Source organism: Pseudoalteromonas sp. J2K-J599, from assembly GCF_059295115.2.
The window spans coordinates 692,058-749,728 of the sequence record NZ_CM200271.1 but is presented as its reverse complement, the minus strand read 5'-3'; the positions used below and the strand labels follow the sequence as shown (position 1 = coordinate 749,728).

The 57,671-nt window shown below is 39.0% G+C and carries 56 protein-coding genes (1 of these 56 only partly in view); 23 read left to right on the top strand and 33 right to left on the bottom strand.

All coding sequences use genetic code 11. The annotated features are described in order from the left end of the window. Positions 1 to 95: 95 nt before the first annotated feature. A complete protein-coding gene (locus AC5NT5_RS03375) occupies positions 96 to 2,273 on the top strand; it encodes a GAF domain-containing hybrid sensor histidine kinase/response regulator (protein WP_494513376.1) in 2,178 nt (725 codons plus the stop codon). Positions 2,274 to 2,276: 3 nt separating this feature from the next. Here AC5NT5_RS03375 and AC5NT5_RS03370 read toward each other — a convergent pair whose 3' ends face one another. After that, positions 2,277 to 2,618: a YajD family HNH nuclease gene (locus AC5NT5_RS03370; protein WP_182672941.1), complete on the bottom strand. Its 342-nt coding sequence runs from the start codon at positions 2,616 to 2,618 to the stop codon at positions 2,277 to 2,279. A 144-nt stretch (positions 2,619 to 2,762) separates the two neighbouring features. Between AC5NT5_RS03370 and AC5NT5_RS03365 the strand changes: the two genes are divergently transcribed. Next, positions 2,763 to 3,239: a YqhA family protein gene (locus tag AC5NT5_RS03365; protein WP_007581432.1), complete on the top strand. Its 477-nt coding sequence runs from the start codon at positions 2,763 to 2,765 to the stop codon at positions 3,237 to 3,239. A 95-nt stretch (positions 3,240 to 3,334) separates the two neighbouring features. Here AC5NT5_RS03365 and AC5NT5_RS03360 read toward each other — a convergent pair whose 3' ends face one another. From AC5NT5_RS03360 to AC5NT5_RS03340, 5 genes are all read right to left on the bottom strand, one after another. Next, positions 3,335 to 4,270, bottom strand: a complete 936-nt coding sequence (locus AC5NT5_RS03360) for a hypothetical protein (protein WP_494513375.1) — start codon at positions 4,268 to 4,270, stop codon at positions 3,335 to 3,337. Between the two features lie 112 nt (positions 4,271 to 4,382). Beyond that, a complete protein-coding gene (locus AC5NT5_RS03355; RefSeq protein ID WP_494513374.1) occupies positions 4,383 to 4,970 on the bottom strand; it encodes an acyl carrier protein phosphodiesterase in 588 nt (195 codons plus the stop codon). Positions 4,971 to 5,202: 232 nt separating this feature from the next. After that, the gene (locus AC5NT5_RS03350) at positions 5,203 to 5,436 is read right to left on the bottom strand and encodes a ChaB family protein (protein WP_494513373.1); all 234 of its coding nucleotides are present in this window, start codon (positions 5,434 to 5,436) and stop codon (positions 5,203 to 5,205) included. Positions 5,437 to 5,452: 16 nt separating this feature from the next. After that, entirely contained in the window at positions 5,453 to 6,022 is a 570-nt protein-coding gene (gene sodC, locus AC5NT5_RS03345; protein WP_494513372.1) for a superoxide dismutase [Cu-Zn] SodC, read from the bottom strand. 384 nt (positions 6,023 to 6,406) lie between these two features. Beyond that, the gene (locus tag AC5NT5_RS03340; protein ID WP_024604742.1) at positions 6,407 to 6,901 is read right to left on the bottom strand and encodes a general stress protein; all 495 of its coding nucleotides are present in this window, start codon (positions 6,899 to 6,901) and stop codon (positions 6,407 to 6,409) included. Between the two features lie 463 nt (positions 6,902 to 7,364). Between AC5NT5_RS03340 and AC5NT5_RS03335 the strand changes: the two genes are divergently transcribed. From AC5NT5_RS03335 to AC5NT5_RS03325, 3 genes are all read left to right on the top strand, one after another. Continuing rightward, positions 7,365 to 7,748, top strand: a complete 384-nt coding sequence (locus AC5NT5_RS03335; RefSeq protein ID WP_182681744.1) for a hypothetical protein — start codon at positions 7,365 to 7,367, stop codon at positions 7,746 to 7,748. Between the two features lie 271 nt (positions 7,749 to 8,019). Next, entirely contained in the window at positions 8,020 to 8,265 is a 246-nt protein-coding gene (locus AC5NT5_RS03330; protein WP_024593336.1) for a DUF4235 domain-containing protein, read from the top strand. Positions 8,266 to 8,654: 389 nt separating this feature from the next. Beyond that, positions 8,655 to 8,963, top strand: coding sequence for a hypothetical protein (locus AC5NT5_RS03325; RefSeq protein WP_024596321.1), 309 nt, complete (start codon positions 8,655 to 8,657; stop codon positions 8,961 to 8,963). A gap of 598 nt (positions 8,964 to 9,561) precedes the next feature. Here AC5NT5_RS03325 and AC5NT5_RS03320 read toward each other — a convergent pair. Both AC5NT5_RS03320 and AC5NT5_RS03315 read right to left on the bottom strand, forming a co-directional pair. Next, complete coding sequence (locus AC5NT5_RS03320; RefSeq protein ID WP_310735956.1) at positions 9,562 to 9,912, bottom strand: hypothetical protein; 351 nt, start codon at positions 9,910 to 9,912, stop codon at positions 9,562 to 9,564. Beyond that, entirely contained in the window at positions 9,909 to 10,931 is a 1,023-nt protein-coding gene (locus AC5NT5_RS03315) for a hypothetical protein (RefSeq protein WP_182672932.1), read from the bottom strand. Before AC5NT5_RS03315 ends, AC5NT5_RS03320 begins: the two co-directional genes overlap by 4 nt. A 964-nt stretch (positions 10,932 to 11,895) precedes the next feature. Between AC5NT5_RS03315 and AC5NT5_RS03310 the strand changes: the two genes are divergently transcribed. The 3 genes from AC5NT5_RS03310 to AC5NT5_RS03300 are packed head-to-tail and all read left to right on the top strand — an operon-like array spanning position 11,896 to position 14,469. Beyond that, positions 11,896 to 12,579 carry a GNAT family protein gene (locus AC5NT5_RS03310; protein WP_182681740.1) on the top strand — a complete coding sequence of 228 codons (684 nt, stop codon included), beginning with the start codon at positions 11,896 to 11,898 and terminating at the stop codon, positions 12,577 to 12,579. Beyond that, on the top strand, positions 12,576 to 13,427 hold the full coding sequence (locus AC5NT5_RS03305; protein WP_494513371.1) for an ImmA/IrrE family metallo-endopeptidase: 852 nt from the start codon (positions 12,576 to 12,578) through the stop codon (positions 13,425 to 13,427). The genes AC5NT5_RS03310 and AC5NT5_RS03305 overlap by 4 nt, the downstream gene beginning before the upstream one ends. After that, entirely contained in the window at positions 13,420 to 14,469 is a 1,050-nt protein-coding gene (locus AC5NT5_RS03300) for a beta family protein (protein ID WP_182681738.1), read from the top strand. Before AC5NT5_RS03305 ends, AC5NT5_RS03300 begins: the two co-directional genes overlap by 8 nt. Here AC5NT5_RS03300 and AC5NT5_RS03295 read toward each other — a convergent pair whose 3' ends face one another. From AC5NT5_RS03295 to AC5NT5_RS03270, 6 genes are all read right to left on the bottom strand, one after another. Further along, positions 14,470 to 15,021 (bottom strand): sce7726 family protein, encoded by a 552-nt coding sequence (locus AC5NT5_RS03295; RefSeq protein ID WP_182681737.1) that lies wholly within the window; start codon positions 15,019 to 15,021, stop codon positions 14,470 to 14,472. Positions 15,022 to 15,842: 821 nt separating this feature from the next. Continuing rightward, the gene (locus AC5NT5_RS03290; RefSeq protein WP_007579952.1) at positions 15,843 to 16,127 is read right to left on the bottom strand and encodes an addiction module antidote protein; all 285 of its coding nucleotides are present in this window, start codon (positions 16,125 to 16,127) and stop codon (positions 15,843 to 15,845) included. Between the two features lie 336 nt (positions 16,128 to 16,463). Next, the gene (gene gcvP, locus AC5NT5_RS03285) at positions 16,464 to 19,355 is read right to left on the bottom strand and encodes an aminomethyl-transferring glycine dehydrogenase (protein WP_494513370.1); all 2,892 of its coding nucleotides are present in this window, start codon (positions 19,353 to 19,355) and stop codon (positions 16,464 to 16,466) included. Between the two features lie 161 nt (positions 19,356 to 19,516). Next, the gene (gene gcvH, locus AC5NT5_RS03280) at positions 19,517 to 19,906 is read right to left on the bottom strand and encodes a glycine cleavage system protein GcvH (RefSeq protein WP_002958029.1); all 390 of its coding nucleotides are present in this window, start codon (positions 19,904 to 19,906) and stop codon (positions 19,517 to 19,519) included. Positions 19,907 to 19,979: 73 nt separating this feature from the next. Next, entirely contained in the window at positions 19,980 to 21,062 is a 1,083-nt protein-coding gene (gene gcvT / locus AC5NT5_RS03275) for a glycine cleavage system aminomethyltransferase GcvT (RefSeq protein WP_494513369.1), read from the bottom strand. A gap of 98 nt (positions 21,063 to 21,160) precedes the next feature. Beyond that, positions 21,161 to 21,760 carry a hypothetical protein gene (locus AC5NT5_RS03270; protein WP_494513368.1) on the bottom strand — a complete coding sequence of 200 codons (600 nt, stop codon included), beginning with the start codon at positions 21,758 to 21,760 and terminating at the stop codon, positions 21,161 to 21,163. 126 nt (positions 21,761 to 21,886) lie between these two features. On the opposite strand from AC5NT5_RS03270, the gene AC5NT5_RS03265 reads away from it, so the two are divergent. Both AC5NT5_RS03265 and AC5NT5_RS03260 read left to right on the top strand, forming a co-directional pair. Beyond that, positions 21,887 to 22,732, top strand: a complete 846-nt coding sequence (locus AC5NT5_RS03265; protein ID WP_494513367.1) for a LysR family transcriptional regulator — start codon at positions 21,887 to 21,889, stop codon at positions 22,730 to 22,732. Positions 22,733 to 22,944: 212 nt separating this feature from the next. After that, on the top strand, positions 22,945 to 25,101 hold the full coding sequence (locus AC5NT5_RS03260; RefSeq protein ID WP_494513366.1) for a TonB-dependent receptor family protein: 2,157 nt from the start codon (positions 22,945 to 22,947) through the stop codon (positions 25,099 to 25,101). A 430-nt stretch (positions 25,102 to 25,531) separates the two neighbouring features. On the opposite strand, the gene rlmB is transcribed toward AC5NT5_RS03260, so the two are convergent. From rlmB to AC5NT5_RS03230, 6 genes are all read right to left on the bottom strand, one after another. Next, the gene (gene rlmB, locus AC5NT5_RS03255) at positions 25,532 to 26,275 is read right to left on the bottom strand and encodes a 23S rRNA (guanosine(2251)-2'-O)-methyltransferase RlmB (RefSeq protein WP_002958023.1); all 744 of its coding nucleotides are present in this window, start codon (positions 26,273 to 26,275) and stop codon (positions 25,532 to 25,534) included. Continuing rightward, on the bottom strand, positions 26,272 to 28,767 hold the full coding sequence (gene rnr / locus AC5NT5_RS03250; protein WP_494513365.1) for a ribonuclease R: 2,496 nt from the start codon (positions 28,765 to 28,767) through the stop codon (positions 26,272 to 26,274). Before rnr ends, rlmB begins: the two co-directional genes overlap by 4 nt. Before the next feature lie 189 nt (positions 28,768 to 28,956). After that, on the bottom strand, positions 28,957 to 29,691 hold the full coding sequence (locus AC5NT5_RS03245; protein ID WP_494513364.1) for an enoyl-CoA hydratase/isomerase family protein: 735 nt from the start codon (positions 29,689 to 29,691) through the stop codon (positions 28,957 to 28,959). Between the two features lie 100 nt (positions 29,692 to 29,791). Then, the gene (locus AC5NT5_RS03240; RefSeq protein WP_494513363.1) at positions 29,792 to 30,406 is read right to left on the bottom strand and encodes a response regulator transcription factor; all 615 of its coding nucleotides are present in this window, start codon (positions 30,404 to 30,406) and stop codon (positions 29,792 to 29,794) included. After that, positions 30,406 to 31,506, bottom strand: a complete 1,101-nt coding sequence (locus tag AC5NT5_RS03235; protein ID WP_058154166.1) for a sensor histidine kinase — start codon at positions 31,504 to 31,506, stop codon at positions 30,406 to 30,408. Before AC5NT5_RS03235 ends, AC5NT5_RS03240 begins: the two co-directional genes overlap by 1 nt. After that, on the bottom strand, positions 31,503 to 31,673 hold the full coding sequence (locus tag AC5NT5_RS03230; RefSeq protein WP_167380508.1) for a hypothetical protein: 171 nt from the start codon (positions 31,671 to 31,673) through the stop codon (positions 31,503 to 31,505). The genes AC5NT5_RS03235 and AC5NT5_RS03230 overlap by 4 nt, the downstream gene beginning before the upstream one ends. 158 nt (positions 31,674 to 31,831) lie before the next feature. Between AC5NT5_RS03230 and AC5NT5_RS03225 the strand changes: the two genes are divergently transcribed. The 4 genes from AC5NT5_RS03225 (at position 31,832) to queG (ending at position 35,865) form a co-directional block, all read left to right on the top strand. After that, positions 31,832 to 32,698 (top strand): DMT family transporter, encoded by an 867-nt coding sequence (locus AC5NT5_RS03225; RefSeq protein ID WP_494513362.1) that lies wholly within the window; start codon positions 31,832 to 31,834, stop codon positions 32,696 to 32,698. Continuing rightward, positions 32,695 to 33,399: a glycerophosphodiester phosphodiesterase gene (locus AC5NT5_RS03220; RefSeq protein WP_182670918.1), complete on the top strand. Its 705-nt coding sequence runs from the start codon at positions 32,695 to 32,697 to the stop codon at positions 33,397 to 33,399. Before AC5NT5_RS03225 ends, AC5NT5_RS03220 begins: the two co-directional genes overlap by 4 nt. Before the next feature lie 45 nt (positions 33,400 to 33,444). After that, the gene (locus tag AC5NT5_RS03215; protein ID WP_494513361.1) at positions 33,445 to 34,665 is read left to right on the top strand and encodes a methyl-accepting chemotaxis protein; all 1,221 of its coding nucleotides are present in this window, start codon (positions 33,445 to 33,447) and stop codon (positions 34,663 to 34,665) included. Between the two features lie 66 nt (positions 34,666 to 34,731). Further along, on the top strand, positions 34,732 to 35,865 hold the full coding sequence (gene queG / locus AC5NT5_RS03210) for a tRNA epoxyqueuosine(34) reductase QueG (protein ID WP_494513360.1): 1,134 nt from the start codon (positions 34,732 to 34,734) through the stop codon (positions 35,863 to 35,865). Between the two features lie 34 nt (positions 35,866 to 35,899). Here the strand turns inward: queG and AC5NT5_RS03205 are convergent, their stop codons facing one another. From AC5NT5_RS03205 to AC5NT5_RS03195, 3 genes are all read right to left on the bottom strand, one after another. Next, on the bottom strand, positions 35,900 to 37,027 hold the full coding sequence (locus tag AC5NT5_RS03205; RefSeq protein WP_058154163.1) for a response regulator: 1,128 nt from the start codon (positions 37,025 to 37,027) through the stop codon (positions 35,900 to 35,902). Between the two features lie 54 nt (positions 37,028 to 37,081). Further along, positions 37,082 to 39,076 carry a sensor histidine kinase gene (locus AC5NT5_RS03200; protein WP_494513359.1) on the bottom strand — a complete coding sequence of 665 codons (1,995 nt, stop codon included), beginning with the start codon at positions 39,074 to 39,076 and terminating at the stop codon, positions 37,082 to 37,084. A 119-nt stretch (positions 39,077 to 39,195) separates the two neighbouring features. Beyond that, complete coding sequence (locus tag AC5NT5_RS03195; protein ID WP_170071700.1) at positions 39,196 to 39,684, bottom strand: GNAT family N-acetyltransferase; 489 nt, start codon at positions 39,682 to 39,684, stop codon at positions 39,196 to 39,198. 81 nt (positions 39,685 to 39,765) lie between these two features. Here AC5NT5_RS03195 and AC5NT5_RS03190 point away from each other — a divergent pair, with 81 nt between their 5' ends. The 6 genes from AC5NT5_RS03190 to AC5NT5_RS03165 all read left to right on the top strand — a co-directional run bounded on the left by AC5NT5_RS03190 (position 39,766) and on the right by AC5NT5_RS03165 (position 45,222). Beyond that, entirely contained in the window at positions 39,766 to 40,341 is a 576-nt protein-coding gene (locus AC5NT5_RS03190) for a glutathione peroxidase (RefSeq protein WP_290192172.1), read from the top strand. An 86-nt stretch (positions 40,342 to 40,427) separates the two neighbouring features. Next, positions 40,428 to 40,709 carry a peptidylprolyl isomerase gene (locus AC5NT5_RS03185; RefSeq protein ID WP_002958009.1) on the top strand — a complete coding sequence of 94 codons (282 nt, stop codon included), beginning with the start codon at positions 40,428 to 40,430 and terminating at the stop codon, positions 40,707 to 40,709. A 64-nt stretch (positions 40,710 to 40,773) separates the two neighbouring features. Further along, positions 40,774 to 41,352: a glutathione S-transferase family protein gene (locus tag AC5NT5_RS03180; RefSeq protein WP_024599303.1), complete on the top strand. Its 579-nt coding sequence runs from the start codon at positions 40,774 to 40,776 to the stop codon at positions 41,350 to 41,352. A gap of 17 nt (positions 41,353 to 41,369) precedes the next feature. Further along, complete coding sequence (locus AC5NT5_RS03175) at positions 41,370 to 41,720, top strand: DUF2750 domain-containing protein (RefSeq protein ID WP_024599302.1); 351 nt, start codon at positions 41,370 to 41,372, stop codon at positions 41,718 to 41,720. Between the two features lie 99 nt (positions 41,721 to 41,819). Beyond that, positions 41,820 to 42,500, top strand: coding sequence for a site-specific integrase (locus AC5NT5_RS03170; protein WP_024599301.1), 681 nt, complete (start codon positions 41,820 to 41,822; stop codon positions 42,498 to 42,500). A 148-nt stretch (positions 42,501 to 42,648) separates the two neighbouring features. Next, a complete protein-coding gene (locus AC5NT5_RS03165) occupies positions 42,649 to 45,222 on the top strand; it encodes a M1 family metallopeptidase (protein ID WP_494513358.1) in 2,574 nt (857 codons plus the stop codon). A 50-nt stretch (positions 45,223 to 45,272) separates the two neighbouring features. On the opposite strand, the gene AC5NT5_RS03160 is transcribed toward AC5NT5_RS03165, so the two are convergent. From AC5NT5_RS03160 to AC5NT5_RS03150, 3 genes are all read right to left on the bottom strand, one after another. Then, positions 45,273 to 46,513, bottom strand: a protein-coding gene (locus AC5NT5_RS03160; RefSeq protein WP_518528057.1) for an IS3 family transposase whose coding sequence is annotated in 2 segments (ribosomal slippage) — positions 45,273 to 46,144 and positions 46,144 to 46,513 — 1,242 coding nt in all. Because the reading frame shifts where the segments join, the coding sequence is not laid out codon by codon here. Between the two features lie 115 nt (positions 46,514 to 46,628). Then, positions 46,629 to 46,994, bottom strand: coding sequence for a hypothetical protein (locus tag AC5NT5_RS03155; protein WP_007376965.1), 366 nt, complete (start codon positions 46,992 to 46,994; stop codon positions 46,629 to 46,631). A gap of 73 nt (positions 46,995 to 47,067) precedes the next feature. After that, positions 47,068 to 47,943 (bottom strand): TolB-like translocation protein, encoded by an 876-nt coding sequence (locus tag AC5NT5_RS03150; RefSeq protein WP_494513356.1) that lies wholly within the window; start codon positions 47,941 to 47,943, stop codon positions 47,068 to 47,070. 157 nt (positions 47,944 to 48,100) lie between these two features. On the opposite strand from AC5NT5_RS03150, the gene AC5NT5_RS03145 reads away from it, so the two are divergent. From AC5NT5_RS03145 to yjjG, 3 genes are all read left to right on the top strand, one after another. Continuing rightward, positions 48,101 to 49,000: a phosphoribulokinase gene (locus AC5NT5_RS03145; protein ID WP_002958002.1), complete on the top strand. Its 900-nt coding sequence runs from the start codon at positions 48,101 to 48,103 to the stop codon at positions 48,998 to 49,000. A gap of 63 nt (positions 49,001 to 49,063) precedes the next feature. Next, positions 49,064 to 49,609 carry an inosine/xanthosine triphosphatase gene (gene yjjX, locus AC5NT5_RS03140; protein WP_096040826.1) on the top strand — a complete coding sequence of 182 codons (546 nt, stop codon included), beginning with the start codon at positions 49,064 to 49,066 and terminating at the stop codon, positions 49,607 to 49,609. Between the two features lie 13 nt (positions 49,610 to 49,622). After that, positions 49,623 to 50,297, top strand: a complete 675-nt coding sequence (yjjG, locus tag AC5NT5_RS03135) for a pyrimidine 5'-nucleotidase (RefSeq protein WP_494513355.1) — start codon at positions 49,623 to 49,625, stop codon at positions 50,295 to 50,297. An 81-nt stretch (positions 50,298 to 50,378) separates the two neighbouring features. On the opposite strand, the gene lpxC is transcribed toward yjjG, so the two are convergent. From lpxC to murG, 7 genes are all read right to left on the bottom strand, one after another. Next, positions 50,379 to 51,290, bottom strand: a complete 912-nt coding sequence (gene lpxC / locus AC5NT5_RS03130; protein ID WP_002957999.1) for a UDP-3-O-acyl-N-acetylglucosamine deacetylase — start codon at positions 51,288 to 51,290, stop codon at positions 50,379 to 50,381. A gap of 106 nt (positions 51,291 to 51,396) precedes the next feature. Beyond that, the gene (ftsZ, locus tag AC5NT5_RS03125; RefSeq protein WP_494513354.1) at positions 51,397 to 52,632 is read right to left on the bottom strand and encodes a cell division protein FtsZ; all 1,236 of its coding nucleotides are present in this window, start codon (positions 52,630 to 52,632) and stop codon (positions 51,397 to 51,399) included. Positions 52,633 to 52,653: 21 nt separating this feature from the next. Further along, a complete protein-coding gene (ftsA, locus tag AC5NT5_RS03120) occupies positions 52,654 to 53,886 on the bottom strand; it encodes a cell division protein FtsA (protein ID WP_007582937.1) in 1,233 nt (410 codons plus the stop codon). Further along, positions 53,883 to 54,668: a cell division protein FtsQ/DivIB gene (locus tag AC5NT5_RS03115; RefSeq protein ID WP_002957996.1), complete on the bottom strand. Its 786-nt coding sequence runs from the start codon at positions 54,666 to 54,668 to the stop codon at positions 53,883 to 53,885. The genes ftsA and AC5NT5_RS03115 overlap by 4 nt, the downstream gene beginning before the upstream one ends. 1 nt (position 54,669) lies before the next feature. Further along, positions 54,670 to 55,590, bottom strand: a complete 921-nt coding sequence (locus tag AC5NT5_RS03110) for a D-alanine--D-alanine ligase (protein WP_494513353.1) — start codon at positions 55,588 to 55,590, stop codon at positions 54,670 to 54,672. Further along, positions 55,587 to 57,038 (bottom strand): UDP-N-acetylmuramate--L-alanine ligase, encoded by a 1,452-nt coding sequence (gene murC / locus AC5NT5_RS03105; protein ID WP_039485322.1) that lies wholly within the window; start codon positions 57,036 to 57,038, stop codon positions 55,587 to 55,589. The genes AC5NT5_RS03110 and murC overlap by 4 nt, the downstream gene beginning before the upstream one ends. After that, positions 57,039 to 57,671: the 3' portion of an undecaprenyldiphospho-muramoylpentapeptide beta-N-acetylglucosaminyltransferase gene (gene murG / locus AC5NT5_RS03100; protein ID WP_494513352.1), read on the bottom strand. Its footprint extends 444 nt past the window's final position; 633 of the gene's 1,077 nt are visible here — the last part of the coding sequence; the start codon falls outside the window, past its right edge; the stop codon is at positions 57,039 to 57,041.

Sequence of the window (57,671 nt, the reverse complement as noted above, 5' to 3'; positions counted from 1 at the left end):
TGCAATGTCTTTTTTTTAGCCGGTTCTACATGTTAAAGTTGTCATTATCACTAAATTACTCTTATAGTGAATCTATATAAATATTGAGCAATACTATGATAAAAGCACAAATACCAGCTGACGAAGAATCTAGATTAAAGGCCCTTTACGAGTATGAAATATTAGATACTGAAGCCGAAAAAGTATTTGATGATTTAACTCAACTTGCTTCTGATATTTGTGAAGCCCCCATATCACTTATAAGCTTAGTTGATCCACAAAGGCAATGGTTTAAATCAAAGTATGGTATCGATGTAGACTCCACCGAAAGAGATATCGCATTTTGCTCTCATACAATACTGCAAGACCAAGTATTTGAAATACAAAACGCTCTACTTGATGAACGTTTTTATGATAACCCTCTAGTAACCAGCGATCCAAACATTCGGTTTTATGCGGGCACACCGCTAGTTACACCTAGTGGCAGCACAATTGGTACATTATGTGTTATCAGCGACCAGCCAAAAAAGCTAACTCAAACACAAATTAACGCACTGAAAATACTTGGCAAAGAAGTTATCGCACAACTTGAGCTCAGGTTAAACAACAGAAAGCTGGCCACTGCATTAAAACAACAACAAATCCATAATAAAAATCTTGAAGAACTAAAAAAAGAAGCTGACACAGCTAACACTCTAAAAGGTCGATTTTTAGCAAATATGTCTCACGAGCTAAGAACCCCGCTGCACGGCATTTTAAATTTAGCTGAGTTTGGACTAGCAGAAACTTCAAATATAGAAAAAGATAACGCCTTAAAGAGTATTTTAAGCTCCGCGAATATACTCTCAAATATTGTAAATGACATTTTAGACTTTTCAAAAATTGAAGCGGGTAAATTAAATATTGAGAATATTAACTTTAACCTGAGCGAAGTCATTAACAATGTAATTAATCCACTAATGAAACAAGCCACAGATAAAGGCATAAAATTTATTCCATCTATAGATAAAAATATCGCTACAACCCTAAAAGGCGACCCTGTCAGAGTTTCTCAAATTTTAAATAACTTATGCTCAAATGCGATTAAATTTACACAACAAGGCCAGGTAGAGTTTAAAGTCACTGTAAAGGAGAATCTCTTAAACACGCAAAATATTGTATTTGAAATAATCGATACGGGTATTGGTATTAGTAAAGCTGCGCAGCAAAACCTATTTCAAGAGTTTCATCAGGCCGATTCATCTACATCTAGAAAGTACGGGGGCACGGGACTTGGTCTCTCCATTTGCACCAAGCTAAGTGATTTAATGAATGGCAAAATCAACTTCACGAGTAAAGAAGATAAAGGTTCTGTATTTACTTACCAACAAAGCTTTGAAACATCAGAACTCGATGAATTATTAAAACCAAATAAAGAAATAACCGATTTACAAGGGTGCACTATTTTGGTTGCCGAAGACAATAAAGTAAATCAAGTTGTCGTAAGTAAAATGCTACAAGCTCATAATGCGAATGTAATATTTACCGAAAATGGCAAAGAATGCGTTGATTACTTTTTTGCCAACCATGTTGATTTAATTTTTATGGACATTCAAATGCCAGTGATGGATGGAGTGCAAGCCACTAAGATAATTAGAGAGCAACAAACAGATAAAACAACGCCAATTATTGCCATGACAGCCAACACCATGAAACCAGATATTGAACACTATTTAGATATTGGTATGGATGGCTATTTAACGAAGCCATTTAATAAAGATCATTTAAATAGCTTGCTCAATGTTTATAATCCAAAAAACTCAAATCTCAAAAATTTAGCAGTTAAAGTTAGTAACCCAAACATTACGAGTGAACGTAAGCTAAAACAGATATGCAATGAGCTAAAAAAGTTAATTTCAAATGCCGACAGAGTCAGTCTATGGTTGTTTAATCACGACTATACTGCCATTAATAGCTTAATTTGCCTTGATGACAAAAATGAGATAGTAAGTAATGCAGTTTTAAAAGCTGAAGACTTTCCTGCATACTTTGACTATATTTTAGAGCATAAAGTATTAGACGCATCAGATGCGAGAAACCATGAAATCACTAAAAACTTTACCAAGGTTTATTTTGAACCATCAAACATTTACTCCTTGCTTGATTACATCTACTTTATTGATAACAAACCGCTAGGTGTTATTTGTTGTGAAAGTGTTGGCTCAAAAATTTCATGGAGCCATGCAGATAAACTGTCACTTATTAAAGTAGCTGATGTAACAACCTTGTTTTTATCCAAACAGTTGAAATCATAGTAGCTACTTTGATTTATTAAGCATCGCTTTTAAATCGGCAAATGGAGAATGCGTTGCAGCCTCAACTTTTCGCTCTGTAGTCGACCCGCCATACATAATATGTTCGTGGTATTTATTGTGCTCATTGTCGTGGCAATAAATACACAATAACTCCCAGTTACTGCCATCCTCTGGATTATTACTATGGTTATGATCTATATGATGCACCGTTAACTCTCGTAAATTAGAGTACTCAAACTCACGAGCACAACGCCCGCATACCCAAGGGTATAATCTTAAGGCTTTTATTCTATAACCTTCCTCTTGCTTAACATAAGCCTGAGGTACATCGTTATTCTTACTCATAATATTCCAGTTAAATTTGTTATTTCTATGCTTAACAAGTAAATAGCCAATATGTTAAAGCAAATATAAAAGTAAAAAGTTCGTAAGGGATCTAACTTAAGCTACGTTTCGTATAAATCAGGTCTAATTATAAAGTTGAGCAACATGGAAAATATATTCCAAACAAGTCGGTTTTTGGTCGTAATCGCCGTTATTACCGCTGCAATATCATCATTACTCGTTTATGTTTCATGCATTAATATTGTAGCTAATATAGTAATAACAACGCTATTTGACCTGCCTGATTCAGCTAAAGCCGGTAAAGCCCTAATAGTTGAACTACTGAAAATTCTTGATTTGCTACTAATCGGAATTACCTTACAAGTTATTGCTATTAGCTTGTACCGACTATTTATAACACCATCTAAGCCTGAGGAAAGTAAATTTCTTGCTGCTTTTAATATTAAAGACTTTCATGATTTAAAAATCACTCTGGTACAAGTAACTTCGGTTGTACTGGTAATACTATTTTTAGAGCACGCAGTTGAGTTCGGGGGCACAATAGAAACACTCTACTTAGGTATTGCCATTGCGATCGTTATTGCAGCATCTACATTTGCATGGCGCTCAATGAAAGACTAACTAAGCACTCATTACTATTAAGTAATTACATGCAGGTGTAATTACTTATCCCTAAAATTCTGCAAAAACTTAAGTGAGAGCCCCAGCACTCAATATTAAAAAAACTTAATTACTGACAAGTCACCAAAAGACGTATCTATATGCCTACCTGTTTGCTCCCACGCACGTAGTACTACCATGAGTTTTTTGTTACTTGAAGTCCAAGAAATTCCACCGCCGTATGCTTCAACTTTTTCACCACCCGAATCTTTTAACCCCAGCCCAGGGTTTGTGTTTTGAATATGCCCTTTACCTAATTTGTATTCAGCAAATACGTGAACATTATGCGGTAACGAAAATGATAAAAGCGAGCCAATACTCGCCCCATACGAATTAGAAATTAACTTAGTGATCTGTGGCACAGGTGAACTTAAAAAATCAGCCTGAAACACAATATTATCTTTGTTCTCAAGAGATACATGCTTGAAAGACCAAGCGCCAACAACACTTAACGACAAATCAAATTTGCTGCTTAGCTTTGGCCTATTAAGAAAAAAATGCTCAAACAAAGACTCTTTATTATTAAAGGTATAAAAGTTGTGTTGGCCAGATAGCTCAAACTTGGTTGAACGTGTATTTTGCGAGAAAATTTGATCCGTTTGATTGCCGCTTAAATTGCTAGCCGTGCTTTGCAGCCCTTCAAGCGTTTGATAGTTAAATGTGATTTTAGAATTTTTAAATTTTCTATACGAGAGCAGTATATCTTGTGTTTTTGTTTCAACATCATCTTCAAAAATATCGGCTGAGTAGCCAATTTCAATGTCGTTAATATCAAAAAACACACCCACACGCTGGTTATTTATGGGCTCTAACGAAAACAGTATTTTTTGATTACTCCCATCCAAGTCATCGTATATTAGCGCGTGGCTAGTGCTTGGGTTTGAAATAGTGGTTCGTACCGATTTTAAGTCGAAGTCAAAAGCTAATACAGAACCAGATAGAAATGCCGATAAAACGGCAAAGCCCACAATAACTAAATAATTGCGATTCATTAAAAACACTCAAAGATTAATTTGTATTAGAGTAGCGTTTTTTTCACCTTAACTTATCACAAAAGATTAACAATTTATGAAAACTTTAAATAAAGTTCTTTATCTAACTTTTTTAAGTGCTTTCAAGACTAAACTCATTCACATGCTTAACCAGCTCCGGAAAAAACGTTAAAAACACGTTTTCTAATTCATTGTAATTACGCTTTATATCATCAGCCGCGCCCGCAAAAGTGTTCGTAAAACGAATGCGTTTGGCTATGTTATCGAGCGCAAGCCCTACTCCCTCAACGGTTTCGTACTCTTTAAACCAATCATTTTTAGTCATACTTGTTACAACATGCTGCATTCGCGTTGGCATAACAGATATACGGTTATTTAAAAGCTGATAGCTGGTGTACTTAAAATCACTTAAAGGTTGCTGGCTAAATTGTTGCCAATGCACAATTAAAAAATGATCAAACACCACATCAATAGCCACACCAGCAAAGCGCTTACGCTCGGGTGAAAAGTATTGTTTAGCGTGTTTTACTGCGCGGTGAGAGTCGGTAAATTTATCGACTAAATAGTGGTTATCGAGCCCGTTTATAACCGTGTTTGGTAAGTGTTCTATATGCCTTCTACCACCAAAGTCGCCCAGCAAGTTCCCAAAGTGAGAATCGGCTGTAGGCTGTGCTAAATAAAGGTGAGCTAAATAATTCAAAGTGTTCTCTGATTGGCTAATACAAACAAATAATAACGTAAATTTAGACCAAACTCACATTCGTGTTTAAAGCAGTACTTATGGTTTTGCTTACCAGTTTTTACTCAAACATAATGCAAAGTATTGTATAAACAGCGCAACTATAAAACGAGTATATAAAAAGCCGCTATATCAGCTACATCAGCTACAGCGGCTTTTTAATGCGTTAGCTTTGTTATTAGTTTGATCAAAGCTAGTTACTCGACTTTACCCAATTTCCATTATCATTTTTGCTATAACTATTTTTAACCGCCGACCAAGCTACTTTATGCGCTGTTGTTTCGCGGTCATCGTCGTTTTTTCTATCGCTTGGGTCTTCATAGGTATCCCACGCACTATTAAACGCTTCTTGATATATCTCTTGAGCATGTTTAGGTAAGTTACTTTTTACCGACTTAGGTAATTCATCACGATTTTTATATGGCATAACTTTCTCCTTATATTTACTCAATTACACCACAAGCAACACGTTTGCCACCGCCACCTAATGGCTTTGGCTTATCTGCATAGTTATCACTTCCTTCATGAATCATTACTGCGTGTTTTTTAAGTTTTTCAAGCGTGAGCCTTGGCGCTAAAACAGGTGATTTAGCTTGGCCACTTTCATTTACATACAACGCCGGTAAATCGCCTAAATGGCCATCTCCCCAAGGAGAATCGTGATGCTCGCTAGCTTTTGGGTCGAAATGCCCACCAGCGGCGCCTCCCGGTACAACCTTATCGCCTTTTTTCTTGGGTTCACAACTAGCAAATTGATGAATATGAAAACCATGCTGCCCCGGTGTTAAACCTTTTAAACTTGGTGAAAAAACAACACCTTTATCATTTTCTGTTAGTGTAATAGTACCTAGTAATTGCCCTTGGCCTGATTTAGTAACTTGGTGCATTTGAACTTTTACATTAGCCAGTGCGCTATTTTGTAGTAACACACCAGTAAGGAGTATTGCAAAAGTGGGTTTTAAAGCGCGGGTTAAAGACCTTTTAGCGTTTGAATCAAACTGTAAACAACTCATCATCATCTCCTCGTTTAGTATCAAATTAATAAAACAATAACGCTAAATTAAGCGACTATTAAGCAAGTAGTTTCAATGTATATACCAGCCCTACGCGGAAGCATTAATTTATGAATAATTTATTTTTAATTTATTGATTAAAAAGTAAATTTATAGTTTTTATTAAACTTAAATAAGTAGCTAATTAACTAACAAAACTGACTATCAGCCAAAGATTGAGCAAAAACCAAGGCATATTTACAAACAAAATGGCAACTTTACAAAACTCATAAAAGGAGATCACCAACGATCCAGCTCAAAAAGACAAGCCAAGTTAAAAAAACGAAAAAAAAGGTGAAACTAAGTTTCACCTTTATAGTTAATTTTGAAATTAATTAGTTAGCGTTAAGCCGTAGAAACGTTACTTGCGCCTGCATTGTTAAGTATTTCTTCAATAGCGTTTTTATTGTCACTATCGTACTTAACACCAATTAATATAGAGCCCTTTTCAATGGCATCTTCATAATATTTAATTTCGTGCTCAGGGATAAACGCACCAATTGCAGCACCTAAAGTACCACCTACTGCGGCGCCTGCGCCACCAGCTGCAAATGCTGCGACTAATGGTCCGGCAACTAATAAGCCCGTACCACCTGTTGCTACAGTACCCACTGCAGTAAAACCGCCAATAATTGCAGCAAGAATACCACCTGAAGCCGCGCCTACAAGGCCACCTTCAGCCGCTTTTGTACCTTCGTCTACAGCAAAATCTTCCTTTGCGTATGAGTCATTGGCTACAATGCTTATGTTAGCTTCATTAATACCTAAAGCTTCTAATCTATAAATTGCGAGTGTTGCTTGTGATGCACTTTCGAATAACCCAGTAATAACGGTACTCATAATAACTCCTTTATTTATTTAAGAAAATACACTTACTACTAAGCAAAACCCAAACCAATAAATTTATTATTTAAAATCAATGAGATAAAACAAAATCAACAACTAACCCTTTTATTGTTAGAGTAAAAATTGCCAAATTTTGTAAAAAACTCCTATCTACAAAAAAACGCCTTACGAAATAAAGGGTGGTTTTTATTACTCTCTTGTTTATGGTTATTACCATGCTTACCAATAAAATTAAAAACACCAAAAGAGCATTATTTTTCATACGCTTTAAAGGTTAAAAAAGACGCTTATGCTCTTCAAGCTCCCTACCCAGTTACAATTGAGTTTTATTAATTCAGTAAAGAGTCAGCCTAATTTTGTTATCACTACTGCTCATTTTTAGGTGCGCATGAATCGTAAAATACTGTGCTAAATCTCCTTTTTATATTGCCCTGCTATTAGCAGATATAGGCTGCCCATGGATTACGAAAACAACTTTTTAAGTCAATCACAGCAAGCTGCACTTCAACAATCGCTAATTAATACCAAGCTATTAAGTCACCTTTCAGTAAATAGTGAAGATGTACCTTCGCTTGAGCAACAAGCTTATGGGGCTATTGCAGTTATACTTTATCGCTTTAATTTACAAAAAATAAAATGGTCATCATTTTTAAAAACAGCGATAAGCACTGCTGGCAAAGCCTGCCAATGGCTAGCCAGCGAGCTTACAAGATGCCAACAAGAATACAAAGCCCAACCTAATGACACTATAATAATTGAGCAAAACGCTTTTTTGAATGGCATTTTTAGCGAAGAGCTCGCCTATATTGACGCCTTACTAGGTACTGAGTTATTAACTTAAGAAATACCCCAACAACAGTAGAGTAATCTTTAACCTAATATTCTAACTAATGCCACGGTATTGGTTGCTCTGCAACCACCAATCCTCAACTAAGTTAGTATCAGGCTAATGCTTCAAATTGATTAGTATTATTGCGGGTAGATATAAATGCTTTGTGTTTCTCGTAATACCTATTTTAAGCCTATCGGTATATAAATTGCTGTTAATACTGTTCTTACTTAAAGAGTTACCTATTAATAACTCAAGTTACAACTAAATAATCGAGGATAATATGAGTAATAAACAGCTAATTACGACAATAGGTATAGGTCTGGCCGCTGCATCTGCAGGTATGTTAACAAGGAAAACTTTACAAAAATCGTGGGAAAAGGTTACCAACGAACCAGCCCCAAAAGATAGACCAAGCGAAGAAACAGATCTTAAAGAGGCCGTTACATGGGCAGTAGTCTCAGGTATTGGTGCGGGTGCTGCAAGAATGGCCGTACGCTATGTACTAGACAAGCGCCGATCTAAATAAACCGTCCCTATTGATACCTCTTATAAGTATTAAACGTAATACGGAGAGGCTCAAAAGGCGGCTTGCGACAGCTAATCCTGTATTGTCGCAAGCTACTTAAAAAAACCTCAAACAAGGTTATTTAACCATAGAGTTAAAATACATTAATATTAATGTCCAAATTAAGGTCCTGCGATGAAGTTTGAAATGTCGGATGGCACGGCTACGCCGCTTATACGACCTACGTAGATTGGAAAAGCCAAAGGCGCCTTCCAACATGCACTCCAGACTTTAAACAGATACACTCTATTAAGCATTAATCCCCTTTCAAAGTTGTTGCCTGCCCACAAGCTTGCGTATAATGCCCACATTCCGGCTGCATTTTTTAGCCGCTAACTTGGATTTTAATAATGAAAAAACTCTCTGCAGTGCAAATAAAACAGCAAGCGCTTGTACTTAATACTGCTGAAAAATTAGAAGAGCAAGGCCGCGCTGAGCTCCCAGGCATGCTGCAATGCTGGTTTGATGTGGAATATCACTTATTTCCAAGTTCACTACTGCTGTGCTTTCAGTTTGAAAACGAGCAAGCCTTAGCAGCCGCAGAGCCAGATTTATTAAAATGGCAAAAACGCTTAAGCGGCGCAATGCTTAAAAAAGGCGTGATTTTAAAGGATATGCGTAAACATTTAGTGTTTACCTTAAAAGGGCCAGATGATTAATAGAGGGTTTTAAAGGACTATAAAGCCTTTCGCTCGTATCGTCGAAGCGCATAAAACCATAATGAAAAGCCGTTGCATTGCTGTAACGGCTTTTTACTTTTATTAGCAGATGATGGTAATTGGCCATAAAACAATAAGAATGCACTTCAATATTAAAACGAAGGCTTGCTTGCTCAATGCAGTATAAAAACACTTCAAACCCTCATCACTAAAAAGGTATTTTCACGGCCTTCTCAACGTTTCATTACACGGTTAAACGTATTCTCATACTCTATTCGCAGCGGTCTAGACATAATAATAAACTCAATGAGTAATAAACTATAAATCAAGACCATTGATGTATGAAGTCAAGATTTGACCCCTTTGGTTTCCGCATAATAAGTACAAGGGGCAGGACTGGCTTCTTGCCACGACCAAACTCCAATATCACGTTTAAAAACCTCTCAACGTCATTGCTAGGTGCGTAGCCATATTTAAATTGAGTTTAAATAATAAGAACACTTGGTTTTTGAATAAAAAGCTCAAGTAAACACAGCTGCCTGCTTGACTGGGACTTTCTAATGGGTGACCCCTCTGGTTTTTCTATCGCCTAAAGTCATTATTCAAAAAATAATGTAGATAAAAACATTAAAAGTACGCAAAGCATAAAAATTACAAAATACACTTTAAATAGTATCGAGGCTTGAGCTGGCACCTTGTTTCTATCACTTAATAAATTATAACGCTTTGCATACCAATCAAATAAAAATACACTGCCATAATGAAGCAAACCATGAAGCGCCATAAAAATATTTAGAGAATAATAGCGGTTTCCTGACTCTAAAATGTCTTCAACTGTTCTGAGCTTTTTCCCTTTTAAATAAAAGGCTAAAGGGAAAATAATGACAAAAATGACACCTAAGCCAATCCCAAATAAAAGCAAGCCAAAAAGTTCGCTATCAATAGTCACTTTTCAATCTTCTCATATAAAACTCCTCCCAATTTATCTCCTTTTTCTGAGAAATATTTTCCACCTAAATACCCGCCACCTCCTCCGACAACAATACCGCACCATAGTAAACTTGTTCCTCCAGAGGGTAGACCAAAAGCTACAGAACAAACTCCCCAAGTCGCCAGCCCGCCAGAAACAATGCCACCGCCTATTGCTCCTGCCGCTTTACCTGTCTCAACATACTTAGCCTTAGTACAAGCTTGCTCATTTCCTTCTGTGCATGCTTTTACAATATTTGCACTTGCCTCGACACCTGTCAGCGCAATTCCAACATACCCAACTCTTTTCAGGTTTTTGGCCATATTGGCTACTGTTTTATAGTTTTGGGCAAATTCAGGAATACTTTTAGCCATCCCACCTTGTTGTTGCCAATGATGTATCATGCTTTTAGAGCTTAATCCTAAATTTCGTCTTATATCACCCGCCACTAAACTTCCGCCTAAGGCTGGCTGAGCAAAGCGGCTTAGAGCTGTATCTAAACGAGTAAAAAGAAGTTTGCGCCTATGGAAAAACTGTTGGTTATTTAAATTGCCATGCGCATTGTATTGATTAACATATGTCTTTTCTAACTCCTTTAAAATCGCTTTAACTTGCCCAACGTGTGAATTCCAAGAGTTGTTAGCAACACCTAAATACAACCCATTATACTTAGCGACATTACTAAGCAGCTCATAACGCTTAGAAAGTATTTCTTTTTCATGCTCATCGAGCTCTCTTAGCTTTTTATCTACTTCAAGAGCTGAAGCCTGAAATTGCTGTTCTAGCTCAGTGCACTCCATTGTATTGATTGGCGATATCAACACGATCTGACCTGGCTTTGCATAGCCATCAACAATATGTGAGTTTACAAATTTAAAGTGTTTGAATGTCTTTTCAGAAGGGGTGTTATAGAGTGCGATTATTAAAGCATCGATACTCATTCGCTTTTCTACAATATGAATCGCGTAGTCGTTTGGTACTAAGAATTGATCAGTCATATTCGCTCCTTGCGTTATTAATTACTCTAGAAAGCATACTACAGCATGTAGTTTTTTCATATATCTCAATGCTTACATATATTAAAAAATGAATCAATAAAACACCCTAGGATAATTAGAAGTACAATCTATAAAAATTATATTAATTTGTACAAAGGAGATGAGAGCTGTTCACGTCATTAAAAAATATGAATGCACTTCAATATTAAAGCAAAGGCTTACTTGTTCAATGCAGTATAAAAAACATTTAAAATCGTCATCACTCAAAAAGGTATTCTCACGCCCTATTCCACGGTTCATCACATGGTAAACGCATTCTTAAACTCTACTCGTCGTGGTCTCGACAGAGTAATTAAATCAATGAGCAATAAATTAAAAACCTAGATACCTGATGTGTAGTCAAAATTCAGTGCCTTTGGTTCTGTTAGAAAGTCGACTTGCTGCACAAATGTTATGAGGCTTTGGGGAGCTGCATGAAGGCTAAATCCTTTTACCATGCTATAGAAATAATTAACCCCTCGCAGGGCGCTGAGCTTACGGGTAGCGGGAGGGGTGTTGTTGATGTCAATAATAGAGATTAAAAGTATAATTTCAAGATATTTGTAGTTTAGGCTGATACTGGCGCTAAACGATAACTGTGGGGCAAGCCAAGGGCCTTAATTAATCATCAATGATGCGCAATTAAAACGCTTAAACTCATATGGCGCTCTTTATTCAAGCCATGGTGAATATTCGCTCCAATCGACGACATTACTAGTTAAGTATTCATATTTAAATTGAGTTTAAAAATAATAAGAGCACTTGGTTTTTGAATAAAAAGGTCAAGGAGATAGAGCAGCCTGCTTGACAGAAACTTTCTAATGGGTGGCTACTTTGGTTTTCATCTAATATACCCCTTTTATATTAGGTCTATTAAGCAGTTTAGTTTATTATGTAACCAGACCCACTGTAGAGTTGTAAGATAATGAAAACTATACGAGAACTACAAAAGCTGCTGGATAGTGGCCGAACCAGCTTCGACGGTACAACATCCATTGAAACTTGTGAAATATCTGACTGCGAAGGAAATAAGTTCGATGCAAATATTGTACATGGTTGGGATCTAGGCCCTGCATCGCAATGTGATTCTCAGTGGGGGGCGTTTTCATACCAAATCCTTGAGTTCATCAAAAGAGCAGATGAATCGATTCAACAACAATTACTCGATGATTGTCATCTAGAAGACTTTCACTGGCAATGGTTAACAAAACACAAACTTTATCACTCAGACCAATATAATTGGTTTTTCTTGATGGCAGATGGAAAGCCTCAAGCGTCATGCTTAATCTATCACCCTAAAAAATCATCCCAGTCCGATGATGATATTTTTTATATAGAATTTCTTGCCGTTGCCCCATGGAATAGACCGAACCCTCTGCAAGAACAATCTTTTAAAGGCCTAGGCTCCTTATTATTGAAAACTGTAATTATGCATGCAGAAAATGATCTTGGTATGCAGAAAGGCTTTTCACTGCACTCCTTACCAAAAGCTGAAGGTTTCTATTCAAAAATAGGAATGATTCGTGTGAATAGCTTAGATAAAGATAGTCTGGCGTACTTCGAGATGCTAGAAAAACCCAAGCAACAGTTTTTGGGAGAAATAGCATGACTACATCCAAATTTGATTCGCTAATAGTTAATGGCGACGCTGGTAATTCTAGTACATCAAGAGATATCTTTGAGTCATTCATAGAAAGCCAAGCTCAATTCGAAAGCTTACCTGACAAGCTGAAAACCGACCCTGATACAGTAAAATTAAATTTACTCAGAGAAGTCCACTCAAGAAAATCATGCGCACCTTTATTCAGGCAACAAGAAAACACTAATACTGCTTTAGTTAATTACTGGCTTTCTCGTGTCAAAAATTTAGCTCACCTCTCACTTGCTATGAATGAGATACCGAAGTTTGAAGGCTTAACAAAGCAAGACCTTACAGAGTTTGCAAAAGGCAATTTAGAACCAAAGTATCTGAAAAAAATAGAGTTCGACTTGGCTGAGAGGGGCGTAATTTTTATCGCGGAGCCATCAGTAGACGGACTAAAAACTGATGGGGCTGTATTCAAATTAAAAACAGGGCATCCTGTTGTAGCAATGAGTCTTAGATATAAGAGGTTGGATAACTTTTGGTTTACGTTGATGCATGAGCTAGCGCATGTAGCATTGCACTATGAACAATTGGATAACTACATTATTGATGACCTAGATTCGATTAGTGAAGATATAGTCGAATTAGAAGCCGATAAGATTGCTGGTGACTCTCTAATTCCAAGACATATCTGGAGAACATGCCACGCAAGGCGTGACCTGAAGGAAGCATCCTTAATAGCTTTCTCAAAACAACATGGAATACACCCAGCGATAGTAGCTGGTCGCATTCAAAAAGAAAGGGGTGACTATCGAACATTCAACTCTTTAACTAATAAATTTGATACAAGGAAGATCCTATTTCATGAATAAATACACTCCATTTCTTAAGTTTAAAGTGGCTGAAATTGGTGCTTTGAAAGCACTAGAAGATGATGAACTCTCTTCAATCACTCCATTTTTTGACTTAGCGACTAAGCAAGATATCACTAACACCGACGTTGAAAATACCATAACAAGAGGTGTTAGAAAGTATGAGCTAAACTTCAAAAAGGCGAATAGTTTTTATATTGATGACTACGATATAGACGACTCTATATTAATCAATGGAGATATAGTTTATAACTTCTTAATTGATACATTCAAAGATATCAACTATATCCCTGTTGTAGGTCTCGACCGTACCCCCCAGAGAATCAACTCTATCGTCAGCCCACTAATTATTAGTGATACGCTGGCCATTCGCTTGAACCAAGAAGACTTTGTTAGCTACACGCTAATAGAAGATGAATTCACAGACCTAATTGAACTAGCGGAAGACAAATACACTAAGCTTCACCTGATTCTGGATTGTAGGCTTTGTGCCGATGCTGATGTGAGCGATTTATCTAATAAAATCATTCAGTTTATCAAGTCCATTACTGAAGAGTATACTTTTGAAAAAATCATAATAGCTGGCTCTTCAATTCCTGCTTCGATTGCGGACATCCTGCCAGTTTCAACAGAAGTAACAGTCTCTCGCACAGAATGCAAGATACATGAATCTGTAGCTAAGGAGCTAGAGGCACAGATCGAATTCGGAGATTATACTGTCATATCTCCGAACTATTCAGATGCAAATATCCCACAAGCAGCTCTGAGAAAGATAATGACTCCCAAAATTATCTATTCATATGACCATGAGCAGCACTTCTTGAGGGGAGGAGCGATTGAAACCCACTCTAGAGGAGCAAAACAATATGACGATATGTGCGTGAAGTTAGTGAGTTATCACTTTTACCGGAACACAAATTATTCCGTCGGCGATAAGTACCTATATGAGAAATCAAAAGGTATCGGAACTGATGCACTACCCCATTCAATTGGAAAATATCTAATCAATGCCCATATGACATTCATGATCTGTGACTATTGATTAGGCGGTTCTAGTCGCAAGAAGGTTTGCTATAGAGCGGTTAATTTGAATTTTATTCATTTTATCGGATAGCTCCGTAGCAAAATCTCTTTTGTTCTTCTTACTCGGAATTGCTAACTTGAATTCATCGTTTAAGTTTGTCAGCTCACTTTTCCACAATGTAGCAAGTGCTAATTCCTTATCAAAATAGGGATTACTACTGGTCTTACGTACATGTCTAAATTTCACTTGGCCCTGTGAGTCGTAGGCAACAATAATCCCCCAAAAAATCGGTGATTTCTTAATGGCTTCTTGCAGTTTACGCTCGGTGGTTACCAAAGATATCTTTCTAAACACCTTATTGTAGTATTCACCCTGCCTAGCTAAGCGTTCAATTTTGTCTTTATCACCTTTAATCTCGTAGCAATGAGCTTCAGAATGAACAGTGACAACATCAGCTATAGCGTTCCCCCTATGGACATGCAGTTCCTCTAAAATACGCCTAGGTTTTAGAGCTTTAGAGTTTAAAAACTCAATCAATCGAGGTCGAATATTTATATCATTCAAATACATAGCAAACCTAGTGAATTAGAAAACGTGTATTATATATTCTAGTACTTATAAATCAAAATTTCAGTCTTATAATTGAGTCTTTGAGCACCAATGATGTCAAACCTTGACTTCATGCATCAAACTACCTCTCAAATTTTCGTATTGTAATTTGACCTTGTCATCTTTAATTATTAACTTATTTAGCCTACATACCGTTTGAGATATAGCAGAATAATGTTGAACATTAAAAATAACGGCTAACAAATGCAGAGGGTCAGGTCTTGTTTCTTGCCAAGACCAAACACCAACCTCACGTTTAACACCCTTCCCCGTCATCACGCCCTGAAAATAAGCAATTAATGAGTAATGCATTTCATGGATGAAATGAAAGCCATGCTTGCACATGGATGTGCTTTCATGGCGTTTACGTTCACATCAATTGTGGTTTTGAAGGAAATAGCGTGATGTTCGGGTGCGCTGAGAGGTGACGAATAACCGAAGCGCAGCTTCGCAGTATGAGGAAGTGAAGACATGGATGCCGACAGTAACCCAGCTTCAAGGATGAATTACTTGCAGCAGAGTAAAATTTGAAAATCTATAGCCCCTCTTTGGCTGCTGTCGCCAGCGCGACAAAACCTTGAATAAGGTTTCTAATCATTAGAAAGTGCCAAACGTATTCGCGTTATCTGTAATAGAAATTCTAAGCACCTATTTAGATACTTATTCGGGCTATCGCCCGCGCGTCAGCAAGCTAAACGTCTACAACAAATAACACATACTCTTGGCTTTTAAGCGAGTAAGTATATTTGTGATTCGTCGGGTTTCGTTGCACTTTGCCTAACCTATGCAACTTGTGTTGTAAGGCGAAAGTTAAGTGCTTTCATAACTTTAAAAATAGTTTCCCAACGTGGCTTGGTTTTACCGTTAACGGCCTTATATAAGCTTTCACGGTTTAATCCCGTTGCTTTAGCAATATCACTCACGCCATGTTTTTTAACTAATAAGCCAAGTGCTTCAATAAAGGTATTTGGATCGTCATCAGCTAAACACTCTTCTAAAAATGTATTAATTTCTTGCTGTGTTTCCATATAGTCAAACGGGTTAAAATCTGATGTTTGTAGCGCCATAATAATTACTCTAATTTATTCAACTTGCTAAATTAATGTAGCCTAAAAGCTACAGGCGCACAATGTTATTTATAGCTTTAAAGCTGCCGCCAGCACGTCAGCAAGCTAAGCGCCTACAATAAATAACACATACTCTTGGGTTGTGAGCGAGTAAGTATATTTGTGATTTGTTGGGTTTCGTTTCACTCTTCCCAACCTACGCCCATATTATTTATGGCGAATCACCACACACAAAAAAGCCGTTGCATTGCTGCAACGGCTTTTATAATTTTGATAAATCCCCAAACTATAATGGAACTTACTACCCATTAAAGGTCATAAAATTAGTCTCTGCTCTTAGTCGCGATATGTCTCAACCGCTGGGCATGAACATACTAAGTTACGGTCGCCGTATACGTCATCAATACGTGTAACGGTTGGCCAAAACTTGTTTTTAGCTACTGCAGGCACTGGGAATGCAGCGTAAAAACGGTCGTACGCGCGGTCCCATTCGTTACCTAATACGTCGCCTTGTGTATGCGGTGCAAACACTAGCGGGTTGTTTTCGATTGACCATTCGCCAGAAATTACTTTTTCAATTTCGCCTTTAATCGAAACCATTGCTTCGATAAAGCGGTCAATCTCACCTTTTGATTCAGACTCAGTTGGCTCAATCATTAATGTGCCAGCTACTGGGAACGACATAGTTGGTGAATGGAAGCCGTAATCTTGCAAGCGCTTAGCTACGTCCATTTCAGTAATGCCTGATTGCTCTTTAAGCGGGCGCAGGTCAACAATACATTCGTGAGCAACACGGTTGTTACGACCACGGTATAAAATTGGGAAGTGCTTGCTTAGCTCATGCGTTAAGTAGTTAGCATTAACGATTGCCATTTCAGTAGCTTGTTTTAAGCCCTCTGAACCCATCATGGTAATGTAAGCCCATGAAATAGGTAAAATAGCGGCTGACCCGTAAGGCGCTGCCGATACCGCACCGTTACCAATGTTAGTACCTGGTACGTTAATTACGCTGTGGTTCGGCATAAACGGCGCAAGGTGCGATTTAACACCAATTGGGCCAACACCTGGACCACCGCCACCGTGTGGAATACAAAACGTTTTATGCAAGTTTAAGTGCGATACGTCTGAGCCAATAAAGCCTGGGCTTGTTACACCAACTTGCGCGTTCATGTTTGCGCCGTCCATGTAAACTTGGCCGCCGTGCTCATGAATAATGTCACAAATTTCGCGAATTGTTTCTTCGTATACGCCATGCGTAGACGGGTATGTGATCATGATGCACGATAAGTTTTCAGACACTTCCTCAGCTTTCGCTTTAAGGTCTGCCATGTCTACGTTACCGTTTTTGTCGCAGTTAACTACCACAATTTTCATGCTTGCCATTTGCGCTGATGCAGGGTTAGTACCGTGCGCAGAGCTTGGAATTAAACATACATTACGGTGTGCATCGCCGCGTGACTCGTGGTATTTACGAATCGCGATTAAGCCTGCGTATTCACCTTGCGCGCCAGAGTTTGGCTGTAGTGATACTGCATCGTAACCGGTAATGTTTACTAACCAGTCGTGTAGCTCGCCAATCATTATTTGGTAACCCTCTGCTTGATCTAGCGGGCAGAATGGGTGAAGGTTTGCAAACTCAGGCCACGTAATTGGGATCATCTCAGCAGTCGCGTTTAGTTTCATGGTACATGAGCCTAACGAGATCATTGAGTGATTAAGCGATAAGTCTTTGCTTTCTAATCGCTTAATATAGCGAAGCATGTCTGTTTCGCTGTGGTAGCTGTTAAAGTTTGGATGCGTTAGTACTTCGTCGTCACGTACTAAACTTGCAGGAATTGACTCGCTGCCGTTTGCTTCAACGTCTGCTGCAATAGCATCAACACTTAGGCCATGGCCTTCGCCTAAAATAATATCAAATAACTCAGTAATATCGGCACGTGTTGTTGTCTCTGATACCGAGATTGAGTACTCGCCTTCGTGGTTTGTTGCAAAGTTTACGCCTTTTGCAATTGCACGTGCTATTACGTCGTCTTTGCTATCGCTTACTACTGTTAGCGTATCAAACCAAGTGCTGTGCTTAAGTGCAATGCCTTTAGCTTTAAGACCACTTGCTAAAATATCAGCAAAGCGATGTATGCGCTGCGCGATAGTTTTTAAGCCTTGTGGGCCGTGGTACACCGCGTAAAACGCTGCCATGTTGGCAAGTAATACTTGCGCTGTACAAATGTTTGAGTTGGCTTTATCGCGGCGAATGTGTTGTTCGCGCGTTTGCATTGCCATACGTAGTGCGTCGTTACCTAAACGGTCTTTAGATACACCAATAATACGACCTGGTAATGAACGTTTGTATGCGTCACGTGTTGCAAAAAATGCAGCGTGTGGACCGCCGTAACCCATAGGTACGCCAAAACGTTGAGCCGAACCAAGTACTACGTCTGCGCCTAGTTTACCCGGTGCTTTTAATAGTAATAAACTCATTATGTCGGCAGCAACACAGGCAATGGCCTTTTTGCTTTGTACGCCAGCAATTAGGTCTGTTATGTCTACCACTTCGCCTGATGTAGTTGGGTATTGGAACAATGCGCCAAAAATATCAAAGTTAACGGCATCTTCTGCTTTACCTACAATTACTTCAAAACCAAACTGCTCGGCACGCGTTGTTACTACGTCGATTGTTTGTGTGTGTACGTCGTCTGCAATAAAAAAGGCATTGGCTTTTTTTGCTTTTGATACGCGTTTTGCAAGGCCCATAGCCTCTGCAGCCGCTGTTGATTCGTCAAGTAGTGATGCACTTGCTAAATCAAGACCTGTTAAATCTAGGGTCATAGTTTGGAAGTTTAATAATGATTCTAAACGCCCTTGAGCAATCTCTGGCTGATACGGTGTGTACGCTGTATACCAACCTGGATTTTCTAGTACGTTACGTAAAATTACGTGCGGTACGTTAGTTGGGTGGTAGCCTTGGCCAATGTACGATTTGAAAACTTTATTTTTGCTTGCTACTGATTTTAGGTAGCTTAGTGTTTCAACTTCAGTACGGCTTTGTCCAACTGTTAACGGTTGCTCTAGACGAATGCTAGCCGGTACAGTTTGATCAATGAGCTCTTGCACACTCGATACTTCTAAAGCACTTAGCATATCGCTTACTTGTGCTGGGCTTGGCCCAATATGGCGGCGAATAAAATCTTGCTTTTGCTCTAGTTCTTCAAGAGATTTGGCGTTTGACATGAATCCAGATTCCTATGATCCTAAATGCTAATGGGTAACTAGCATTAATTAAAATATTTGACGATTTAACAGCTCACTCAGTATGGGGTTGTACGCTGTAAAATCATAAAAGCCCCATTTTTATACATTAAACGGGGCTTTTAGTTATCTACAAAAAATGATTATTCTTCGTCGATAGTGTGCGAGTAACCTTCAGCGTCTAATAAATTGTCTAGCTCAGACTCGTCAGATGCTTTAATACGGAATAACCAACCGTCGCCGTAAGCGTCGTTGTTTACTGTTTCTGGTGAGTCTTCAAGTTCTTCGTTAATAGCAACAATTTCGCCACTGATAGGTGCGTAAATATCTGATGCCGCTTTAACCGACTCTGCTACTGCACAGTCTTCGCCAGCGTCTACTTCGTCGCCAACTTCTGGTAATTCAACAAATACCATGTCGCCAAGAAGTTCTTGTGCATGCTCAGAAATACCAACAGTAAATGTACCGTCGCCCTCGTTACGAACCCACTCGTGTGAAGGTGCGTATTTTAACTCGCTAGGAATGTTGCTCATTTTATTTGTCCTTTGGTTTATATTGGGAGGATACCAATCACTGTAATTACACTGATTGATATAACCAAATTATTTAAATTATTGATTTACCGTTACGTACAAAGCTAGGCTTTACTACTTTAACGTTTACTAATTTTTTACGCATTTCTACTTGAGCTGTATCGCCTGTTGAACGTGGTACACGTGCAAGGGCTACACTAAAACCAAGTGTTGGTGAGAAAGTACCTGAGGTAATAACCCCTTCACCACCGTCAACAATTACTTTTGAACCGCTACGCAAAACGCCTTTGTCTTCAAACACTAAGCCAACAAGTTTGTCAGTGCTTTTTTCTGCGCGTTGCTTAACAAGCACGTCACGACCAATAAAGTCACGATCTTCTGGTTCCCATGCAATGGTCCATGCCATGTTAGCTGCAAGTGGTGATACGCTTTCGTCCATATCTAGGCCGTAAAGGTTCATACCTGCTTCTAAACGTAGCGTGTCGCGTGCACCTAAACCAGCAGGCTTAACACCTGCGTCTAGCAGTTGTTGCCATAAATCGGCTGCTTGGTCGTTCGGTACTACTATTTCGTAACCGTCTTCGCCAGTATAACCCGTTGTGGCAATAAATAAATCACCTACTTGAACACCAAAAAACGGCTTCATACCTTCAACAGCTGCTTGTTGCTCAGCATTTAAAAGAGTGGCTGTTTTTGCTTTAGCGTTAGGGCCTTGTACTGCAATCATTGCAAACTCTGGGCGCTCTGTAACAGTTACGTCAAAGTCGCTCGATACGTTAGCTAAATGCGCTAGGTCTTTTTCGCGCGTTGCTGAGTTAACAACTAGGCGGTAAAACGTTTCACTAAAGAAATAAATAATTAAGTCGTCTATTACACCGCCTTGCTCGTTAAGCATGCCTGTGTAAAGCGCTTTGCCTGGTACGGTTAATTTTGCAACGTCGTTAGCTACTAGCTTACGTAAAAATGCTTTTGCTTGAGGCCCTTCAATATCAACAATAGTCATGTGTGATACGTCAAACATACCAGCGTCGGTACGCACGCTATTGTGCTCTTCTATTTGTGAGCCGTAGTTGATTGGCATTTCCCAGCCATGAAAATCAACCATTTTTGCGCCCGCTTCTAGGTGCTTAGCATGTAGTACAGTTTTAGAAGTCATAACATTCCTTCACGTTTAAATTAACCCTGTTTAGGGCGTGGCTTAAATAGATATAAAAACAGGCAAGCATTGTTATGCTTACCTGTTGTTTTTATTCGTTATGCGGCTTCACTATGCATAAGTGCAAAACCTTGCGCTTGCATGTAGCTTTGCCATTTTTGTAATTTTTGTTGTTTAGCGACTAATACAAAGTGTTGTTCGTCGTTTTTATCAATGGCGGTAATAAATACATCACCGCTTTGTGCACCGTAGCAAAGTTGCGCGTCAGAAAGGCGCAAACCTGGTGTTAATTTAAAAGCATTAACTAGGGTATCAAATGCGTTGTCGCCACTTAAAATAAAGCTTGCTAGGTCGGTGCGTACTACATAATCAATATCAAAACGTAATTGCTGCTCGTTTATAAGCGCTTGTAGTTGAAGGCTTGCGTTGTGTGGCAGGACGAATCTAAAGGCAGTTTCGCTAAAGTAATAAACAGCAAAACTGTAGTCAGAATTATAGTCGCCATCAAGCGTGCCTTTTAAGCCTAAACCGCTGGCGGTAAGCTTAGTTAAATCAAGGCCTAAAATAGTGCTTAAAAATACACTGGTTTCGGTGCCGCTAAAATCCATTACAACGTGATTGTTGTTAGTTTGCAAAGCGTTAGTAACCGTACTACTTGCGTTGCTGTGGCGGGCAAACATTATTGGGTTAAAAGTCATAACAAACACCTGTGTATTTTCGATTACAAAAGTATATTGCCCACGCCTATCAACAACAAATTGTAATTATTTATCAATTGATAAATAATACTTATATATATGGCTATATAAATTGTAATTTTAAATATGAAAAACATATCAACAGACGGTTTACGTACTTTTGTAATGGTAGTTGAAATAGGTGGCTTTGCTAAAGCAGGCGATTTACTTGGCCTGTCGCAACCTGCTGTAAGTTTGCAAATAAAGCGCTTAGAAGACGTACTTGGCTATAAACTATTTAAAAAACAAGGGCAGCGCCAAGTATTAAACCAGTACGGCGAGCTATTATTGCCTATGGCAAAACAAATGATGCAACAAAACGATGCTATTTTGCAGCAGTTCACCTCAGAAAACATTGCAGGTAAAGTGCGCTTGGGTATTCCGAGCGAATTTGCAGCGCGCATACTACCTTCTATTATTGGCGACTTTGTGGCGCTCTACCCTGAGGTGTCGTTAGAGGTTAAGTCGCGTTTAAGTAAGCATTTGCTTTCGGCTTCTCGCCAAGATCAGTTTGATTTAGTACTTGCGCTAAATGAGCGACTCAACTCTGATAAGTTTCCTATTTTTATGCAAGACGAACTAGTGTGGGTGGGCGACCTTTCACTTGCGCATAACGAGGTGGTTACCCTAGTTACCGCACCAGAGGGGTGTATTTATCGTCGCCGTGCTACTGATGCATTAAAAAGTGCAGGCATTAAATACCGAATAGTTTATAGCAACGCCGATTTAACCGGCCTTATTGCTGCATTAAAAGAAGGCTTAGGTATTACGGTACTTGCCAAAAGTACAGTACCGAGTGAGCTTAACTATCAGGTTCAAACCAAGCATTTACCAGCTCTTGGTAATATTGGTATTAGCTTGGTTAAAAGTTCGGGTGAGTCGGAAAATGCGGTAGATAAACTCGCTGAATTTATAGCCCTACGCTTGGGCTAGCGCTTATGTAGCACGTATAAATCGTTCAGCCTTTATAGTTAGTAAAACAATTACAAAATAATACAAAAGAAACAATTTAGTTAATTAAGTTGCATAAGCAGGTGTTTTTAGTTCTATTAAACTGAATAATTAAATAGTTAATAACATTGATTCGCATTCGTTAACGTGTTCAAATTACGCCAATTAAGATAATTGACATGATTAGGAACACAATGAACCCTAAGTTTTTAGTATCTACTTTAGCAACTGCGGTTGCTTTGTCTTTTAGTGCTACTGCAATAGCAAAAGACACCAGCAATAAAGAACAACGCTTTGAACAAATTACTGTTATTGGCTCTCAGCAAGCAATTAACGATATTCCTGGTTCGGCTACGTTTATTTCTGAAGAAGATCTTCAAAAATTCCAGTTTACCGATATTTCTCGCGTTTTAGCGTCTGTTCCGGGCGTTTACGTGCAAGAAGAAGACGGTTATGGCCTTCGTCCTAATATTGGTATGCGCGGTACAGGTACTGGCCGTAACGATAAAATATCAGTAATGGAAGACGGTGTATTAGTTGCTCCAGCACCATATTCAGCACCTTCTGCATACTACTTCCCTACTATGGGTCGTATGGAATCTATTGAAGTATTAAAAGGCGCAGCCTCAGTTAAGTACGGCCCGCGTACTACGGGTGGTGTTTTAAACTTACTTTCGCGCAGCTTACCAACTGAGCCAAATAGCTCAAAAGGTATGGTAGATGCAGCCCTTGGTAGCGACGGTTACTACAAAGGCCACGCTTACTTTGGTAAAGAAAAAAATAACACAGCAGGTTTAATTGAAGTATTTACTTACGGCGCAGATGGCTTTAAAGAGCTGCCAGTAGGCAATGACAACACCGGCTTTGAAAAAACAGATTTGCTATTAAAGTTTGGCCACACGTTTGGTCAAAACGATGCGCATAATCTTGAGCTAAAAATTAAGTACTCTGACGAAACATCAGACGAAACTTACATGGGCTTAACTGACGAAGACTATCAAGAAAGTCCTTACCGTCGTTATGCTGCATCGCAAAACGATGAAATGAATACGCGCCACAACGCATACCAACTAAACTATGCGTACCGTTTTGGTGATGGCTATGAGTTTTTAGCTACGGCTTACTTAAACGATTTTCATCGTAACTGGTATAAAGCCAGCAAAGTAAGCGAAAGCTACCTTGAGCAGTACAGCGATTTTGAAGCAAACCCTACAAGCGAAGGTATTGAAGGTATTGGTATTAAAGCTAATAACCGCGATTACCAAGCTAAAGGTATTCAGTCTGAATTACATATTCCTGCAGGCGATCACTATGTGACTGTTGGCGTACGTTACCACGAAGACGAAATGGATCGTTTTCAATGGGAAGACAAGTACACACTTAATCAAGACCTAAGCTTAACGCTTACAGAGCAAGGCGTTCCGGGCTCTGATAGCAACCGTGTAGATAGCGCAGAAGCAAGTACCTTGTTTATTCAAGACGAGTGGACAATTGATGCATTAGTAGTAAGTGCAGGTCTTCGTTATGAAGACATTACTATTACGCGTGAAGAGTGGTCTAAATCAGATCCAACACGCAGCAACGGTTTAACTAAAGATGTGTCGAACGACACTGAAATTTTAGTGCCGTCACTAGGTGCTACTTACACGCTTAACGAAAACGTAACGCTACTTGCGGGCATTCAAAAAGGTTATGCGCCAGCAGCACCTGGTAATGCTGACCAAGAAGAAGAAGAAAGTGTAAACATTGAGTTTGGCTCTCGCTTTAATATGGATGGCTTTAGCGGTGAAGTAATTGCCTTTTACTCAGACTACGACAACATGCACGGTAACTGTACTGCAGCGGTTGGTTGTAGCGACGACAACATTGGCGACCAATACAACTACGGTGAAGTAGAAGTAGCGGGCTTTGAATTTAGTGCAGCACGTACGTTTGCAACTGATACAGCTATGTTCCCCGTTAAATTAACTTACACCTACACAGACTCTGAGTTTAAAAACGATTTTGATTCAGAAATTTGGGGCGCGGTAGAAAAAGGCGATGCAATGCCTTACGTACCAGAAAACCAAGTAGCGTTATCGTTAGGTGCTGAGTTTTCTGCGTTTGTAGTTAACAGCCAAATACGTTACGTATCTGATGCGCATGCTAACTTAACTGAGGCGGGCTTAAATGCAATTGATAGCCGCGTAGTATGGGATTTAGCTGCTAAATACTTAATCGATGAAAATCAAAAAGTATACCTAAGCGTTGATAACTTGTTTGATAAAACATACGTTGCTAACCGTTCAAACGGTGGCATTCAGCCAGGTAAGCCGCGTACTGTACAGATGGGCTACACTTACTCATTCTAAATTGAAAGCTGGTTAAACGGTTCACTAACAGCGTTAATAATTTTTTATGTAAGACCACTACACATCTAAATTATTGCCTTGTTTTTAAACCGTTTACCTGCGCTTTATATAGGAGAAATGGTTCACTAACAGCGTTAATAATTTTTTATGTAAAAGTACTACACATCTAAATTATTGCCTTGTTATTAAACCGTTTACCTGCGCTTTGTATAGGAGAAATGGTTCACTAGCTGCGTTAAAAATAACTCATATAAGAACAACTATATTTCGTTATTTTTGCCTTGCTATAGAGTTATTTTCCTATCGCTATAATAGAGCATCAATTCAGTACAATTGGTGCAAAGTTAAAAGCGTAAATTACAGACACAAAAAAGCCGAGATTGAATTTCAATCTCGGCTTTTTAATACATAAAACTTATCGTTTTATATATTAGTTATTTGCGTTACGTTGGCGTAATACTTCAAACAAACAAATACCCGTGGCTACCGATACGTTTAAGCTTGAAACAGTACCCGCCATTGGGATTTTAACAAGCATATCGCAATGCTCACGTGTTAAGCGTCGCATACCCTCGCCTTCTGCGCCCATAACAATAGCCATTGGCCCCGTTAAGCTTGCATCAAATACGTGGTTATCAGTTTCGCCAGCGGTACCTACAACCCATACGCCTGCATCTTTAATTTCGCGAAGCGTACGTGCAAGGTTAGTCACTTGAATAAGCGGTACTGTTTCGGCTGCGCCACAGGCCACTTTACGTGCGGTACCGTTAAGCTTTGCCGACTTATCTTTAGGTACAATCACAGCGTGAACACCTGCCGCGTCTGCACTACGTAGGCATGCGCCTAAGTTATGCGGATCGGTAATACCATCAAGCACAAGTAAAAACGGTGTGTCTTCACGAGCGATTATCGCATCAAGATCTTTTTCATTAAACGTTGGCGCTGCTTTTACGTTAGCAATAATACCTTGATGCTGCTCACCCTTTGATTTGCTATCAAGGGCTTTACGCTGCATAAACTGTACTGAAATACCAAATTTACGTGCTTCATCAATAATCGGAGTTGAGCGTTTGTCGTCACGGCCTTTAAGGGCGTAAATTTCTACAAAGCGCTCTGGTTCGCTTTCTAAAATTGCTTCAACAGAATGAAAGCCAAAAATTAATTCATTACTCACGTATTGTCTGCTCCTGGGCTAGTACGTTTGCGGGCATTTTTGCCTGCTCTTTTAGGCTTTTTAACGGCCTTCTTCTTTGGTTTTTTCTTTACGGCAGAGTCTGCTGCTTTTTTATCTGCAGGTTTTGTTGCAGACTTATTTGCAGGCTTGCCTTTATCTTTATTTGCTGGCTTTTTTTTACCTTTTGGTTTGTCATCACTGTGCGACTTTTTACCTGGTACTTTGCCTGCTTTTAATTGCGAACGCACACTTGCTGGCGCATGCTCAAACTTACCTGAACCTTTTTTTGGTGCACGACGACGTGAGTATCTGTCTTGTGCAACATCGCCTTTAAGCGTTAAGTTTATACGGCGATCGTCTAAACTAACCGACGCAACTTTAACTGTTACCTTATCGCCAAGGCGATAAACTTTGTGAGAGTGCTCTCCTATTAGGGTGTGTTTTGCAGCATCATGTGCAAAAAACTCGTCGCCTAAATTAGTAACGTGAATAAGCCCATCAATTTGTAAATCGTCTAAACGAATAAACAAACCAAAATTGGTAACCGATGAAATAACACCATCAAACTCTTCACCTACATGGTCTTGCATAAACTCACATTTAAGCCAATCAGCTACTTCGCGAGTTGCATCGTCAGCACGACGCTCTGTTGTAGAACACTGCTCACCTAGTTGATCAACTTCGTCGTCGGTGTAAGCATATTCGCCAGACGTTTGCTGACCTTGTGCTTTTATTACTGCTTTAATAGCACGATGCACTACTAAATCTGGGTAACGACGTATTGGCGATGTAAAATGCGCGTAAGCCGATAACGCTAAACCAAAGTGACCAATGTTATCTGGCTGATATACAGCTTGTTTCATTGAACGCAGTAACATAGTTTGAATAAGTTCAGCTTCTGGGCGGTCACCTAGTCGCGCTAATACTTGCGTTATTTCTTTTGGTGTTGGCTCGTCGCTTAATGTGCTTTCAATACCTAACTCGCCTAAAAACTTAGTAAAGTTACCTAGTTTTTCTTGATCTGGTTCGTCATGCACACGATAAAGCGCGCTTGCTTCGTGCTTTTCAAGAATTTTAGCCGCTGATACGTTGGCTAAAATCATACATTCTTCAATAAGTTTGTGCGCGTCATTACGAATAACAGGCACTATTGATTCTATTTTACGCTGAGCGTTAAATACAAAACGTGTTTCTAGGGTTTCAAACTCTATGGCACCACGGTCTTGTCGTGCAGCTTTAAGTGCCATGTACATTTGCTGTAAATCAGTTAAATGTGGCACAACGGCTGAGTATTCTTCGCGTAGTTTTTCGTCGTTTTGTAAAATGGCATTTACTTTAGTGTAAGTTAAACGTGCATGCGAGTTCATCACGGCTTCGTAAAACTTATAACCCGAAAGTTTACCCGCACTCGACACGGTCATTTCGGCAACCATACATAAGCGATCTACTTTTGGATTAAGCGAACATAATCCATTAGAAAGCACTTTTGGTAGCATCGGAATTACTTGCTCAGGAAAATACACTGAGTTACCACGCAAAATTGCTTCTTTGTTAAGTGGCGTGTTCATTCCTACGTAATGCGATACATCGGCAATAGCAACCCATAAGCGCCAGCCACCTGATTTTTTAGGTTCACAATATACGGCGTCATCAAAGTCGCGTGCATCTTCGCCATCAATAGTTACAAGTGGTAAATCACGTAAATCTACGCGACCTTGTTTGTCGGCTTCTTCAACAAATTCCCCTAGGTGAGCAACTTGAGCTTCAACTTCTTCTGGCCATACATGAGGAATATCGTGATTGCGCAGTGCAACTTCAATTTCCATACCTGGGGCTAAATGCTCACCAAGTACATCTATAACTTTACCTACCGCGTTCATGTTACGGCTTGGGTTTTGCGTAATTTTAACCTGCACCATTTGGTTATGGCGGGCACCGTTTTCGTTGCCTGGTAAAATCATTATATCTTGCGTTATGCGCGGGTCTTCAGCGACTACAACAGCAACACCGTGCTCAACAAAGTAACGGCCAACAATTGGCGCGCGCTCGTTAGTAAGCACTTTTATAATACGTGCATCGCATTTTGAGCCAGAGCCACGTTTAGTGCCTTTAGCTAGTACAATGTCGCCATGTAACACCATATTCATTTGGTGCTTAGCAATAAACCAATCTTTACTCTCGCCTTCAACTTCTAAAAAGCCGAAACCGTCTCTGTGGCCTATTACTTTGCCTTTGGTTAAACCGGCTTCGTCAATTAGGGCGTAGCATTTAAATTTATTGAAATACAGCTGTCCGTCACGCTCCATAGCGCGAAGGCGGCGTTTAAATGCTATTTGGCGTTCGTCATCATTTACTGCTAGTTCTTCACATAATTGCGCGTAGTTAGCAGGCTTTGAACGCTCTTGAAGGTGAGTAAGTATAAACTCACGACTAGGGACTGGGTTTTCGTACTTTTCTTGTTCTCGACTGAGATTTGGATCTTGGTTTGACATTCACTATCTTGTTAGTTGGTTATGTAGGTATTTTAACCCATATAGTTATAATGAGACAGGTAAAAGCTATTAAACTTTTAAGAAAGCACTTTTACCTTGCTGTATAGTTTAAAAATCTAGCGCAATGGGGCTTAACGATCCCTTAACTGCAAAGTGTTTAGTCATCTCGTAACAATGCTAAAATCTATACTATTTTTTTTGTAGGTTTTTCCACAGCAGTTTACTTATATTATCAATAAAGCTTGGATCTTCTTCTTTCATCGTAAGTAAAATCTGCTTATTCATTTGTGTTTTATTTTGAGCGTAAATCCAACGATTTTTATTAAACTGCTGGGCAAACTCAAGTACACCCGCTTGTAGTTCGTCGTTATTTGTAAACACAGCTTCAACTACTTTGTTCTCTAGCAACTGCTGTGCCCCAACCCGCTCTCCTGACATAGCTAGACGATTAAAGAAGGTTTGCGAAATAGCTTTATTAATTATAGGAAACATCGACGGAACAAACGGCACCATTACATCCACTTCAGGAAAACAAAAAAAGCCTTTGTCTGATTTCATAAATCTAAAGTCGCACGCACACGCAAGTACAGAACCATTACCATAGGTATGCCCGTTTAACGCAGCAATAATAGGCATAGGAAAAGTAACTATGCGTTTAAATAAGTCACTTATTTGAATCATAAAGTCAGAAATTGCTGCAGGTAAAATACTTGGATTAGACATCCATTGAAGGTCGATACCCAATGACCAGTTTTTATCACTTGAAGACGTTAAAATAACTGACTTAATGTTTTGATCTGCTTCAATGTGGTCTAGGTGTAAATTAAACTCAGCCAAAAACGCTGGGTTATGGCGGTTTTCAGCGGTATTCATGGTGAGTATAGCGATATTATTTTTAGTTGTTAGTTCTATTAAATTTGCCATTAAAACCTCTTTTAGCGCTTTTTAAGCTAATTTTAAGCGCTGTTCGTTACTTTTATGCATAACATAATAATACTTTGCTTATAATTTATAAACCCACTAATTAAAGCCACCCTTTTTGTTTAGCTATACGCGCAGCATCTATGCGGTTAGTGGCATTTAATTTTGCAATAGCGTCTGATAGGTAGTTACGCGTAGTCCCTTCGCTTATAAATAGCTGCTTGGCTATGTCGCTTGTTTTAAGGCCGTCGCTTGCAAGTTTAAGCGCTTTGCGTTCTTTATCAGTAAGCGGATCGGTGTCGTCTAATGCATTAATAGCAAGCTCTGGGTCTATCACTTTTTGCCCCTGCATTACTTTTTTAAGCGCATTTATCAACTCTTCACTGGGTGCTTCTTTTAAAATAAAACCTTTAACACCTGCCGTAAGCGCTCGCCTAATATAACCTGCACGAGAAAATGTGGTCATAATAACCATTTTTATAGCAGGGAACTTAGCGGCTATTTTTTCGCTAAGCTCTATACCATTCATGGTCGGCATTTCTATATCAGTTAAAATTATATCGGGGTGTAAATCACTATCAAGCGCCTCAATTGCATTGAGTGCATCTTGCCCGTTACTTGCTTGCCCAATAATCTCAATATTAAAATCAAGCCCTAACAATGCTGCTACTGCGTCGCGCACAAGCGCCTGATCTTCCACTAAATACACTCTGATCATTATAAATCCTTAGCTGTAATTGGCAGCACTACTTTTAAAGTAAAATTATCGCCACAGGTAAATGCTGCACTGCCATTTAGTTGCTCTGCTCGTTCTTTAATACCATTTAGACCATTGCCCGAATTCAATGTACTGCACGGACCATGGTCAATTACGGTTATAAGTAACTGCTGCGCTGTTTGTTCTATATTTATTTCGCAATTTTTTGTATTGCTATGGCGTAATAAGTTAGTAACTGCCTCTTTAATTATAAGGCCTGCTATACCCTCTACTTTAGCGGGCAGAGCATTTAAAACCACATTAAATGAAACGTTAAACCCTTGCTCTATTAACCTTTGCTTTAACTGTGCTACTTGGCTGACAAGATTAAGCTGTTTTAAATCACTTACGGCGCTTCTTACATCGCTAAGTAACTGCCTTGCCAAATCGGCCACTTGTGCAATTTCGCTATTTGCTTGAGCGTAGCGCTCTCCTTGGTTTAATTTATTAGCAAGCTCAGCCTTTAGAGCAATAGATGAAAGTGAATGGCCTAAAATATCATGTAAGTCGCGAGCTATTCGTTCTCGCTCTGCAATAGCTGCTAATTGCTCTAGTTGGTTAGCGCTTTCTTGTTCGCGCTTTTTGTATAAGCTTTCTCTTTTTGCTGCAATACCGTAACTAAATAATGTGGCGCATAGAATCAAAGCAACGCCTAAAAAGTATTGAACCTTACCTATATCACCAATATATGTGCTTAATAAAACCGTGAATATAATTGCGATCGCAGCATAAATTCTTTGACGGGAGCTGTAAGAGTAGCCTGCTATATAGGCTACGAAACCAAATAAAGTAGGCGTACCTGTGGTGTAAAAAGTAGCGCAAAAACAAATTAAGAGCATGGCTACAAATAACTTAGTCACCCCTGCACTTTTACAGTTTATTGCTTTTATATACAAAAGAATAAAAGCAACATAGAAGGCTAAAGACATAACAATTTGGTTAACGGTAAAGCTCGCAAAATTAATTATTAGCGGGAGTAAATAAAAGCCGGTAAAAATTAAATGTCCATATTTCCAAAAACCTTTATCACTTTGTTGAGAAAAGCTGCTTAACGAGCTCATACTAATACCTCAGACATATTATTTTTACTTATAGCACTATTTTTATTAATAAATATAAATAACATAAAAATGCATACCAGCATAAAGCAATCTGCGTACGTAATAGTAAAACTTAACGCCTCTAGCACTTCATTAATAGTTAAGCTGATTAAAATTAAAGAATTCATAACTACCTCCTGTTGAGTAAGGTAACTATGCCCGCGTACAAAAATAATAAGAGTGTGAAGTGTCATCAACTTTAATGACTTTTGTCATGTGGAAAAAATTCATCTTAAGAATTTTTAAGCAATGTTAATATATTCAAAAAGTACAACAAGGAAACTAAATGCAGCCTCAGCAACAAAGTTTAATTTATTTACACATAGCGGTATTACTTTTTGGCGGGACCGCTCTATTTGCCAAACTTATTGGGTTAAATGCTTTAGATATTACCGTTTACAGAACTGCAATTGCAGGAATGGCTATTTTAGCCATGCTTTATTTTCAAAAAAAACAAATTAAACTCAACAAACCTAAAGACTATCTTATTGCGTTATTTTTAGGTGTTGCGGTGGGTATTCACTGGGTTACCTATTTTGCTGGTATGCAAATGGCCGGTATAACTATTGGAATGCTGGCATTTTTTAGCTACCCCGTAATGACGGTGTTTTTAGAACCCTTATTTAATAAAAGCAGGCCAAAAGCAAAAGATATAATAAGTGCAGCGGTGGTTGTTTTAGGTATTTACTTATTAGTACCAAGTGCAAACTTGGGCGATGATGTAACCCTAGGTGTAATAACAGGTGTGATATCAGCATTGTTTTTTTCAATAAGAAACATTACTCATAAGCGCTACTTTAGCCAATATGGCGGGCCGCAAACGATGTTTTATCAAACCTTAGTGGCAAGCATTATGTTGTGTGTATTTATAGAAGTACCAGTGTATGAGGTTAGTAATCACGACCTGATTTTAATTGCTGTAGCGGGTGTTATATTTACAGCTACACCGCACTCGTTATTTGCAGCAAGTTTAAAGCATTTATCAGCGGCAACCGCGGGGTTAATTTCTTGCTTGCAGCCACTTTATGGCACCATACTGGCTATAGTAATTATTCATGAACGTCCTACTGTTATGACGTTAGTTGGTGGTGCACTCATAGTGAGTGCCGCTTGTTTTGAAACGTGGTCAATCACTAAAAAGGCTCGACAATGAAAGTATTTGCACACCGTGGTGCCAGTGGGGATTTTCCTGAAAACACCAAAAGCGCTATTTTAGAAGCGTTAAAAGTAGGTGTTGATGGTATTGAAGTAGATATTCAAAGTTCCTTAGATGATTACATGGTAATACATGACTCATGGCTTGATAGAACCACCAGCGGTAAAGGTAGGGTGAGTAACTTTACCGCTCATGAGCTCTCTAAGCTTGATGCTGGAAATGGTGAAAAAATCCCTACTCTTCAGCAGCTGTTTGATTGGAATAACAATAAATCTTTATTAAATATTGAGCTTAAACACACGTTTGCACTAGAAAGGTTTGTGGCTCAATTAGAACAAAACATTGAAGCTAAAAAAATATCGAAAGCCAATATTTTAGTATCATCGTTTGATCACCATCAACTACAGTGGCTTAAAAACAAGCTACCATGGCTTAAAATAGGCGCCCTTACTTCTTCTATTCCAATTAACTATGCAAAGTTTGCTAGTGATTTAAACGCTTATAGCGTACATGCAGATAAAACCTTTATAAATAAGGCTTTTGCAGAGGATGCAAAAAAAAGAGGCCTAAAGATTTATGCTTATACAGTCGATAGGGAAGAAGATATAGCGCTAATGCTTGAGTATGGCATAGACGGAATTTTTACAAATTACCCAGCGCGAACCAAAGCTTACTTGTTGTCGTTACAAAAAGGCTAACTTACATTCCCCTCACTTAAATAACAATCGTAGGGCTTGAGCATAATGAGTGGTTTTATGAAAATTTATAACTATATAGAGCAAACATTCTTTTTTACGTTAACCCGTAAAATAGTCGGTAATTTAAGTTTTGTATTATTGTTCCAAGCAATTACGTTATTTTGGCTGCATCAGAGTTTAAGCGAACAACAGCAAAGTACAGGGCTATTTTGGCTGCTTTCGCTTGTGATTATATCTGGTTTTATTTTTACTCTTTTTTATATGCGTTTTTTAATTGTTCGCCCTGTTACTGCTATGCGCGATACTTTGATAGAAATAAACCAACAAGATGCAAATTTAGCAGCAAAACTTCCCCAGTTTTCGTATGACGAATTTAAAGATTTAAGTTCACAATACAATATATTTACTGCCCATTTAAGTGAGTTACTCAGCACAACATATAGCAGTGCTCAAGCTAGTGCTCACAGCAATACACAAGTCACTGAATCAATGAAAAATACTGAGCAATCAAGTGAGCAACAAATACAGTTAAGCCACAGTATTATTAATGCCAGTATGCAAATAACCCAAAGCTTACAAGACATAGTAAATAATACAGATAGCGTACATAACGTTAATAATGAACACCTTAACTTTGTAAAACTATCTGCATCAGAACTCGCTGCTTTAGTAGAGCAGGTGAAACTTATTACTAATATGCTAGGTAGCTTTTCAAATACAATTGCGGGACTAAAAGAGAACAGTGAAAACATTCGTAGTATTTTAAAAATGGTTGAAGAGTTTTCTGATCAAACTAATTTGTTAGCCCTCAACGCCGCAATAGAAGCAGCTAGAGCGGGTGAAGCTGGCAGAGGATTTGCCGTAGTTGCAGACGAAGTACGCACGCTTTCAATAAAGGTAAGTGGCGCAACTAGGCAGATTAGCGACTTTATAAATCAGATGAATCATTTGGTAAACGAGACAAATAAAGAGTCAGAGCAATTAATGTCTCACTCTAATAACGCACAAAGCTCAATTAGTGCAACCTGTGATGGCTTTACTAAAATGCTTAGTGAGTTTGAGCACAACCAGCAGCAGCTGCAACAAATAGCCAGTGCTGTACATTTGCTTGAGGGCGCCCAAAGTACGACTCACCAATCGGTAGAGCAAATCGTAGCTTTAGGGGAGCAAGCTAAACAACAAATAGATACGGCATTAGCCGATAGCGAGCAATCTCAACAGCTAAGCTTACAAACCCAACAACAGTTAAAACGCTTTGTGCACTAAGAAGCGTTTTCGGGCTCAGAGAAATATGGTAAATTACGCAGCTATTAATTTAATTGTGTAAAGCGTGTGAGCAACCCTACCCCAGACTATGAAAAATTAGCCCTGCAAATAAAAACCTGGGGGCAAGAGCTTGGCTTTAGCGAAGTGGGCATTACTGATATTGACTTATCTAAGCACGAAGCCCAATTGCAACGTTGGCTTGATGCAGGCTACCACGGCTCGATGGATTATATGGCTGCCCACGGTATGAAACGCGCCCGCCCTGCTGAATTAGTACCTGGTACACAGCGTGTTATATCTGTAAAAATGAATTATCTGCCTCCCGATGCTGGCTTTGCAAAAACCTTAAAAAATAAAGAAAAAGCATATATAAGCCGCTATGCATTAGGTCGCGATTACCATAAATTAATGCGTAATCGTTTAAAAAAACTCGGCCAAAAAATAGAGCAAGAAGTTGGCGAGTATGGCTTTAGACCCTTTGTAGATTCAGCTCCTGTACTTGAGCGTCAACTTGCCGAAAAAGCGGGCTTAGGGTGGCGTGGTAAGCATTCTTTATTGATTAACCAAGAAGCTGGGTCGTGGTTCTTTTTAGGCGAGCTATTTATTGATTTACCTCTACCAATTGATGCAGAAAACACCTTTGAAGGCTGCGGAAAATGCGTTGCTTGTATTACTCTTTGCCCAACAGGTGCAATTGTAGAACCCTACGTTGTTGATGCTCGTAAATGTATATCGTACTTAACCATAGAACACCAAGGGCCAATACCAGAGCAATACCGAACTTTATTAGGTAACCGTGTTTATGGTTGTGATGATTGTCAGTTGGTATGCCCTTGGAATCGTTATGGACAAATAACTGACGAAAATGACTTTTATCCGCGTACTCAATTAAAAGATAAGGATTTACTTGAGCTGTTTGCTTGGGATGAGCCTACATTTTTAAAAAATACCGAAGGCAGCCCTATTCGCCGCATTGGTCACGAACGTTGGTTACGTAATTTAGCAGTTGGATTAGGTAATGCAGAGTTCAGTCCCGCTATTATTAATGCCCTACAAGATAAAAGCCAAATATGCAGCGAACTTGTTTTAGAACATATTGAATGGGCACTTGCTCAGCAAAACGATAAACAACGATTACAAATTCGCAAAACAGCTAGGTTAATTAGAATTGTAGAAAAAGGCTTACCAAGGGATGCATAGCACCGCTTAAGTAAACCTTTATATTGCGAAGTAACTAGTTTTTCAAAAGTAACGATAGATCTTGTTCTATCTCTGTAAAGGCTGCTTTGACTTGTTTAACAGACTCTTCTCTTGCTACTGAGTTTTGGATAGTTTCATCTACTTTTTTATAAATAAACACCTCCTGATCTTCATCCAGTCCCATTGATGGGATACGTTCTTCGAGCTCTTCTTGTAACTGTTTAAACACTTTTTCGTTGTTTTGACGGTTTTCATTCAACAAGCTAATTAAGCTATGAAACTTACTATGAACAGTACTTGCTACGGCATTAAGTTTCGCTCGTTGTGATTCAAGCATTTTCTTGGTCATGATGGCGCGTAGCTGCTGCTCGGTAACACTGACAATAAAACATACGTGGTCGCGTATACGACCATGCTTATCAGGGTCATGATCGGGCATATTTAAAATAAGTAAGCTAATCAATTCATAGTTAACTAAAATTCGGTGCGAAAACTCATGTAAGCGCCCTTTGTTTTTCAGCATTTCAAATAGCTCCACCACAATAGGTGAACACACGCCGTTTAGCGCAAAGTGGCTAATTTCATTATTTTCTCTAAATTCTACATTGCTTTGTAAATCAAAAGACTGCAGGCAATCTACAAGCGCTTTACCTAGCTCTTGAGGATCGTTAATAAAGCCTATGTTTTCAACGTAGTTAACTATTTGCCCCATTTCACTGCTATTGGCCATTGCATTAAATGCAGTTGATGTTGCATCTTCAACTTGCTTTTCTAGGCTTTGTTTTTCAACGAGTACTTGATTTAAATTTTTAAGCTTTGACTTAAGTTCATCATGGCCAAAGGGTTTTACAATATAGTCTTCTGCACCAACCGAGTAGCCTTCCATGCGCTCTTCAACTGTGCCACGAGCAGACACAAACATAACAATAATGTGTGCTGTATTTGGATTTGCTTTAAGTGCCTTACATACTTCATAGCCGTTCATTTGCGGCATACTTACGTCGAGCAATATAACCTGAGGCATATAGCCCTCAACCATGTTTAAACACTCAGGACCATTCGTTGCTACTTGTAATTCAAAATCAAGATCCTCTAAAATTTCCTCAATAATTTCAAGGTTAAAGGGTTCGTCATCAACGGCAAGTATTTTAGTTAAGGCCATAATTTATCATCCATTTAAATTCTTTAAAAAGTTACTTGGTATGCCAAAAAACAATTAATTAGTGTGTTGTATTAACTGATCTTCAGCTAAATGCTCGTCTAAGTTTATTTCTAATGGCACTTGTATAGATATAGTTGCACCACCATTTTCGTTGTTACGTGCAGTGATTTCACCTTGGTGTAAAGATACAAACTCTCTACACAATGCAAGGCCTAACCCTGTGCCACCAGCACCACTATTTGTTTTACTGCTTTGCACAAACTTAGTAAAAATATGCTCCAACTCATCTTCTGGTATACCGACCCCATTATCGGTAACCTCTATAGTAGCAAGCTTATTATCTGACTCTAAATTTACCCGTATTTTACTTTTAGGTTCGCTAAATTTAAGTGCGTTACCTAGTACGTTTCGAAGTAACTGGTTTATTTGCTCTTCATCACATTGTGCAATTACAGGTAATGGCTGTGCGGTAAATATAATCTCAATTTCTTTTTCCATTGCCGTACCAGACACATCATCAATACTTGTTTTAATAATATTCGCTAAATTATAGGGACGAGGGTTAAATGGAAACTTGCCTACATCTAGCTTAGATAGGTCGAGTAAATTATTTAGTAACGACAGTAAACGCTCACCACTACTCTCTATTCGCGATAAATACTTAATGAGTTTTTCTTTTGCAAAATCTCCAGCTTCTAATTTACTTAAACCAAAACGAGAAAAGCTTAAAATAGAGTGCATAGGTGTTCGAAGTTCATGCGACATGTTTGCTAAAAATTCTGATTTACTTAAGTTTGCAGCCTCAGCCACATTTTTAGCATGCTCGAGTTGTGAAGTACGTGCTCTTACTTGCTCTTCAAGAACATCTTTTGCTTCAAGTAATAAATCCTCTTTTTGCTTAAGATGGGTTACATTTTTAAATATGACCGCAAGTGCTATTTCGCCATGGTGATCTATCTCATTAAAAGAGCCAACTAAGGGTATATAACCTCCTGCTGTTTTAGATAAACGTAAATCGCAGCTAAATTGTCGATTACTATTTAATGTCGAAATTTTATTTTTAATACCTAACGTTGAATCATCATCTAAAAAGCTAAATACTGATTTACCTTCTAGTTCGTTAAACGGTAAGTTAAATAGTTTTAAACAAGCATCATTAGCTTCTATCACTCTACCGCATTTCTCAAACAACATAATTGCATCGGGCGTATGCTTATAAATAACCTGGAGTAGACTGTCTTTTTCAATCAGGGCATCAACTGTATCTTGTAGCCTTTCAACAAGTTCTGCGTTGTGGCGTTTTAATAACTCTGTTTGCCATAATTTATGTATTGATTGTAATAGTGAGCTGTCGTTCAGTGGCTTAATAAGTACGTCTTCCACACCTTGACGAATAGCTTCAATCATCGAAACTTGATCGGGACGTGAGGTAAATAGTAAGCAGCGACAATGTGGTTGCGTTACTTTTAAGTTTGAAAAAATTTCTAAACCTGTTCCGTCATCTAAAACAAAATCGCTTATCAGTATATCGATTTGCTTTTCTTTAGTAATTTCTAAAGCTTCTGCGGAGGTGGTTGCTGTATGAGTCTCTATATGAGCGCCGATTAAGCTATTTTTCATTTTTTCGAGGCGTTCAGGAACATGATCGACGAGTAAAATAGCGGGTAATTGCAAAATATGATTAGAGCCTAATTCTAGTAGGCTCTCTAAAAGAGAAGTAATTTCTTTATTAGAAAAAAACGGGTAGATCACGGTTGCGTCAGGCGCAGCATGATTTAGCTCACTAAATGCAGTTAGTTGCTCACCACTTTCAGCTTTTGGAGCAAGTAACATAAAACGCTCTTGCGCTACTTCACTAACAAGGGGTTTTATAGAATCAACAGGCACACCATGGGCAACAACGACTAAGTCGTAGTCGCCTATATTGGTATACATGTCTAGCATGCTGAAATGAATTAATTCGACTTCACATCCTATTAATTCTAAAAGCACTTTCACACGCATTGCGATGACACTGCTACTATCAACAATTAATATTTTTCGAATCATCAAGCTACACTTCAAATTAATAAACTTAATATGTTAATAGCGTAGTCTATTTTTATTTAATTGGCATAAACCCTTCGTCTTATTTTGTAAAAAAATATTACAACATTATGAAAAATAATTTATTCCAGATGTTTTCCAAAAATAGTAAGGCTGTACGCCTTATCATCCATTATTGCAACACTTGGCAACTCACCCCATATTGCAAAATCAAAATGTTTAAACAATTTAACACTCGGTAAGTTATGACTAAAAATAAAACCGAGTAATACCTTAATATTTAGTTGCTTAGCTTGTGTTTGGGCAAATATCATTAACTTTTTACCAAGCCCTTTACCTTGTGCTTTACTGGTAATATAAATGCTCATTTCTACTGTGCCATCGTAAGCAGGACGGCCATAAAACGATTTATAGCTCACCCAAGCAAGTACTTGGTTATTTTCGCAATAAACGTAAATAGGCCTCTTATCGTTATGGCTATTAAACCAGTCACGCTTTTCGTCAACGGTCACTTCTTCGGTATCTGCAGTTACCATTCGCCCTGCAATAGTTTCGTTGTAAATGGCTACAATTTCTTTAAGGTCATTAATAGTTGCTAAACGGATTGTCATAGGTCATTTGGGGGTTGATCAATTTGTTCCATATTAGCGTATGATTATCCAATCAAACAATCGTAAATTTTAGGTAATGTAATGCTAAAAAAAATTATAATAGGATTAATGGCTTTATTTATTAATACTTCACTCCAAGCTGAAACATCATCAACTATTAACCAAACTTCTGCCCAAAACTGTCAAGATTTTACTAATGTAGATATGCGAAAGCTTCGCTCAAAAGAATCGATTAACTTGTGCAAATTCAAAAATAAGCCTTTATTGATAGTAAACACGGCGAGTAATTGTGGGTTTACGCCTCAATTTAAAGGCCTTGAAGCATTATATCAACAATACAAAGATCAAGGTTTAGTCGTATTAGGGTTCCCCTCTGATGACTTTTTTCAAGAAGAAGATAATGAAAAAGAAACAGCAAAAGTATGCTTTGTAAACTATGGTGTAACTTTTCCCATGTTTGCCACCAGCAAAGTTCGTGGTAGCGAAGCAAATCCAATTTTTAAATATTTGAATGAGCAAACTAGCTCTCCAAATTGGAACTTTTATAAATACTTAGTGTCTGCTGATCGTAAAACAATTTTACGGTTTAACAGTAAAGTGGCACCTAACTCAGAGCAAATGATTACTGCAATTGAAACTGTGTTTTCTAATAAATAAGTTTATACTGGTACAATTAGTTGAAACTAACTAGAATGACATTTCAATTCGGTTAAAAAAACACCACATTATATTCGGGAGATTTTATGACAGTAGCAAGCGCACGACACATACTTGTAGACAGTGAAGCACAATGCTTAGACTTAAAAACAAAAATTGAGCAAGGCGAAGACTTTGCTGAATTAGCAAAAGCACATTCTAATTGTCCTTCAGGTCAGGATGGCGGTGCTCTTGGTGAGTTTGGCCCTGGTATGATGGTTCCAGAGTTTGATAAAGTTGTATTTTCTGCGCCAATTAATCAAGTACAAGGCCCTGTACAAACTCAATTTGGTTATCATTTACTTGAAGTTACTAGCCGTTCAGAATAAATTTAACTGTACTGTAAGTAACATTTGATAAAAGCCGCTTATGCGGCTTTTTTATGGAGTAATTATGCAATTAATTGGTTCTGTACCTTCACCTTACGTACGCCGAATTAGAATTTGGGCGCAAGAAAACGACTGCAAGCTAGAACTTGTAAGTTTAGACATATTTTCTGATCAAGACCGCCCTACCATGGCCAGTAAAAACCCGGCTCGAAAAATCCCGATTTTGGTAGATGGTGACTTAACACTTAGCGACTCTAATTCTATATTGCGTTATTTACTTGAAAAAACAGGTCAGCCAAAACTAACGTGGCCTCAAGAGCACTTACTTACAACTATAAATGCCTGTAACGATTCGTTAGTAGAAATGGTGTTATGTAAACGTTCTGGATTTGACACCAAAAGCGATAAATTATTTTTTAATCTGCAAAACGAACGTATTGAGCAAACATTGAGCTTTTTAAATTCTCATTTAAGCGATGAAGAATTTAAAAGCTGTGAATACCTCAACATCAGTTTATACTGCCTGCTTGATTGGATTTGCTTTCGCGAATTGGCTGACTTTAGTCAGCATTCAGCGCTTGTTGCTTTTCATAAGCAATATGGTGAGCGCCAAGCAGCAATAGACACTAATCCTCGTCACTAATTTAAAAGGGTAAACACATGAGCGATATCGAAATTGAATCACAACTAGTTAGCTTCGTAGAAAAAGTACGTGTTAGCGAAGTAATTTGGGCACTTGGTGCAGAAGATAATGGCTTTGTAGTGTGCGATTCTAACCAATTTGACGAAACTGACGTACTACTGCTTTGGGAAAGTGAAGCAGCAGCTAAAGCACAGTGTAAAGAAGAGTGGAAAGATTACAGTCCAGTAGAAATCAACCTTGATGAATTTTTAGATGCATGGGTTGAAGACTTAAATGAAGATAATGCACTTGTTGGTATTAACTGGAATGATGACCAAGTATGTGCAGAAATTGAGCCTACAGGTTTAGCTCGCGCATTGAGTGAATAATACTTTATACGCTTTGCGTTAAAAGCGAATAAAACCCGACTAGCATCTATTGCTAGTTGGGTATAAAATAAAACACATCATTATTTTCAAGGTATTACGTTGAAAACCCATCTTGGTCGCCGCCCCTTTTCCGCCATGGAATTGCACACCCTTTATAACGGATATATATACGGTGATTTTAAAGTTGCACGAGAGCAACCAAAACACTGGCACTTTTGGCTCCCTTTAATTGCATATTATAGCGGTGCTTATAGCGATGAGATTGGTTACTTAACGCTTGATGATCTGTCTCTTGAAAAAAATGTCTTATGTTTTAATTTTTATACCCACGGTAAAATTAAACCTCGTTTAGTTCCAGTACATCAAGCTCTTATAAATGCTGGATTTAATGAATATATAACATTCATCAAATCGCAAAACCAACACCGATTAATGTTCGACTTACCCGCTAAAACTGGCAGGTACAGTGAAAAAGTACGTATTTGGTTTTCAGGTGAAGGGGAGCGAGCCGGTTACCTGCAAAAATGTGATATACCAAACGTAGATCAACTCGGTATGAAAACAGCAATAAGCAGTCTTCGTCTTAACTTTGAGCAACAAGTGCGTATATACGCCCTGCAAGCTAACTCTAAAGACACATTTAATTATTTAATGGGCTTTAACGAGTATCCACACGATGTGTTTAGCGATACTCACTTATTAAATACCGTTGTCCAACAAATACGTATTATTAACTCACACCTGCATTGGCAGCGTTTTATAACACGCGAAAGCCACTGACAAACTTTGTTACTATTTCCCTTTAAAGTCACCGTTATAATCAATTACTCTATTTAAAAAAACTGTTAGGATATCTAACCCCCTAATTATATGAGCATAAAAAAGCCTATTTAGGGTAGTTTCTAACAACAACAATCTAGGGATCACTATGTTTCTTAAAAGCCTCTTAACAGTGAGCGTTGCTTTGGCAATGGGTGCTGCAAACGCTAACGAATTCGTTATTGAAAAACTCGCAAAACCAAGTTCACAACAGGTCTCGTTAACACTCGACCCGAGCCAAGATACATTCACAGGGATGACTGAGATTTCCCTAGAAGTACTAAAGCCAACAAAATATATTGAGTTAAATGGCGTAGCTTACGCTGTTAAAATGGCGCAACTGCTTGGTGATGAAAGCTGTGATTTAAACAATGAAATGCTTAAAACAGGTAAAGTTAAATTTAGCTGTGATGAACAAATTCAACCAGGTAAATACACACTTAAAGTTGATTTTTCAGCGCCATATAACCGTCAAAGTGTTGGTTTATACAAAACATTAGACCAAGGCACACCTTACTTATTTACTCAATTTGAAATGAGTGATGCACGCCGTGCATTTCCTGTTTTTGACGAGCCAAGTTACAAAATTCCATTTCAGTTAACGATTACTGCGCCTACATCACAAAAAGTATATTCAAATACGCCAGAACTAAAAACAACGGTTGATGGCGATATGACCACACACTTTTTTGATAAAACACCGCCAATCCCTTCATACCTAGTGGCAATGGCCGTTGGCCCATTTGAAGAATTAGAAATTAAAGGCATGCCAATTCCTGGTCGTGTAATTACGCCACAAGGTAAAATTCACTTAGCCCAATACGCAAAAGAAAATATGCCAAAAGTACTAGGCGCACTTGAAGCGTATTTTGGTATTCCTTACGTTTACAAAAAATTAGACTCAGTAGCGGTACCAGAATTTCCATTTGGCGCAATGGAAAACTCAGGCTTAGTTACCTACAGAGAAGATATTTTACTGGTTGATTTAGCTGCCGCAACACGTAGTAAAAAACAACGTAATGTATCAATTATTGCTCACGAACTTGCTCACCAATGGTACGGTAACTTAGTAACCATGAAATGGTGGAACGACTTATGGTTAAACGAAGCGTTTGCTAGCTGGATGGCTGCAAAAATTACTAAGCAGCTTAACCCTGAATTTGAATCGCACTTAGACCTGCCACAAAACAACGTAATGGCACTTGATGCACGTTTAAGCACTAAGCCTATTCGTAAGCCAATTAAAACCGAAGCCGACATTATGGATGGTTTAGGCCTTGCTTACAGTAAAGGCAGCTCAGTACTTGCTATGGTTGAAAACTGGATTGGCGAAGATGCATTTCAAAAAGGCATTCAAAGCTACTTAAAAGAGTTTTCGTACAAAAATGCTGAAGCGGCTGATTTATGGGAAGCACTAGGCAAAGCATCAAACAAAGATGTAGCAAGCGTTTTAAAATCGTTTATAGAGCAATCCTCTTTCCCACTAGTTAAAGTGACTCAACAAGGTAGCAAAGTAACTATTTCACAAAGCCGCTTTGTAAATGCAGGTGTGGATGCGCCAGAGCAGCTATGGAATGTACCGGTTGCAATTAAGTATGGTGCTGGCGATAAAGTAAAAACAGCAAACGTATTACTTAATAAACAAAGCCAAACGCTAGACTTAGACTTTGAACCAGAGTGGATTTATCCTGACCAAGGTGCACTAGGCTACTATCGCTGGGTAATGGATGACGCACAATTTAGCGCACTTGTTAAAAAAGCGCCAAGCGTACTGAGTGACCGTGAGCGTTTAGCGTTACTATCGGCTACTGATGCACTACTTGATGCTGGTGTTATATCTGCTGCTAAGTTAATGCAAACACTTGAAGTGTTCGTAAGCGATAGCCATCCTCGCGTAGCAAATACCGCACTAGGTTACTTAGTATCGCAACAACGTACTTTTAAAGACGATAGCAATAAAGATTTATGGCCAGAATTTATTCGCGGTGCAGTAACGCCTGCGGCTAAAAAATATGGCCTAGAAGCTAAAGCGGGAGAAGATGGAGCTATTGCACAACTTCGTGCAGCCGTTGTATCACGCTTAGGTTTTGATGGTGAAGATCAAAACGTCATCAAAAAGGCAAAAGAACAAACACAAGTTTATTTAAATGATCCACAAAAAGTAGATCCTTATTTAGCGGGTACGTACTTAACTCTTGCTGCTTTTCATGGTGACAAAGCGCTGCTTGATCAGTTCATGACAACGTTTAAAACCACAAAAGATCCACAAGTACGTACTAACATGCTTGCTGCAATGGGCTTTTTTGGCAAACCTGAGTTACAAAAAGCGGTATTAGCTTATAGTTTAACGGATGAAGTAACGGCATCTGACATGCGCACTATTTTGTCAGGTCAAAGTTATACAGATGAGCGCCAAGCGTTATTTATTGACTGGGTTTACAGTAACTACGATAAAGTAACAGCAAGCTTACCGCCGTTCTTTATTCCTAACTTACCGTACTTTACAACGGCGAGTTGTAATGCAGAAAGCTTAGCTAAAACGAAGACCTTCTTTAACGAAAAAGTAGCAGATGTAGCTGGCTACGCGCGTACATTAAGTAAGCTTGAAGAAAGCACAAACGATTGTATTGCGCTTAAAACACGCGAACTTGAATCGGTTAATAGTTTCTTAAAAAGTAAGTAATTATTAGGCTTATTAAGCTATATGTCCCGTCCTAAAATACGTTGACGGTTTTAAATGAAGGCCAGTAGCTTTTGCTCCTGGTCTTTTTTATGCACTTGGTTTGGTGTTTTCATTCCTAAACTTAAATGCGGCCTCAATTCATTGTATATCAATATCGATTCATCGACGAGCTGCTTTAGCTCTTCTAGGTTTTGGCATTTATAGAGTAAGAATTCCTGCTTCAATATGCCGTTAATACGCTCCGCCAGTGCATTCTGATAGCAGTCATAGCCATCGGTCATTGATGGAATAATGCCATTTTCATTAAGCTTTACTTGATATACCCGCGAGCAATACTGCAACCCTCTATCTGAATGATGAATCGTACTACATTGATACTGACGATTATTGATGGTCATATCTAATGCCTTAACCACATCTGTCGCCTTCATTTCATCACTGAGTTCATATCCCATAATTTTTCGACTATACGCATCAGTTACTAGCGATAGATAGTGAACACCTTGCGCTGATTGAACGTAGGTTATATCACTTACAAATACCTCTTCTGGCTTCGATGGCTGCCTATCTTTAAGTAAGTTAGGATGCTTTTTCATCCAATGTTTACTAAACGTAGTTTTTGTATAACTACGCTTAGGCTTAACCAATAAATGTTCATTTTTCAGGTAACTAAAGAAAGCGTCTCGACCTAAACTTATGCCTTGCTCTATGAACTTGGGTTTAAGTAGAAAGTATAATTTTCTTCCGCCTAAACGCGGCATAAAGCGCCGTATTTCCAATACCATCGCTTTAACTGGTGCGAGTTCAATCGCACGCAATTTAGCTCTGCTCTCTCGTTGATATATCGCTTGTCTCGTTATACCAAGCAGCTTGCAAGCACGTTCTAAGCTAACTATTTTTTGCTTTTGAAGGCTTCTTGCTCCTTGGCAATATACTTTTTTCGAAGGCTTGTCCCATGCTCCGCATCATGAATATTAACCACTTCATTGAGTAACAGGTTACGTAAATGCTCATCTTCAAGCTCTCGTTCGAGGCGTTTGATTTTTTGAGCGGGACTTTCTTTGGCTTTAGGTGATGTAGGCATAGTTATCTTAGGTGATTGAGTCCAATCCATCTTACCGTGTTTTCTTAACCAAGTAAGCACGGTTGAACGACCTTGTATGCCATAAATTTTTTGGGCTTGTTTATAAGTCATATCGCCTTTTTCTACAGCGTGAACAACTTGTAATTTAAAGCCTAATGAATAATCTCGTTGTGTTCGTTTGAGCGGTGTATTATTTGACTTGGTCATAATAAATCCTAAATGTGTAAACACATTTCAGGACGAGACAATAAAAATACAAAAGCCGCTGAATATAAATTCAGCGGCTTTTTACGTTTATGTTTACGTTTATATTTTTGCTTTATTAATTACCAATAATCATCGTAAGTTTAGCTATAAAATCTTTTGCTGCTTGCTCAGAGTTTATTTTAAACGCAACACCGTAGTGAATAGGTTGAGCGCTTTTAAAAATGCGCGTAGGAAAACGTGTCATCTCACTGCTATGAAAATACCCTTGCGCACGCGTTACGCCATCAATATCATTAAAATCATCGCTAAATACTTCAAATGCCGGGCGAATTACTATTTTACCCTTGCCGCTTTCGCTGTGAGTATAAAATGCTTCTTTAGAGTTTACTAACATGTACTCTGCAATGTTTTTAATTTTAAAATTACTTCTACACTGTAATTTAATAAGCTGTTCTGTCAGCTCGTCTGCACTATAAGCCACGTGTAATCCCTATTAGTTAATTTGCGTATTAGATTAACGCATACACAATAAAATCTGAATTTATTTGTCTGCTTTACTTTGTTATATCACATACAAAAGCGAGTTTTTCATTGTTGTAACTCATTCTTGTTATATTTGCTTCGCAGTAGGTGCTTAAATTAAGCCATTGCGATACTTCATCACTTCCATCAAGTTTACGCTGATAAACGCGGTTTTTAATAGCATAAGCAATGGTCGTATTATCTTTTAAAATAAAATCTTGAACTTGAGCCGGTAACCTTAATAGGTCTTCAACTTGTTTATCTTGTGGATTAAAACTCGCTAAAATATGTTGCTCGTTTTTAGTGTAAGTAAATAAAAATGCAGCCATTGAGTTGTTATAAATAAGCGTTCGGCCAATATTACTGGCAGCTATTTCCCCCTTCGCTTGTGCAACAGAAGTATATTGAAGAGTGTGAGGCTTTCCTAAAATAAACATCACTAAATCATTTTGAACACCCCATGCATGGTATCCAACAGGTTCAATCCAATCAAAAATACGACTTGGCGCATCTTCATTTTTGAGTGGGTATTGCCACAATTTTTGCTTACCGTCAGCTTCTACAACAATCGCTGATATCGCATCACCACTTGGCATAACTGTTGGTGAATATTCGCTTACGGGAGAGTTAGTTATATTGGTAACTTTTTTTGACGTGAAATCATAATAAGCAATATCAGTTTGGCTTTGCCCTTTATTAATTACTTCATGAGTAAAGTATAGACCTGTACTTGTTAAGTGCGGTTGGTTGTTATAACTATTTTTATCGCTCACTATACTAACTTGTACCCCGAAAGGTGTATTTAAATCAGCAAGTAATACTTGGCTTTTTGGCATGCTAGCCTGCACCACTATTGGGCTCAGCGCTGCTATAGAAAATAATCCAAGTAATGGTTTAATAAGTTTCATGCTTTCTCTCGTTTTAATTTTAAGCACCTCATGATAACGTTATTTGCTGATGGCGTCACTTGAGCTAAGTCAGTCAACTCTTAAGATACCCAAACGACTTAAAATAATGTTAAGTTTAGTCTGGTTATAAAACCTGGTCCTAAAAAAGAGAATTAACATGTCAGCTAAAAATCCTATTATTGCGATTACGGGTTCATCTGGTGCGGGTACAACCACCACAACGAATGCAATTAAACATATTTTCCGTAGCCTTAATATTCAAGCGGCTTTTGTCGAAGGAGATAGCTTTCATCGTTACACTCGCCCAGAAATGGATAAAAAAGTTCGAGAAGCACAACAAGAAGGTAAGCATATTAGTTACTTTGGCCGAGAGGCCAATGACTTTGGCGCTTTAAAAACGTTGTTTGAAAACTATAGCGAAACAGGTCAAGGAAAGTTACGCCGCTACTTACACACCTTTGATGAAGCCGTTCCGTACAATCAATTACCAGGTACATTTACACCTTGGCAAGATCTTGATCATAATACTGACATTTTGTTTTATGAAGGATTACACGGTGGTGTAGTTGATCAAGATGTAGACGTTGCAAAGCATGTCGATTTATTAATAGGCATGGTTCCAATTATTAACCTTGAGTGGATTCAAAAATTAATACGCGATACATCCGAACGAGGCCATTCTCGCGAAGCGGTTATGGGCTCTATTGTGCGCAGTATGGATGACTATATAAATCATATTACCCCACAGTTTTCTCGTACCCATATTAATTTTCAGCGCGTGCCGACTGTTGATACATCAAACCCATTTAGCGCCAAAGATATTCCATCGCTTGATGAAAGCTTTGTAGTTATTCGCTTTAGGGGTATTGATGATGTTGATTTTCCTTATTATTTACGGATGATCGAAGGCAGTTTTATGTCTCGTATTAATACGCTTGTAGTACCAGGGGGCAAGATGGGCTTAGCTATGGAGCTGGTTCTTACTCCACTTATTAAAGATATTATTTTGAAAAAGCGTGCACTGGAAAACTTAGCACCTTTGGATATACCTATTTAACTCCTCTTCTAAGATTGAGCTCTCTCACGTACACTGCTGATTTTAGTATCAATAAGGGACATTGTGTTGTACTCATTAAAAATTATTGTGGGTTCTAAAAACCCTGTAAAAATTAACGCTGCTAAACATATTTTTGCAATGTATTTCCCTGAACATGAAATTGATTGCCAAGGTGTTGATGCCCTATCCAATGTGCCAGATCAACCTATTGGCGAAGAAGAAACACGTGTTGGCGCACAAAACCGTGTTAATTATTGCAAAGAGCATTACCAAGCTCACTACTACGTGGCAATGGAAGGCGGTGCAGAGCAATTTAGCTATGGTGCAGCAACCTTTGCTTACGTAGTTATTGATAATGCCTTAAATCAGGTTGTAGGGCGCAGCAGCAACCTCCCCTTGCCTCAAGTGCTTTATAACGCATTACTTAACGGCGAAGAGCTTGGCGATGTAATGGACAAAGCATTTAATACCACCAACGTTAAACAAAAAGGGGGCGCTATTGGGTTACTTACAAACAATCACGCCACGCGCGAAAGCACCTATACACAAGCACTCACTTTAGCTATGGCGCCCTTTCTACACGTAGATCTCTACAGCCAAACAAATTAATTTAGGAAGTTTAATGAAATACAACTATGTATTGTTTGATGCAGACGAAACCTTATTTAGGTTTGATATTTTAGCGGGCATGACTCGCATGTTTAAAGCTTACAACGTAGATTTTAGCCAAGACGATTATATTCATTATCAAAAAACCAATAAGCAGCTGTGGGTTGATTATCAAAATGGCACGATTAGCGCAGATTACTTACAAGTAACACGCTTTAATGAGTGGGCTTCAAAGCTTAATGTGCCCGCAAAAGAGCTAAACGATGCTTTTTTAGATGCTATGGCGCAAATTTGCGAGCCATTACCTGGTGCTATCGAGCTTTTAAATAAACTTAAGCCAAATGCTCAATTGGGTATTATTACTAACGGATTTGCCCGCTTACAAACCGTACGCCTTGAGCATACTGGCTTAAAAGATATGTTTGAATGGTTAGTAATATCTGAACTTGTGGGTATAGCAAAACCAAATAAAGCGATTTTTGAGCACACATTTGATCTAATGGGTAACCCAGATAAAAGCGAGATACTTATGGTGGGTGATACTGCTGCAAGCGACATACTTGGCGGCAACAATGCAGGTATTGATACTTGCTGGTTACAACACCCTGGTGAACAATTAGCCGATGGAATAAAACCAACCTATACAATAACTCATTTAAATCAGTTACAAGCTCTTTTAGAATTATAATAGAGTAAATTTTACGCAAAAAAAATGACGCTAATTAGCGTCATTTTTTATAACTGTTTGTGAGCTGTTCTTTTACTGCTTTTAGGCTGGAGCTAACTCAAGACCGGGTGCAGGCATCGTCACAGGCGTTTCAAATGTTGCCCACTCCCATGCTGACTCTGTAGCCATAATTTTACGTAGTAATTTATTATTTAAATCATGACCCGATTTAAACGCAGTTACTTTACCCAAAAGGTTATGACCTGTCATAAACATGTCACCAACACAGTCTAATATCTTGTGCTTAACAAACTCATCGCTATAACGTAAGCCATTAGGATTTAAAACTTTGAATTCATCAAGTACCACAGCACTATCCATGCTACCACCTAGCGCTAGGTTGTTTGCATGCATGTATTCAATATCTTTCATAAATCCAAAAGTACGCGCACGGCTAATTTCTTCAATAAAGCTTTGCGTTGTTATGTCCAACCCAATACGTTGGCGACTTTCATTGATAGCTGGGTGGTTAAATGCAATCTCAAAGTCGATATGAAAACCATCATATGGTTCAACTTCAGCCCACTTACCATCTTCTTCAATGCGTACTTTTTCTTTAATACGGATAAAGCGTTTAGCAACGTTTTGTTCTTCAATTCCGCCTTTTTGTAACAGATATATGAATGGTAATGCACTACCATCCATAATCGGCACTTCTGAGCTGTCCAATTCTACAATTAGATTATCAATGCCCATTGCAGCAACAGCTGCAATAAGATGCTCAGTAGTTGATAAGCGAACACCATCTTTGTTAATTAAACAGGTACACAACTGCGTATCACCAACGGCTTCAGGTGTTGTTTCAAAATCAACAACCGGATCAAGGTCGACACGACGAAATACAATCCCAGTATTTGCGCTCGCAGGTCGGAGAGTTATTGTGACCTTCTCACCTTTATGAAGTCCAATTCCTATGGCTTTGACTACTTGTGCAATCGTACGCTGTTTAATCATAGGTATGCTCACTTTTAAATCAGTTACAGTTAGACGGCGGATCTTAACATAAATCCTTTTGCCTTTCAATATTTGTACATATTTCAAACAAAAGTATTATTAAATGTTAATCTGCCTGCTTACGTAAAAAAGCGGGAATATCAAAATAATCACCACCTTCTGATTTATCTGCTTTTTTACTATTTTGCGCTGAAGAACTTGAACTCGTTGAAGGCGCTTTTTCTTTGCTTTGCGCTTGCTCTTTAGTCGTATTTTCTTCAGCGTTTGTATCTTGGTTTGCAAAACTTGGTACGTACATGCTGCTCGTTTGGTTTGATGTGCTTGCAACATCAGAACCTGATGCTTTTTTAAAGCCGTTATCAACAATACCAAACTGTGGACGACGATCGCCGCCTAAACCAGTTGCAACAACCGTTACACGTAGCTCATCAGTCATTTCTGGATCGATTACCGCACCAACAACAACCGTTGCGTTTTCTGACGCAAGTGCTTTAACGTGATTACCAACAATTTCAAATTCTTCAATCGCAATGTCCATACCAGCGGTAATATTAACTAAGATACCTTTAGCACCTGTTAAATCAACGTCTTCTAGTAGTGGGCTTGAGATAGCGGCTTCTGCAGCTTCTTGTGCACGATCAGGACCTGACGCAGACGCCGTTCCCATCATTGCAGTACCCATTGCAGACATTACTGTTCTAACATCGGCGAAATCCACGTTAATTAAACCAGAACGTGTAATTAGCTCTGCTATACCTTGTACCGCACCAAATAATACGTCATTAGCTTTAGCGAAGGCATCTAGAAGTGTAGTCCCTTTACCTAAAACTTTAAGCAATTTATTGTTAGGAATTGTAATAAGTGAATCTACAATTTCTGACAATTCATTAATGCCTTGTTCAGCGGCTGCTGCACGTTTTTTACCTTCAAAATCAAAAGGACGTGTTACAACTGCAACGGTTAAAATACCGAGTTCTTTAGCAATTTTAGCAACTACCGGTGCAGCACCAGTACCTGTACCACCGCCCATACCGGCTGCAATAAATACCATATCGGCGCCTTCAAGGCTGGCACGAATTGTATCTGCATCTTCTTCAGCCGACTTACGGCCTACTTCAGGGTTTGCGCCCGCACCTAACCCAGAGGTTATTTGCGTGCCTAGTTGAACTGTAATATCGGCAGCAGAGTTACGTAATGCTTGCGCATCCGTATTAGCGGCTATAAAACGCACGCCTTCTATTTGTTGTTTTACCATGTGCTCAACAGCGTTACCGCCACCACCGCCCACGCCGATTACTTTTATTACAGCTTCTTCGCTGTGTTGTTCCATTATATCAAACATGTTTACTCTCCGACTTGAGTCTTAAAACTCGCCTTGGAACCATTTAGTAATGCGGTTCCACCAATTATTGTTATCCTCTGCTTTCGACTTTTGTGCATTCATCGATTGCATGGTACGCCCGTATTGTAACAAACCAACAGCGGTTGCGTACGAAGGATCATCTACATAGTCTGTCAAACCAACCATCCCGATTGGTTTGCCTATTCTTACTGGCATTTGGAAGATGTCTTCTGCCACTTCCATCGCGCCAGTCATTTTAGCAGTTCCGCCTGTTATAACGAGACCTGCCGCAATTTGGTCTTCTAAGCCTGAACGACGAATTTCTTCCATCGCAAGCTCAAATAATTCTCTAAAACGAGGCTCTACCACCTCAGATAATGTATGGCGCGACATCAACCTTGCTGGTCGTCCTCCTACACTTGGTACTTCAATTGTGTCTTCGCTACTTGCCATTTGGCTACTAGCACATGCGTATTGTACTTTGAGTGACTCGGCATGTGATATAGGTGTGCGAAATATTTTTGCAATATCACCAGTAACTTGGTTACCCGCCACTGGAATAACCGCAGAGTGACGAAGTGCGCCATTAATATAAATGGTGATATCCATAGTACCGCCACCAATATCAAGTACTGCAACACCTAGCTCTTTTTCGTCATCTGTTAGTACAGAATAACATGACGCAAGGGCAGTAAAGATAAGTTGATCAACTTCAAGACCACAGCGCTCAACGCATTTTTCGATATTTTTTGCCATATCGTTTGAGCACGTAATGATATGTGCACGCGCTTCCATACGAACGCCGCTCATGCCTAGTGGGTTTTTAATGCCCTCTTGCATATCGATGCTGTATTCTTGCGGCAATGCATGTAGCATTTTACGCTCTGCTGAAATAGGCACAGAACGCGCAATATGTATTACGTTTTCAATGTCTTCGTCAGTGACTTCGGTGTTATTGATTGCTACCACACCACTTTCGTTTTGACACTGTATATGTTTGCCAGAAATACCCAAATACACAGAGCTTATACGACAATCAGCCATTAACTCGGCCTCGTCTATTGCTCGTCGAATAGACTCAGACACTAAGTTTAAATCGTTAACGCCGCCTTTATCCATACCATGAGATACTTGGCTGCCCACACCAACAATGCTGAGCTTGTTATCTGCGGTGATTTCACCTACCGTGGCAACCACTTTCGAGGTGCCAACGTCTAATCCTATTACTAGGTTTCTTTCTGCTGACTTAGTCATGCCTTACTCTTATTTTGTAATTGTTCTTCTTGCATTGGCTTAAAGCTTACTGCAAGGCCGGTATCATACCGTAAATCGATTGTATCTACTTGTGCATCTGCACGTTGTTCCATTCGTGGATAAACGTCTATAAAACGTTGTACACGCTTGGCTTTATCTTTACGCCCTAAATTTAAGCGAATCCCGTTATCTAGCCAAAGTTGCCACGAAAAACGCTCCGATAATGCCAAACTTGTTAATGTTAAACCATTAACTCTGAGCATTTCATCAAATTGCTTAAAAGCAACCCACGCCTCTTCTTCGCTACCTTCTGGGCCATATAACTGCGGTAAGTTATCATCTAACTTATCGCTGCTGGCTTGAAATGCTTGGCCACTTTGGTTGAGCAACAAGTCGCTATTCCAGTGAGCAACTACTTCATGTTCAACTACATACACCTGTATAGTATCAGGCCATTGTTTACGTACCGAAGCGGTAGCAACCCAAGGCAAGTCTTGAACTAGCTGCTGCACGTGCTTAACATCAAGTTCAAAAAAACTACTTAAATCGGCTTTTTTAATTGCTTTTATAATTGCCGTTTCATCTGTGTATTTGGGATGCCCTTGCACTGTAAGGTGCTTAATTTGAGCATCTTTATTTTCAACTAACCAATCAGATACACCGGTGGTTATTTGTACTAAGCCTATAACCACAACCAGAAAAAAACTCACTCCAAAAATCAGCGACCAATTAAAGTTAAGTTGCTGTTTTAGTTGTTGAGCTTTTTCTAAAAGGGGATGCATATTAAAGCGTTTGCTCTAAAATGCGAACAACTAATTGCTCAAAAGTTGCCCCGTTCGCTTTTGCAGCCATCGGTACTAGTGACTTTTCTGTCATGCCTGGTACTGTATTTACTTCAAGCAGGTAAAAATTCCCTTGCTCGTCTTGCATAGCATCAACACGACCCCAACCACTTGCACCCACTAAATCAAACGCATCTAGCGATATGGCTTGTAAGTACTTAGTATCTTGCTCTGATAAATCTGCAGGGCAATGATACTGGGTTGTATTTGATTGATACTTAGCTTGGTAATCGTAAAAACCATTAGGTGTCGTCATCTCAATGACTGGCTGTACATCGTCACCAAGCACTGTAACTGTGAATTCACGACCAGTGATCCACTGCTCTACAAGTACTTGGTTATCAAACTTAAATGCATTAGCTAATGCATCTTCAAGCTCTTGCGTTGTACTTGCTTGCGCCATACCTATGCTTGAACCTTCATGCGATGGCTTAACCATTACCTTTTTAAACTCATCCATAATGGCTGCAGCATCAAAGCCTTTTTTAGCATCAACTACGGTATAAGGTGCAGTGCTTAAACCCGCTGATTTAAATAAGTGCTTACAACGTACTTTATCCATAGCAAGTGCTGAACCTAGTACATTACTGCCCGTGTAAGGCAAGTTCATAAATTCAAGTGCACCCTGCACTGTGCCGTCTTCGCCACCACGGCCATGCAAAGCAATAAAAACGCGATCTACATTTAATTCTTTTAACTCCCACAAAGAACGACTTTGTGGGTCAAATGCAATTGCATCAATACCACTATTTTGCAGCGCATTTAAAACAGCCTGACCCGATCGTAAAGACACTTCACGCTCTGCTGAGTTACCACCTAGCAGTACCGCTACTTTACCAAATTGTGTGTTTACCTGAGTCATACTTCACCTTGCTTAAGTTTTTCTATCGACATACCCGTTGCAGCTAATGTTTTAACTAACTGACCTATATTACCAGCGCCTTGGGTTAATACTAAATCATTGTTTTGTAAATTTGCGGCTAAAACGCCTGCAAGCTCAGCATTTGTTGCTACGTGCAGCGGCTCTTTGCCACGTTGGCGAAGGCTACGACATAAACTTTTGCTGTCGGCCCCTACAATAGGATCTTCACCAGCGCTGTACACATCAAGTAATAGCAACTGATCTACATCAGCAAGTACTTTTACAAAATCTTCGTATAAGTCGCGTGTGCGAGAAAACCTATGAGGTTGATATACCATTACTAAACGCTTATCAGGCCAACCTTCACGCACTGCTGCAATTGTTGCTGCAACTTCTGAAGGGTGATGCCCGTAATCATCAACTAACATCACATTGCCCCGCTCGTTTTCAAATTCACCATAGTGCTGAAAACGACGACCAATGCCTTCAAACTTCTGCAGCGCTTCTAAAATTGCATGATTCGCAATGTTTTGATCTTTTGCCACAGCAATCGCAGCGGTTGCGTTAAGTGCGTTGTGTCTACCTGGCATATTCAATGTGGCAGTTAAACACTCACCTTGTTTGTTAGTTACTGTAAATGTGCACGTATTAGCTGATTGGCTAAAGTCGCTCATGCGATAATCAGCATCTTTCGATTCGCCATACGTAATAACTGGGCGACCAAAGCGAGGAATAAGCTCAGCTGCAACTTCAGAATCAATACATACAACAGCTAAACCATAAAAAGGCAAGTTATGAATAAAATCGACATACGTGTCTTTCATTTTTTCAAGACTGCCGCCATAAGTATCCATGTGATCTTCTTCAATATTTGTGATCACCGAGACCATTGGCTGCAAGTGTAAAAACGACGCATCGCTTTCATCAGCTTCTGCTATTAAAAAATCACTTTTACCTACTTTTGCGTTACTACCTGCGCTATTTAACAAGCCACCAATAATAAAAGTTGGATCAAGCCCTGCTTGTCCATAAATACTTGCAATTAGGCTTGTTGTCGTTGTTTTACCATGCGTCCCCGCAATCGCTATACCGTGGCGAAAACGCATTAGCTCTGCGAGCATTTCTGCGCGGCGCACAACAGGGATTCTTGCGGCTTTAGCTGCAATAATTTCAGGATTTGTTTCATCAATCGCGCTTGAAACAACCACTACATTGGCATCTTTCACGTTATTTTCATGATGGCCAATAAATACCTCAGCACCGGCTTTAATTAAGCGATCTGTCATAGCGCTATGAGCAATGTCAGAACCTGTAATACGGTAGCCTTCAAAAGCGAGTACTTCAGCAATACCGCCCATACCGGCTCCACCAATACCAATAAAGTGAATGGTTTCTATTCGGCGCATTGCTGGGCGCGTGTGTTTTTCTTGTACTGACGTTTCTTTCACTTATTTTCTCTTATTTGTTACTTGCTCACAGTGCGTTGCTACGCTTGCTGTGGCATCTAAAATGGCTTGTTTTTTTGCATTTGTAGCCATTTCAGTAATTAATGAAGGTTGGGCTAAATATGGGCTTAATAGTTCAACAATTGATTGTTTATTAAACTGCCCTTGTGGCATTAATAATGCGCCATTAGCCATCACTAAATATTGTGCGTTTGCTGTTTGATGGTCATCCACGGCATGTGGAAAGGGAACAAAAACAGCCATTTTACCTGCTGCTGCAATTTCGCTAACAGTTAATGCACCAGCGCGGCAAACAACAATATCAGCCCAGCTATACGCCGCGTCCATATCATCAATAAATTCAGCTATTTTTGTATTACCATCCGCAAAGCCATGCATTTTATAAGCTGTTTCTACAGTAGATAAATGACCCTTACCTGTTTGATGCCATACACTTATTGGAGCTGTATTATTTAGTACTTTAAATGCTTCTGGTAATGTTTGATTAAGCACTTGCGCACCAAGCGAGCCGCCCACTACTAAAATATTAATAGGGTTTGATACATCGCGTTTGGCTATATTCATAACGCTTTGGCGAACTGGGTTACCTACTAGCTCGGCTTGACCCTGTGCAAA

What these genes read in the sequence shown, in the direction of transcription:
- AC5NT5_RS03375 (WP_494513376.1), top strand. Translation starts at nt 96, where the DNA reads ATGATAAAAGCACAAATACCAGCTGACGAAGAATCTAGATTAAAGGCC.
- AC5NT5_RS03370 (WP_182672941.1), bottom strand. Translation starts at nt 2,618, where the DNA reads ATGAGTAAGAATAACGATGTACCTCAGGCTTATGTTAAGCAAGAGGAA.
- AC5NT5_RS03365 (WP_007581432.1), top strand. Translation starts at nt 2,763, where the DNA reads ATGGAAAATATATTCCAAACAAGTCGGTTTTTGGTCGTAATCGCCGTT.
- AC5NT5_RS03360 (WP_494513375.1), bottom strand. Translation starts at nt 4,270, where the DNA reads ATGAATCGCAATTATTTAGTTATTGTGGGCTTTGCCGTTTTATCGGCA.
- AC5NT5_RS03350 (WP_494513373.1), bottom strand. Translation starts at nt 5,436, where the DNA reads ATGCCATATAAAAATCGTGATGAATTACCTAAGTCGGTAAAAAGTAAC.
- sodC (WP_494513372.1), bottom strand. Translation starts at nt 6,022, where the DNA reads ATGAGTTGTTTACAGTTTGATTCAAACGCTAAAAGGTCTTTAACCCGC.
- AC5NT5_RS03340 (WP_024604742.1), bottom strand. Translation starts at nt 6,901, where the DNA reads ATGAGTACCGTTATTACTGGGTTATTCGAAAGTGCATCACAAGCAACA.
- AC5NT5_RS03335 (WP_182681744.1), top strand. Translation starts at nt 7,365, where the DNA reads ATGGATTACGAAAACAACTTTTTAAGTCAATCACAGCAAGCTGCACTT.
- AC5NT5_RS03330 (WP_024593336.1), top strand. Translation starts at nt 8,020, where the DNA reads ATGAGTAATAAACAGCTAATTACGACAATAGGTATAGGTCTGGCCGCT.
- AC5NT5_RS03325 (WP_024596321.1), top strand. Translation starts at nt 8,655, where the DNA reads ATGAAAAAACTCTCTGCAGTGCAAATAAAACAGCAAGCGCTTGTACTT.
- AC5NT5_RS03315 (WP_182672932.1), bottom strand. Translation starts at nt 10,931, where the DNA reads ATGACTGATCAATTCTTAGTACCAAACGACTACGCGATTCATATTGTA.
- AC5NT5_RS03310 (WP_182681740.1), top strand. Translation starts at nt 11,896, where the DNA reads ATGAAAACTATACGAGAACTACAAAAGCTGCTGGATAGTGGCCGAACC.
- AC5NT5_RS03305 (WP_494513371.1), top strand. Translation starts at nt 12,576, where the DNA reads ATGACTACATCCAAATTTGATTCGCTAATAGTTAATGGCGACGCTGGT.
- AC5NT5_RS03300 (WP_182681738.1), top strand. Translation starts at nt 13,420, where the DNA reads ATGAATAAATACACTCCATTTCTTAAGTTTAAAGTGGCTGAAATTGGT.
- AC5NT5_RS03295 (WP_182681737.1), bottom strand. Translation starts at nt 15,021, where the DNA reads ATGTATTTGAATGATATAAATATTCGACCTCGATTGATTGAGTTTTTA.
- AC5NT5_RS03290 (WP_007579952.1), bottom strand. Translation starts at nt 16,127, where the DNA reads ATGGCGCTACAAACATCAGATTTTAACCCGTTTGACTATATGGAAACA.
- gcvP (WP_494513370.1), bottom strand. Translation starts at nt 19,355, where the DNA reads ATGTCAAACGCCAAATCTCTTGAAGAACTAGAGCAAAAGCAAGATTTT.
- gcvH (WP_002958029.1), bottom strand. Translation starts at nt 19,906, where the DNA reads ATGAGCAACATTCCTAGCGAGTTAAAATACGCACCTTCACACGAGTGG.
- gcvT (WP_494513369.1), bottom strand. Translation starts at nt 21,062, where the DNA reads ATGACTTCTAAAACTGTACTACATGCTAAGCACCTAGAAGCGGGCGCA.
- AC5NT5_RS03270 (WP_494513368.1), bottom strand. Translation starts at nt 21,760, where the DNA reads ATGACTTTTAACCCAATAATGTTTGCCCGCCACAGCAACGCAAGTAGT.
- AC5NT5_RS03265 (WP_494513367.1), top strand. Translation starts at nt 21,887, where the DNA reads ATGAAAAACATATCAACAGACGGTTTACGTACTTTTGTAATGGTAGTT.
- AC5NT5_RS03260 (WP_494513366.1), top strand. Translation starts at nt 22,945, where the DNA reads ATGAACCCTAAGTTTTTAGTATCTACTTTAGCAACTGCGGTTGCTTTG.
- rnr (WP_494513365.1), bottom strand. Translation starts at nt 28,767, where the DNA reads ATGTCAAACCAAGATCCAAATCTCAGTCGAGAACAAGAAAAGTACGAA.
- AC5NT5_RS03245 (WP_494513364.1), bottom strand. Translation starts at nt 29,691, where the DNA reads ATGGCAAATTTAATAGAACTAACAACTAAAAATAATATCGCTATACTC.
- AC5NT5_RS03240 (WP_494513363.1), bottom strand. Translation starts at nt 30,406, where the DNA reads ATGATCAGAGTGTATTTAGTGGAAGATCAGGCGCTTGTGCGCGACGCA.
- AC5NT5_RS03235 (WP_058154166.1), bottom strand. Translation starts at nt 31,506, where the DNA reads ATGAGCTCGTTAAGCAGCTTTTCTCAACAAAGTGATAAAGGTTTTTGG.
- AC5NT5_RS03230 (WP_167380508.1), bottom strand. Translation starts at nt 31,673, where the DNA reads ATGAATTCTTTAATTTTAATCAGCTTAACTATTAATGAAGTGCTAGAG.
- AC5NT5_RS03225 (WP_494513362.1), top strand. Translation starts at nt 31,832, where the DNA reads ATGCAGCCTCAGCAACAAAGTTTAATTTATTTACACATAGCGGTATTA.
- AC5NT5_RS03220 (WP_182670918.1), top strand. Translation starts at nt 32,695, where the DNA reads ATGAAAGTATTTGCACACCGTGGTGCCAGTGGGGATTTTCCTGAAAAC.
- AC5NT5_RS03215 (WP_494513361.1), top strand. Translation starts at nt 33,445, where the DNA reads ATGAGTGGTTTTATGAAAATTTATAACTATATAGAGCAAACATTCTTT.
- AC5NT5_RS03205 (WP_058154163.1), bottom strand. Translation starts at nt 37,027, where the DNA reads ATGGCCTTAACTAAAATACTTGCCGTTGATGACGAACCCTTTAACCTT.
- AC5NT5_RS03200 (WP_494513359.1), bottom strand. Translation starts at nt 39,076, where the DNA reads ATGATTCGAAAAATATTAATTGTTGATAGTAGCAGTGTCATCGCAATG.
- AC5NT5_RS03195 (WP_170071700.1), bottom strand. Translation starts at nt 39,684, where the DNA reads ATGACAATCCGTTTAGCAACTATTAATGACCTTAAAGAAATTGTAGCC.
- AC5NT5_RS03190 (WP_290192172.1), top strand. Translation starts at nt 39,766, where the DNA reads ATGCTAAAAAAAATTATAATAGGATTAATGGCTTTATTTATTAATACT.
- AC5NT5_RS03185 (WP_002958009.1), top strand. Translation starts at nt 40,428, where the DNA reads ATGACAGTAGCAAGCGCACGACACATACTTGTAGACAGTGAAGCACAA.
- AC5NT5_RS03180 (WP_024599303.1), top strand. Translation starts at nt 40,774, where the DNA reads ATGCAATTAATTGGTTCTGTACCTTCACCTTACGTACGCCGAATTAGA.
- AC5NT5_RS03175 (WP_024599302.1), top strand. Translation starts at nt 41,370, where the DNA reads ATGAGCGATATCGAAATTGAATCACAACTAGTTAGCTTCGTAGAAAAA.
- AC5NT5_RS03165 (WP_494513358.1), top strand. Translation starts at nt 42,649, where the DNA reads ATGTTTCTTAAAAGCCTCTTAACAGTGAGCGTTGCTTTGGCAATGGGT.
- AC5NT5_RS03150 (WP_494513356.1), bottom strand. Translation starts at nt 47,943, where the DNA reads ATGAAACTTATTAAACCATTACTTGGATTATTTTCTATAGCAGCGCTG.
- AC5NT5_RS03145 (WP_002958002.1), top strand. Translation starts at nt 48,101, where the DNA reads ATGTCAGCTAAAAATCCTATTATTGCGATTACGGGTTCATCTGGTGCG.
- yjjG (WP_494513355.1), top strand. Translation starts at nt 49,623, where the DNA reads ATGAAATACAACTATGTATTGTTTGATGCAGACGAAACCTTATTTAGG.
- lpxC (WP_002957999.1), bottom strand. Translation starts at nt 51,290, where the DNA reads ATGATTAAACAGCGTACGATTGCACAAGTAGTCAAAGCCATAGGAATT.
- ftsZ (WP_494513354.1), bottom strand. Translation starts at nt 52,632, where the DNA reads ATGTTTGATATAATGGAACAACACAGCGAAGAAGCTGTAATAAAAGTA.
- ftsA (WP_007582937.1), bottom strand. Translation starts at nt 53,886, where the DNA reads ATGACTAAGTCAGCAGAAAGAAACCTAGTAATAGGATTAGACGTTGGC.
- AC5NT5_RS03115 (WP_002957996.1), bottom strand. Translation starts at nt 54,668, where the DNA reads ATGCATCCCCTTTTAGAAAAAGCTCAACAACTAAAACAGCAACTTAAC.
- AC5NT5_RS03110 (WP_494513353.1), bottom strand. Translation starts at nt 55,590, where the DNA reads ATGACTCAGGTAAACACACAATTTGGTAAAGTAGCGGTACTGCTAGGT.